Source organism: Flavobacterium defluvii (assembly GCF_900129555.1).
GTDB lineage: Bacteria > Bacteroidota > Bacteroidia > Flavobacteriales > Flavobacteriaceae > Flavobacterium > Flavobacterium defluvii.
Window position 1 is genome coordinate 576,715 of the sequence record NZ_FQWC01000003.1, and the last position, 57,671, is coordinate 634,385.

Genomic DNA, 57,671 nt, shown 5'->3' on the forward strand with positions numbered 1-57,671 from the left:
ATATCGAAGAGAATTTTTAGGAAACGTTTCGCATGAATTAAAAACACCATTATTTACCGTTCAGGGTTATGTTTCGACTTTGCTAGACGGGGCAATGGACGACAAACACATCAGGAAAAAATATTTAAAACGTGCCGAAAAAGGAGTAGAACGTCTTATATATATTGTAGAAGATCTTGATATGATTACCAAATTAGAATCTGGTGATTTGGATTTGAATATGACTGATTTTGATATTGTTGAACTGATTCAGAATGTTTTTGATTTACTGGAAATGAAAGCCGATAAAAAGAAAATCAAACTTGCCTTTGAAAGCAAAAATGTTCAGTCAGTTGTAGTTCGTGGAGATCAGGACAGAATTCAGCAGGTTTTAGAAAATCTTATTGTGAATTCAATTAAATACGGAAAAGAAGGCGGATTAACCGAAGTTGGTGTTGTAAACTTAACCAAGAAAAAAGTCTTAATTCGTATAAGTGATAATGGGGAAGGTGTTGAAAAACAAAACATTCCGAGACTTTTTGAACGTTTCTATCGTGTTGACAAAAGCGGAACCCGTTCTGAAGGAGGTTCTGGTTTAGGATTAGCGATTGTAAAGCATATTATTGAAGCTCATAAAGAGAAAGTTTATGTAGAAAGTGAGTTCGGAATTGGGTCAGAATTCTCTTTTACGCTCGAAAAAGCATTCAAAGCACAAAAAAACGATGTTAAAAAATCGTAACGTCGTTTTGGCTAAAAGCCCTAAAACAAAGGTGTTTAACAATAAATAAACATTTCGTTTTAGGTCATAACATTAAATTTTTATTATAGTAACATCTGGTTAATGATTTCTTAACATAGGTGCTCCATCTTTGCATCCTGAAATTAAGGGAATTACAGAACTAATGATAAAAAGAAAAATATTAGCCGTTTTAATGCTGATTACTTGTGCTGTAAATGCACAGGACATTAACAAACAAGAAGTAAAAAATGAAGTACTTCGAATTTTAGATTCTATCAACAAAGCAAAACTTCCAGACACTAAATCCGGAGGAGGAGTTGAAGAACATTGGTATGACAAAATCTCATTACGAGGTTATGCACAAATTAGATACAATGGACTTTTCTCTACAAACGACAAAGTTTCCTGCGAACAATGCGACAAATCCTGGGGGACAACTTCAACAGCTCCAGATGCAAAAGCAAACAACGGACTTTTTATTCGCCGTGCACGTTTAGTGTTTTCAGGGCAGGTTCATCCAAATGTTTTATTTTATTTTCAGCCGGATTTTGCAAGTTCGCCAAGTACAGGAATTCAAAACTTCGTGCAGATTCGTGACTTGTATTTTGATCTTTCTTTTGATAAAAAAAGAGAATACCGGGTTCGTATCGGGCAGAGTAAAATTCCGTATGGATTCGAGAATATGCAGTCAAGTTCGCAGCGTTTAACTCTTGACCGTTCTGATGCTATAAACAGTTCTATATTAAATGAACGTGATTTAGGAATGTTTTTCTATTGGGCTCCAGCCGAAATTAGAGAACGTTTCGCCATGTTAGTAAAAGACGGATATAAAGGTTCAGGAGATTTTGGAGTATTTGCTTTTGGAGTTTATAATGGGCAAATTGCCAATAAGTTAGATGGAAACAGAGATTTAAATGTTGTTGCCAGAGTAACGTATCCATTCGTAATTGGAAATCAGATTATCGAACCTGGAATTCAGGCTTATACAGGAAAATGGGCTTTTACCGGAGAAATTTCTAATGGCGTTACCGTAAATGATCCACAATATGTAAAAGATCAAAGAGTAGGAGCGACTTTTGTTTTATATCCAAAACCATTCGGAATCCAGACAGAATATAATATAGGCAGAGGGCCTCGTTATAATACCCTAACGAATCATGTTGATGAAACAGATTTAAACGGAGGTTACGTTTTATTAAACTACAAATGGGATCTTAAAAAACAACGTATTTATCCTTTTGCCAAATTTCAATATTATGACGGAGGAAAAAAATATGAAAAAGATGCGAGAAGTTACGTCGTAAGAGATTATGAATTAGGCGTTGAATGGCAGCCAATTAAAGCTTTTGAATTAACAGCCGAATATGTAATCGCCGACAGAACTTTTGAAGACAGCGCGCTTCCAATAAACAGACAGCAAGGAAATGTATTGCGATTGCAAGCGCAGTTTAACTTTTAAAGATGATCTTCAAAAACACTAAATAATAAGTCCCAGTCTATATCATTTTCAAACTGAGACAAACCTTTATACGACTTTACTTTTGATAAATCTTCAATTGTAAAGTCGTCTTGCATTGCATACGGTACAAGATTTTCTTCCTGAAGTTTTACTGCAAGGTATTCCTGTTCATATTGTCCCGGAGTTGGAATAAAAAAAGCTTTTTTGCCCAGTTTAGCCAAATCCATAACAGTCGTATAACCAGAACGGCAGAGTACAAATTCACTTTCGTTAAAAGTTTGTTCCAATTGTTTTGAGTTCATGAAATTGTAATAGGTCACGTTTCCGGCCTGCCATTTTTCCTGTGTTTTATCTACAATTCCCTGTACAAATACAACCTTACCATTAAATTTTGCCGCTTCTTTTTGCAGTTTTTCATCGAGAAAAGTTCGTTGTGGTTCAGGGCCCGATAAAATAATCATCAAATCATAGACTATTGGAGTTTCCTTTTTCTTCATTCTGCTCAAAGGACCAATATATCTCAGGTTAAGCTCATTAGTTTTAAGATGACCTAATTCACCCGTAAGATTTATTTTCTCATCAGAATCCGGAACCCAGCATTCTGTATATTTTTTAATAATATGCTGATGACATTTACTCGTAAACCAGGTTGTGTTTCCGGTCATAACATTCAATTGATGCGTCATAAAAACCGAAGGTACTTTTTTACTGAAAACGCCCAGTCGGTTATCAGAAATAATACCATCAATGCCATGTTTTTTAATCCAGCTGTTTACCATTTTTTTCTCATCCAAAATGGCAGTAATCATTTTAGGAAGATTTTTAATCAGCTTCCATTTAAAATTTTTACCATTCTTAGCATATTCAATATGATAAGAAGGCAGTTCCAGAGTTTGAATGTATGGAAATTCCTTTCTCAATAAAGCCAGAGCAACACCGTCAGAAGCAATAATTGGAATAAAATTATTTTCTTGAAGCGCCTTAATTATCGGAATGCATCTAGTAGCATGTCCAAGCCCCCAGTTTAACGGAGCAACTAATATAGTTTTGTTAGCAGAATAATCAATACTCATAATTTTTAACGCTTTTAAAAAACGAAGATAGAGAAATATGTTTTTTATGTTATTTCGCACATATTACTAAATTATTAACTCTTATTTAAGGTTCTAAGGTGCTGAGGTTCTGAGATGCTAAGGTTTTAAGTTTTTCTAACCAAATAAAAAGCCGAACGTAAGTTCGGCTTTAGTAAATCTTAGCATCTCAGAACCTTAGTCCCTTAGAACCTTAATCCTGAATATACGTTTTATTTCCGTTTTTGTTAATGTAATATTTACCTCCTTTTGGACCAGTATACACTTTTTTACCATTGTATTCTCCAGTAACCTTATCTGGTGTTTTTGGAGCTTTTTCATTCGTTTCTTTTAAAGTCTTTGTTGCAGATTTCTTTGCTTTAACAGCATCTTTTTTTGCATCGTCAGCTTTAGCAGTTGCTTTTTTAGCATCGGCTTTTGCGTCATCTGCTTTTGCTGAAGCTTTTTTTGCTTTTGCAGAAGCATCAGTAGCTTTTTCAGCTTCTTTTTTGGCTTTTGCAGCTTCATTATCGGCAGATTTTTTAGCAGCAGTTACTGATTCTTTTTTGGCTTTTGCTGATGCATCACTGGCTTTGTCTGCTTCTTTTTTTGCTTTAGCAGATTCTTTTTTTGCATCGGCTTTTGCTTTGTCAGCATCAGCTTTTGCTTTTTTAGCTTTCGCTTCAGTTTTAGCTTTCGCGTCTTTTGTCGTTTCCTGAGCGTAGAAATTAGCAGATAGAACTACTATAAAACAAAGTAATAATAATTTTTTCATAATGGTTTAGAGTTTAAATTTTCATTTAAAATTAAACAAAAAATTCTTATGTTTTTCGTAAGGTATTAAAAATAAGCACGAAGCTGAACATTTCCGGTATGCACTGTATTACCAGTCTCACTTTTACGACCCTGATAGTTTAAATTAACATCTAAAAATGAAGTAATGTTTTTTTGTAAAAGTAATTTCCAAACTAAATTAGAACCAGCCTGAAGACCTTCAAGCATTTGAAAACCAACAGACGAGAATTCGTTTCCGGTGAATTTATTTTCATAAAAAGAAAACTCTCCATTTATCGTAACTTTCTTTTCGCCCGCAAAAGAAAATGAAGTTCCGAGTCGGTTTTGAACTAAAGTTTCCAGATTTCCAATTTGGTTTTCTTTATTCTGAAATTCATAAAAGAAATCAAGACTCGTATTTTTTGAAAACAAATAACTGATTTTTGGCGCAAGCTGATATCCTTTTATGTCATAATTTTTCTCAACAAAATCTTCCGAAATTAAATCGGTTTTTATGGTTTTGGTAAAAAAATTAAACAGCCAGCTTTTTTGGTACAAATGCGTATACTGCAATTGGTGCGAACTATTCCTGACCGTTTGTGAACCTATAGAAAGCAAGTTTTTGCCATTATTAATAAGATAAGAATACGTAACAGAATGTTTTTGCTTGCCGCGATTGTAAAACAAACTATTTCTAAAACTTGAATTCAACCCCAAAATATTTTCATCTGAAGAATAAAACGGATTGAGTTCTAAACGATCGCCGTTATTTCGAACTTTGCGGTCCATAATAAACGAAGTCTGGTTATAGAAATACGAAAGCAGTTTTTTAATTCCTTTTTCATTTTGCCATTGCAAAGGATTTAGAATAACAGACTGCGAAAATTTATTTTGATTTGTCTTTATATAAATCTGATTGGGAAGAAAAATTCTAATATATTTTGCCTGATCGGGAAAAGCTGCAATTTCAAATTCTTCCAGTTCCTGAATCCCGTTTCCATTATAGTCATTCCAGGTATAAACACCTTGTCCCGTTGGCACTTCGACATACGTAAATTCTTGTTGCGCAATGGTTCCGGAACTGGTTTCGTACGCAGTTCCAATTTGCATAAACTGATTAAAAAAGCGGTCATTATACAAAATTCTTGAATTTAGCGAAGGTTCGTTTTCTTTATTAGAATCTGTAAAATCAAGATTACGGTAGCTGGCATAAACCGCCAAATCGGTTTTCTTGTTTTGAATCAATTTTGATTTCAAATAATACGTTTGTGAATTATTTACGTGCTGTAAAAGACCATTTTGCAAACTATCGTTTCTACGCTGTAAATAACCCAATTCAACAAAAACTTTTGTGCTGTCGCCGCGGCCGATAAAAGCACCATATTCTGAAAACCTTTGGCTTAAAGCCGAAAACTGATTTGTCGTTTTATCTTTTTCCTGATTATCTTCAATTTGTAAACTTGCGCCAACCCAGTTTTTCCCAAAATGATATTTCGTTCGGGTTTGGTTTCGAATGAATTTTGAAGCTGAAGTTGTTGCATCAGAATTTAAAAAACTGCCCTGATTTTGAATTGTCCATTTCTTCAATTTAAATAAAGCCATTGTTGTATGGCGTGCACCGGAATAACTTTCGCTAAAATCTAATTTCTCAAATTGATAGGTAAACAATCCAATATTTGAAGTTTCTTTTTTGGCAAATAAATCAAAATTCACGCCCGTAACTAATAAACTTTGATTTCCTAAAAGTGTCGAATTTAAATTCCAGTCGCGGTTAAACTCAATATTGTACAAACGCTCAACCGATCTAAAATCTTTTTGTACAAACTGATAATTGGCAAAGCCGTCAAGAGTCCAGTTTCGGGTAAAAAGTCGTTTTTTAATATTGGTTTTAAAAGCAATGCCTTCATTATCAGAATCGTCAATTCCTGAAAATAAATTTTTATCGTTGTTGCTCATGGCAATTTCAAAATCAACAAGCGTTTTTTCATCAGGATTGTATTTTCCTAAAAAAGTGGCGACCTGAATTTTCATAGGTGCAACCAGTTGTACAATAGGTTCGTAATTTCCCTGCGGAATTCCGCCAATTGGCGAAACATATTCGTAAATTCTTTCAACCGAATTACTGTTTTGAATAACATAATTTCCGAGATTATTACCAACAAGGCTAAATTTTACATTATATAAAACATCTGCAGAATTATTAGAATATTCAAAAACTTCAACCGAATTTACAACCGTTTTTTTATACAAAATTTTATTCTCAGAGTATTTGTCTTCATAGGCAGAAGGTGCAGTCATTTTACTTTGATCGTCGCCAGCTTCGGCCAGAATCTGAACTTGTGCTGTAGAAAGATTTTGCTGCAAAGGCTGGTTTTTTAAATCATTTTCAGAATATAAATAACCGCCAAAACTCCAGCTTTTACTTTCGGTTGCTGCTCCGGCGTACGTAACCAATCGGTTATAATTTCTTTCAGAATATTGATATTCGATATTGATTCGCATTTCTGAAGTAATGGTAAACAGCGAGGTAAAAGTAATTTCACCTGCATTATAATCGATAACATAATCGTTGTTTTCGCCACGTTTCAGCAAAATACCATTTACATAAACACGCTCAGAACCGGAAATAACCAAAACGTACAATTCGCCATTTTGACCTTTTAATTTATAAGGTCCCTGATTGCCTTCCTGACCCGTAAAAGTACTTTTGGCATATTGTCCTTTTACAAACGAAATCGAAGCAAAAACATTAGTTTTACTTTTTTCTGTATCAAAATCAAAACTGGCAGAAAGTCCCTGAACTTTTTTATTGAAACTTAAAAACTGCGTTTTCCGGTTTTCCAGAAAAACATCTCCGGCACGAATGTTCCAGTCATCTGTAAAAAGTTCCATGAAAATATTATCAAACTGATCTAGTTTTTGAGAGTAACCGCCATCCTGAAGCGGAATGTTACTATCCTGAAGCGAAGCCCTCAGACTAACTTTGTCGGAGATTTTACCTGTAATCTGCAAATCAAGGTTAGAATTTAAAACCGTATTTTGATTATTTCCAATTGTAACGCCTCGTGTAATACTTCCCGAAGTATTTAAACCATCAAATGGCGCTGTTTTTTTAGCATTACCGTTATCAATTTTGTACAATTTATCAGTACCTACATCATTTGTTACGACCTGACTGTCTTTGTAAAGGCCATATTCTTTGGTTAGAAAATCGGGATAATTAAGATAATTGACAATTAAAGTATCAGAAACCGAAGTGAATTTTTCATTTAAAAGAAGCGTCCCTTTTTGAAAATCAATTTTATAAAAACTAGAATCAATTGGCTGGTTTTTCGAATTCAAAAGTTCAAAAAAACTAGAGTTAATGCTAAAATTTTCAAGATGAATAGTGTCTTTTACCGCAATTACTTTTTTGGTTTTATACAGCGATTCTGTATCCTGCGCATGAAGCCCGGAAAACCAAAAAAGCACCGCAAAAAACAGTAATTTTTTCACCATAAACATTTTAACTCTAAAAAATCAAAAGTAGTATTTATAATCAAGAAATTCTGGGCGTTTTGTGTATTAGTAAAACATTGATTTTGAGTTTAGATTATCATTTTAAAAAGGAGAATTAAAGATATTTTGAAATATAATTCTCATCATAAGTCAATCTTTTTTTTAGCTTTGTTCAGGATATAACGAACTTAAATTATGGATACTGGCAAAGAACTTCTATTTTTTTTTAGTGCTTTGGGGTCTTTCAACGGAATTATTCTGGGAATTTATTTTTTCTTTTTTACAAAGAAAAAATACCTGACGAATTATTTTCTTGGGGCACTTTTATTTGCTTTAAGCATCCGAATTGGGAAATCTGTTTTTGTATATTTTCACCCCGAACTCCCAAAAATGTATTTGCAGTTAGGGTTAACTGCCTGTTTTTTTATTGGCCCGTGTTTGTATTATTTTTTAAGATCGGCAGTTGAAGAAATTCATGTAATGCCCAAATTATGGAAAATGATTCTTTTGTTTTGGGCAGCGCTCATTTCAGGCGTAGGAATGATATATCCGTATGAAACTTATCCTGAATTGTGGCGTAAGTATTTTATAATTGCGATTTATTTTCAATGGTTTGTTTACATTGTGTTTTCTGGTTTTACAATCCGTGGGGTTCTAAAGAAAATTTTTAATACAAAAGAAAAAACAAGTCCATCAGAAATGTGGTTTGGAACACTCTTTTTTGGAAATTTTTTATTGTTTCTTTTTTATTTTTTGGCCATTATGGGCGCTTCGGCAGCAACCTATATAAGCGGTGCAGTTGTTTTTTCCTTTATTTTATATCTTATAATTTCGATTCTTTTGTACCGAAAAAAAACCGACGATTTGTTTCTGTTGAATTCTCAGAAAAATTCAGGTAGAAAAATCGATTCAGCAGAAGCAATTATTATTTCTGAAAAACTGGAAAGTATAATGAATGAAAGAAGTTTGTATAAAAACCCAAATTTAAACCTGCAGGATTTATCAAAAGAAATTAATATTTCGAGTCATCAGTTATCGCAGTTTTTAAATAATAATCTGGGAAAGAATTTTACCAGTTTTGTAAACGAATTTAGAATAAAGGAAGCCTGCAAAATTATTACTTCAAATGATAAGCTGACTTTAGAATCTGTAGGTTATGATGTGGGTTTTAATTCAAAATCAACTTTTTTTGCAGCTTTTAAAAAACATACAGGAACAACGCCTTTAAATTATCAGCTTCAGGCTTTACAAACATGAGTTTAGGTAAAGAAATATTATTCTTTTTTGGTGCTTTGGGCGCTTTCAACGGGTTTATTCTGAGTTTGTACTTTTTGTTTTTTACTCAAAAAAAATACCTTACGAATCTTTTTCTTGGAGCTTCATTATTAGCTTTAAGCATAAGAATTGCAGTTACTGTTTGGGTGTATTTTGCTCATAATCTGCCAAAAACTTATCTCCAAATCGGTCTTTCTTCCTGTTTATTAATAGGTCCATTTTTATATTATTCATTAAAATCAGGAATTCAAAATACTAATTCGGTTAGCTGGAAACTGCATTTAGCAATTTGGAGTTTACTTATTTTGAGTATTGGTTTTGTTTTTCCGTATGAAAATTATCCCGTTTTATGGAATAACTATTTTGTGGCTTTTATTTTCCTTCAATGGTTTTTATACTTTTTCTTTTCAGGTTTCGAAAATCGAATTTTGTTTCAAAAAGTAATGCAAAATTTCAACAATTCGAGTCCGTCAGAAAAATGGTTTGCAATGGTGTTTTTAGGAAATACTTCAATATTTCTATTTTACTTTTTAGGACTTATCAGGTTTCCGTTTATATCCTGTATTACCGGAGCGCTGGCTTTTACTTTTATTTTGTATTTAATTATTTTGATTCTTTTATACCGAAAAAGAACGGATGATTTATTTGTTTTCAACATTCAAAAAGACAAAAAACTAAATGAGGAAGAAGCTGTAATTGTTGCTCAAAAACTTGAAAAAATAATGACAGAAAAGGCATTATACAAAAATCCGAATTTGAGTTTACGAGATTTATCCGAAGAAATAAATATACCGAGTTACCAATTATCGCAGTTTTTAAATAATAATCTTAAAAAGAATTTTACAACTTTTGTCAACGAATTCAGAATCAATAATGCCTGCGAAATTATTACTTCAAATGATAAACTAACATTAGAATCGGTTGGTTACGATGTTGGCTTTAATTCAAAATCTACATTCTTCGCCGCATTTAAAAAACATACCGGAACTACGCCTTTAAACTACCAAATCCAGGCGTTACAGTCTTAAAACAGAGTATTGATTTATAAATCCGTACTCCTGATTTCGCTTTCGGTTACCTCATTTCGTGATTTAGAATTGACTTTTGTCTCTACAAAATGTCAAATCTTAATCCCTAAATTTTATGAAGTTTCTTATTGTTGTTGTTATTTCTATTTATTACCTGATTTTTTCATCAATTGAAGTAAAAGCACAAGCTGTAAAAAATAATCGAGATAAATCCTATGTTGAAGAGGATAAACTATTAGAAAAAACAACATTATCAGCTTCTGCTCTGGATTCTATAGTCAAGGATCAAGATAATAATCAATTAAATGAAGTTGTGGTAAAAAGCAATCCATCATTATTAAAATATGGCGCAAACGGAACAATCGATGTTAATGTAAACGGAACTGTACTAGCCACGAGCAGTTCTGTAAACGAATTATTAGGACGCGTGCCAAATGTGGTTGTTGCCGAAGGACAAATAAGCGTTCTTGGAAAAGGCGAGGCGATCATTTACCTAAACGGAATTTTGATTAATTACGAACGTTTTGCGGCGATTCCCGTTTCGCAGATTGCTAAAATTGAAGTCATTTCAAATCCGTCGTCAAAATACGATGCCGAAGGAAAAGCGGTAATCAATATTATGACCAAAAAAAGTAACGAAAGTGGTATAATGGGTTCGGCAAGTCAGCATGTTACGGTTTCAAAATTTGCCGGAACGAGCACCAATACGCTTTTTGATTTTAATTATTCAAAAGGAAAATTCTCTTTTATAAGCAATTATGGTTTGCAATTGGGCAAAGGCCGTGAATTATTGTACACTACAAGAACACGACCAAATCCTGATATTTATATGAAATCGGTTTTAACGACTGACTGGTTGAGGGAATTTAATAATTATTCTAATTTTGGAATGGGGCTTCAGTATACTTTTTCTGAAAAAAACTATATCTCAATTGCTTACAGTGGTAATATTGAAGATTTGGGAGGAACTGTAAAAAGTAGAAATTCGATCACGAATAATTCCGGAAATAGTTTTTATGCGACCGATATTGCTAAAAATGATGTTTTGCTTAATCAGTTTATTAATTTGAATTACAATGCCATAACTGATTCTAAAGGTTCATCCTTGTTTATTGGAACGCAATATTCTAATTACAACGGAACTATTCATGATTTTATAAAAGAAAATAGCGTTGTAAATGAGGCCGATGGAAAACGATATCTTAAAAATAACGTTGGAAATACCATCAATATCATTGCAGCTCAGGCTGATTATTCTAAAAAAATAAAAGAAAATACAAAACTCGAACTCGGCGCAAAATATAGTTACGCAACCATAAAATCGGGAACAAATTTTTTAATTGCCGATGCTGATGATATGAATTTTGAACCTAGTGATGATCTTTCGAGTGATTTTAAATACAATGAAAAAATTGCAGCCGTTTATGTTAATTTTGGAAGCATGCTGGGGGACAAAATCAATTATTCGGTTGGTTTCAGGGCAGAAACAACGAATTATAACTTATATACGAATGCAAACGGAATTCAGAAATTTGAAAAAAACTACGGAAACTTTTTTCCAAATATACTCTTGAATTTTGATTTTTCTGAAGACTTGAAAGGGCATTTTTCCTATGTTTCGAGAATAACAAGACCAAGGTATCAGGCTTTAAATCCGTTTGTTGTGTATCAGGATCCGTTTACAACTATCGAAGGAAATCCGAATTTGCTTCCTGAAAAAGTACATGCTTTTGAAATAGGAACGATGTACAAAAAGTTTGATTTTAAAATTGGTTACACTTTTAAGATTGACCCGATTTCGGGAGCAGCTTTGCAGGGAGATACACCAAATAGTTATATTTTAAGATCTTTAAATATTGATAAAGGGCATACTTTTTTCACTTCACTTTCGAGATCTTTTAATGTAAAGTGGTGGAATTCTACGAATACCGTCAGCATGAATTTAACCAAATCAATTGATAATTTTTATTCATTTGAAATGAGTCCGGTTAAACCGCAGTTTTATTTGTATTCGAACAATACTTTTACTATTCCTAAACTTTTTAAACTTCAGCTTTTAGCCTGGTATTTAGGAGACAGAAGCTACGGATTAGGAAGTGATAACAGCCGTTCGACTGTAACTTTGGGAATCGAAAGGAACTTTTTTAAAGAGGCGCTAAAACTCAATTTTACGGCAAATGACATCTTCCATAAGTTTATGGTTTCGGGTAATTATGAAGTAGGACAAACTCAAATTTATTATCACAGAACTTACACCACAAATTATTTTAAACTCATTGCAACATATAGTTTCGGGAATTCTAAAAAGACTACTTATAAAAAAACTGAAATTGAGCAGTCTGAAAATAATAGAGCCAGGTAAAAAGAAAACAAAAAGGCTTCACAATTAAGTGAAGCCTTTTCAAAAATATTCTGATTTTAATAATTACCTTTTATAAAGTTTTAATTTAATTCTTTAGTAACAATCTGCATCGTTTCGCGGCTTACTTGTTTCAGCAAAACTTCTTTATTGTCTTCAACCGTTTGTGCAGCTTGTTCAGTAAAGTGGCGAATTGTATAAAGTGTTACATTTTCACTGTAATCTACTTTAAACTTTTTCGAAAGAATCGCATTTAAATCATTAAAGTTTCCAAATTTATCTTCAACACAAACAGAAAAACTAATCGCAGAGTTCTGAATTAAGTTTACTTTGATTTTGAATTCGTGGAATAAACCAAAAATCTCGCTGATGTTTTCTTCCATAATAAAAGAGAAATCAATTGACGAAAGCGAAATTAAAAGCTGTTCTCTTTTTACAATAAAACATGGATATTGCGGCTCTAAATCAACACCTTTAGAAACACAAGTTCCTTTTAATAAAGGATTCACAAATGATTTTACATACAACGGAATTTCTTTTTTCTGTAACGGCTGTAAAGTTTTTGGGTGAATAACTGTTGCTCCGTAAAACGCTAATTCGATAGCTTCACGATAAGAAATTTGGTTTAATAAACTCGCATTTTCAAAATAACGCGGATCGGCATTCATAACTCCCGGAACGTCTTTCCAGATTGTTACACTTTCAGCATTTAAGCAATAAGCAAAAATTCCCGCAGTATAATCAGAACCTTCACGACCTAAAGTTGTTGTAAAGTTATTTTCATCAGCACCTAAAAATCCTTGTGTAATGTTTAATTGTTTTCTAGGAACATTTTTGCTGATATTTTGCTGCGTAGTTTCCCAGTCAACTTCTGCATCTCTGTAGTTTGCATTGGTTTTGATGAAATTACGAACATCCAGCCATTGCGTCTGAATTCCTCTGAAATTCATATAATGACTTAAAATATTAGTCGAAATCAACTCTCCAAAACTCACAACCTGATCGTAAACAAAGTTATAGTTTGGTGATTTGTTATGAGCTAAAAAATATTCAAGTTCTGCAAACTGAGCATTTACAGCCGCAAAAACTTCATGATTTTCATCTTCAAATAAGTCTAATAATATTTGATTGTGATATTTTTTTATTTCCTGTACAGATGAATTTAACTCTGCCGATTTATCAAAATAGTTTTTGATAACAACTTCAAGAGCATTTGTGGTTTTCCCCATTGCCGAAACGACCAAAATCACATCTTCATATCCCACTTTTTGTAAAACGTCGTATACGTTTTTAATTCCTTCGGCATCCTTTACCGATGCACCACCAAATTTAAATACTCTCATTATTAATTTATTAGATTTAGTCCCGATAGCTATCGGGATAGATTTCAGACTGTTGGGGCGAAATCTTAATTTTTTTGTTTTTTATAATTTTTCTAAGTACGAACTAATTCCTGCTTCATCCATTTGCACAACCTGCCAGTCATCAAGAATTCTTGCTCCGGAATTCTTATAGAAATTAACTGCCGGCGTATTCCATGCGAGAACATTCCATTCTACTCTTCGAACGTTATCTTTTTTTCCTTGTTTCATAATTTCAGAATAAAGTGCCGTGCCTAAACCAGTGCCGCGCATTTTTTCTTTTACAATTAAATCTTCAAGGTGTATGGTTTTTCCTTTCCAGGTTGAATAGCGGTAATAGTACAATGCAATTCCTACTATTTCTTTTCCTTTTTCATTTTCGGTTGAATCAATTTCGGCTACAAAAACCTGAAAAAGAGGTTTTTCTCCAAATCCGTCACGTACTAAATCTTCTTCTGTAATAACGACAGCATCAGGTTCTTTTTCGAATATTGCCAGCTCCTGTATTAATCCTAAAACTGACCTCATGTCTTCAGGATTTCCTTTTCTAATATTCATTTATTCTTATTATTAATTAACTATTAGCTAAAAAAGCATTTTATTGTTCAGTACTTTTTGCCATTAATTAGCAAATATACAATTGTAGCAAACTAACGAAATAATTTTTAAATCATTCTCACAAAATAAACGATATTTGTGACTTAAAATTAAAACTACAACGATATAGTAATGGAAGAACGCAATAAAACACTGGGAGAGTTTATTATTGAGAATCAAAAAGCATTTCAATATTCGTCGGGAGAGCTTTCCCGGATTATCAACTCAATTAGGCTGGCAGCAAAGGTTGTCAACCACAAAGTAAACCAAGCTGGATTGGTGGATATTATTGGCGCAGCAGGCGAACAGAATATTCAGGGAGAAGACCAGCAAAAATTAGATGTCTATGCAAACGAAGTATTTATCCAGACGTTAATAAACCGTGAGATTGTCTGTGGTATCGCTTCAGAAGAAAACGACGATTTTATTACAGTTAAGGGGAGCGACAACTGTCATAATAATAAGTACGTGATCTTAATGGATCCTCTTGATGGATCTTCAAACATTGATGTAAATGTTTCAGTTGGAAGTATTTTTTCTGTTTTTAGAAGAGTTACTCCAATCGGAACCCCGGTAACAAGCGAGGATTTTTTACAACCGGGAATCAATCAGGTTGCAGCAGGCTATGTAATTTATGGAACTTCGACAATGTTGGTTTATACCACAGGTTATGGTGTAAATGGGTTTACGCTGAATCCGGCAATTGGAACATTTTACCTGTCACATCCGAATATGAAATTTCCAGAAAATGGAAATATTTATTCGGTAAACGAAGGAAACTATGTTCATTTTCCGCAGGGAGTAAAAAATTACATTAAGTATTGCCAGCGCGAAGAAGAAGACAGACCTTACACGTCAAGATATATAGGAAGTTTAGTGGCCGATTTTCATCGTAATATGATTAAGGGTGGAATTTATATTTACCCAACAAGTTCAAAAGCACCAAAAGGAAAATTACGTTTATTATACGAATGTAATCCAATGGCGTTTCTTGCCGAACAAGCCGGAGGAAAAGCAACAGACGGTTTCGGAAGAATTATGGAAATCCAGCCGACTGAACTGCACCAAAGGGTTCCTTTTTTCTGTGGAAGTAAAAGTATGGTAGAAAAAGCAGAGGAATTTATGGCTGAAGCGAATTAAAGTTTTTTCGTTTCAAGTTGCGTTTGACTATAAACAAAAAACCCGACAGATTTTAAAAATCTGTCGGGTTTTTTTGAGCCATTTACAAAATTGTAAACTGAGACTGTAAATTGAAAACTTCCAAAAAAGACGCAACCATTTTTGTATTTAGTCATCTTAAATAAGAATAACCACAAATATTTATTATTCCAAAAATCAGATTATTATGAAAACAAGATTTTTATCTACCCTGTTTACTATGCTTTCCTTTTTAATAATTTCCTGTAGTAGTGATCAAAATGACGGAGGCGGCGCTATAGGAGGCGGCGGAGATCCGATTAAACTTTCTAATAAAAAAGTAACTTTTAGTTCAGAAGCAAATTCAGTTACAATTACTTCACAATCAAAATGGTGGAAGATAAGCGATATAAGAATAAATGATGAAAGGTTTGGTTTTAACAGTGAAATAGCTGCTCAACAGAGTTTTGTTTTACAATATAATGAATTCAAGATCGAAAGAAAAGAAGGAACTACTATAATAATTAATATCAATAAGAATACTACAAATCAAGACAGAAATCTTATTGTTACCCTGCAGGAAGGTAATTACTATGATAATATAAATATTATACAGTCAAAATAACTTCAATCCATAAATTATTTATCAAAACTGGACTAAAGTCCAGCTCTACAATATAATTTGTTCCTTCGGAACTATAAAAATAGCCTTAGCTCGATCTATATTGTAGGGCCGGACTTCAGTCCGGTTTATAGGTTTATAGGTTTATAGTTGATGTATAAAAGCAAACCCGACAGATTTTAAAAAATCTGTCGGGTTTATAATTTGATATAAATTTTAAGACTTCAGCACAACTGTAAACTGTGGCTGAAAACTGAAAATTATTACTTGTTCATATTTTCCATTTCGAAAAGGAAAGTATCCAAATCAACTTTTTTGTCAATTAGAGATAATGCTTTTGAAACAATATAATTTACGTTTCCGGGAGTAAATCCTAAAGCTAATCCCATACGGGTAAGCATAACTTCCTGCTGATCTCCTAAATGGTGGTCAACGTGTACCATTCTTGCCAAATCATACAAACGCTCTAAACGCTGAGTATATAAGTAAGGCGGGTTTATTGGATGTTTCCAAGGATCTTTAAGGATTTCTGTATATTCTTCTTCTGAAATTTCTAATCTTGAAGCTAATTTGTCCAAAAATTCTTTTTCTTCTGGACTTACTTTACCGTCAGCAAACGCTACACGCACAATTGCAGAGAAATGACCTCTGTTTCTTTGTTTGAATTCGTTATCAAATAATTCTGAAAATGGCATAATTAAAATGGGTTTTTATTGAACAAAGATAAATCTTATTTTAATTTAACAATTTTAAATTTCTCATAAATTTAACTTATTTTTACTTGTTGTTTTAAGAAATCGCATCGTAAAATCTTCAAAATAAATCGTAAGTTTACAACCCCTAATCATTTAATAGTATTACCTGTATGTCGCAATTTTGGATTTATTTTCAAATAGGATTAAAGCATGTTTTAGATATCAACGCTTACGATCACGTTCTTTTTTTAATCGCATTAACTGTTCCGTATTCTTTTAAAGACTGGAAACGTATTTTGCTTCTGGTTTCGGTTTTTACAATCGGCCATACATTAGCTTTAATACTTTCAGTTTTCGGAATAATTGCAATAAAAGTAAATATCGTCGAATTTTTAATTCCGATTACGATTTTGATAACGGCGCTGTATCATCTTTTTACTGCAGGAAAAGCGACCAAAAATGACGGAGTAAACGTAGTGTTTTTTGTCACTTTGTTCTTTGGAATTATCCATGGACTTGGATTCTCAAATTATTTTAAAACAATTTTAGGAGGATCGGCAAGTTCAAAATTATTGCCTTTGGGAGAATTTGCTTTAGGAATCGAAGCGGCACAACTGGTAGTGGTTTTTGTAGTTTTGGTAATCTCATATATTGTACAAACAGTATTTCGTTTCTCAAAACGCGATTGGGCACTGGTTATGTCAGCATTTATCATTGGAGTTGTAATTCCGATGATTATAGAAAGTCCAATTTGGAACAGATAAAATAAATGGAAGTAAAGAAATTAAATAAATACGATAAAGCTTATTTGCGAATCGCCAAAGAATGGAGTCTTTTATCGTACTGCAAACGTAAACAGGTCGGCGCCATTATCGTAAAAGACAGAATGATCATTTCTGACGGTTATAATGGAACACCATCCGGATTTGAAAATTGCTGTGAAGATGAAAACGGGTTAACGCGCTGGGACGTTTTGCATGCCGAAGCAAATGCAATCCTGAAAGTAGCCAGATCAACGCAGTCTTGCGAAGGCGCAACTCTTTACATCACACTTTCGCCTTGTAAAGAATGCAGCAAATTGATACATCAGTCGGGAATAAGAAGAGTGGTGTATCAGGACGGATACCGAGATGATTCCGGAATTCAGTTTTTAATAAAAGCGGGTGTCGAAGTACAACATATCCCTGTTTTAGAAGAGTAATGAAATTTAATCCAAAATATCTGCCAATTGTTATCGGGGCAACTCTAGCTCTCGGAATTGTGATGGGAAGTTTGTCAAGCGCTTCCGCAGATGATCAGCTTTTGGCTAAAAACTACTCCAAAACCAAGCTGAATAAACTGATTGATTTTATCAATACCGAATATGTTGACAGTGTCAATACCGATTCGATCGTAAATCTTACTGTCGATAATATCCTCTCAAAATTAGATCCGCATTCTGTATATATTCCGCCGAGCGAACAAGCCGAAGTTGCCGAAAGCATGAAAGGTGATTTCGTTGGAATCGGGATTAATTTTTATATGTATAAAGATTCTGTTGCGATTATAAAACCAGTCGAAAACGGACCCTCTGCGAAAGCAGGATTAAAATCCGGCGATAGAATTTTATACGCAGGAAAAACGAAATTATATGGAAGAAGATTACCTTCGGATAGTTTGTTTTCTAAATTAAAAGGAATCAAAGGTTCTGAAATTGAATTGACGGTTTTTAGAAGGTCAGAAGGAAAGAAGCTGAAATTTAAAATCAAACGTGATGTTATTCCTATAAAAAGTGTTGATGCTTCATTATTAATTGGAAACAATACGGGTTACATCAAAATAAACCGTTTTGCCGAAACGACTTTTAACGAATTCAAAACCGGATTAATGCGTTTAAAGCAAAAAGGAATTCAGTCCCTTGTAATTGATCTTCGAGATAATGGCGGAGGCTATATGGAAGAAGCTATTGCTATTGCTGATGAATTCCTGAAAGATAAACAGCTGATTGTTTTTACCAAAAATAAAAACGGAACAACCGAAAAAACATACGCTACGAAAGCAGGAAGTTTTGAAACTGGAAAAGTATACGTTTTAATTAATGAAAATAGCGCTTCTGCAAGTGAAATCCTGGCCGGAGCAATTCAGGACAGTGACCGTGGAACTATTGTTGGCCGTCGTTCTTTCGGGAAAGGTTTAGTGCAGCGCGAGATGGATTTTAACGACGGATCTGCAGTTCGTTTGACTGTTGCGAGATATTACACACCAACCGGAAGATCGATTCAAAAACCTTATAAAAAAGGAAACGAAGAATATTTTAAAGAATCAGAATCAAGAATCAATTCGGGTGAATTGTATGCAAAAGACAGCATAAAAGTAGCTGATTCCCTAAAATTTAAAACCCCAAAAGGTAAAATTGTTTACGGCGGCGGAGGAATTGTTCCGGATATTTTTGTTCCGATGGAAGCTGAGCATGGAAATGAGAATGTAGCCTATTTACTTCAAACCGGAATCGTTGGTCATTTTGTTTTTGAAGAATTAGACAAAGACCGAAATGCTTTTACAGGACTTAAATTCAATGAGTTTTTAGAAAAAATGAAAAACTCCGATGTTTATTTTAAAAAGTTTAAAAACTATATTTTAATGACAGGTTTAGATCTAAAATTAGATAAGACCAAAGCATTGGTAAATAGATATATTACTGCAGAATTTGCACGTCAGTTATATGGCGAAATGTATTATTATGATGTTATTTTAAAAGATGACGCCATGATAAAAACAGTTTTAAACCAGAAGAAATAATCTTTAAAACTCTAATTTGATGGAAAAAGATTTAGTTGTAAATGCCGAAATCGAACTTTTAACTGCGGTTAAAAATGCTGATGTTGACCTTTTGGAACAAATGCTTCATGATGATTTGCTTTTTAACATGCCAGACGGACAAACCATTACAAAGGAGTTTGATCTAAACGTTTATCGTTCCGGGATAATGAAAATTTATTCTCTTGAAGCTTCTGATCAAAATATTAATATAATTGATGATTCGGCTGTGGTTGCTGTTACCGTTTCATTAAAAGGGACTTACGACAATAATCCTGTCAGTGGCGTTTTTAAATACATCAGAGTCTGGAAGAAGTTTAATGATAATTTAAAAGTTATTGCCGGAAGCTGCATTCAGCTGGCATAAATTTTGTTTCAAAATTTAATAGTAACATAAAACAAAACTTAGCGAACTCTGCGTAATTCTTAGCGTACTTTGCGGTTAAATATTCAAAATATGAAAAATCTAAAAAAAATAAGTTTAGTTGTAGTTTTAATGACTTTTGTAATCTCTTGTACAACCATGAAAGATAATAATATTAAAACAATTTCCGGAAAAGTAGATTCTATTGAATCGGGAAAAGATGGTTACACAGCAAAAGTTAACACAGATACAAAAGAAGTATATTTTGCAACAATCAGCATTGTAAACGTTGGCGGACCTCAAAATTACAAACAATTAAAAATAGGGGATGTGGTGTCGTTAAAAGGAGAAATCTGGAAATCTGATGATGAGAACCATATTAAAGTAACGCAGATTGTTTCGGTGAAATAAAAATTTAATAATATTAGATGAAAAAACTTCTGATAGTTTTAGTCTTTTTTAGTTTTGGATGCTCTTCAAATAAAGAAGATATTAGGAGTGTTGAGTTAATTTGTTATAATTGGGATTTAAAATATCCTACAGAATCTTTTAAGGGAGAATTTTATATCCAACCAAAAATTTATTCTATTCTTAGTTTAAATGGAGAGAACCAAAGTTACATATGTGGATTTTCTCCAAATAAGAATGAGATTTATTTTAATTCGAAAATAGATGCTAGGCTAGTGACAGATTTAGTAAATTCTTTGTCGTCAATTGAAGAAAATAATACTCTTGTAGGTTTCTATAAACAGGATGGATGTATGGAAAGTTCTCCAATGTTTAGGTTGAAAGTTGTTTATGCTGATAAAAAAGAAAAGTTTTATCAATATAGTTTTCAAGAAAAGAATAAAATAGATTTGGCTATAAAGAAATTATATGTCGCTTTAAAAGTAAACCAGATTGAAGAAAATTATCAAAAGATGAAAGATACTCTCTCTTTTGCGAAAAAAAAGAAAGAATTGATACATTTTTCAATGCATGCAGATACTACGGCTTTGCCTCTGCCGGTATTACCTAGTTATAATAAAGTGCAATTTAAATAATAGATTTTATCTAATACTATCGTGTGCGTGAGTTTGTACGCCGTTATTCCATAAAGTGAGAATATCTGTGGCAACAGCGGCACCGCTTCCTGCAGCAATAGCAAGCTGACTTCTCCAACCGGCTAAAGTTCCAATCACATAAATACCTTCAGCAACTTTATGATCTTCATTTTTAAGCTGAATACGCTGTTTTTCCGGAAGTGCTTTTTTGTGTGGTTCAATATACTGCGTTAAGCCTTCAATATTAAAAGTATTGGCAGAACCAATTCCGACAACAATAATTTTTGTTTGGTAGGAGTTTTTATTTGTAGTAACAGTAAATTCAGGATAAGCTCCCTCTACTTTAATTACTTTTTCATTTTCAATTTGTTCAATATGCGGATAAGTTGCTGCTAAATCCTGAGTACTTTCTGTAAGCAATTCAGAACCCAGTTTTCCTGGTGTAATGCCATAAGCATTGTAGAAAATCGCTTCTTGTAAAGAAGAGTTTTTCTGATGTGTAAAAATTCCGATTTTTTTGTCGGTAACAAAAGCTTTGTTTTTAGCAGAACCCAGAACTAAGGCACAAGACATGCCCGATACGCCGCCGCCGATAATTAAAACGTCAAACATATATTATCTGCCGTTTGTTTTTTCTTCAATTCTTTTTGAAATTCTAAAAATCAAAAGAATCAATACCGCGCAAAACGAAGCTGCGATTCCAATAAAAGCTACCATACTATCTCCCTGAAAAGGATTTTTAAAGTCTAACAGCGTAATATTAAAAACAATTAAAGCTAATGCTAAAAGCACTAAGATTGAAGTGAAGATTTTCATATTGGTTGTTGTTTATAAAAATATCAAAGTAAAACTTTAATAAAATGTCTTAAAGTTGTATTTTATAATTTTAATGGGGGTAAAAGTATAAAAATAAATCTTAGACAAACAAACCTTTAACATTAGCGGCGAATAATTTAACAGCTATTGCTAGAAGTATTACTCCAAATGTCTTGCGGACCACGCCAAGTCCGTTTTCTCCTAGTAAATTTTCGATCTTTTTGGATGATTTCAAAACAACATATACCAATATAATATTAAGTAAAATTGCGATTATAATATTTATAGTATGAAATTGTGATCTAAGTGAAAGTAAAGTTGTCATAGTTCCCGCTCCTGCAATCAACGGAAATGCCAAAGGTACAATAGAAGCTGATCCTGGTTCTTCATCACGGTAAATACGAATTCCTAAAATCATTTCTAAAGCCAGGAAAAATAATACAAACGATCCTGCCACGGCAAATGAATGAACATCAATCCCGATTAAGTTTAGTAAACCTTCTCCAACAAAAAGAAATACAATCATAATTGCGCCGGCAACGATCGAAGCTTTTTCAGAATCGATATGTCCCACTTTTGCTCTTAAGTTTACGATAATCGGAATTGAACCTACAATGTCAATTACGGCAAAAAGTACCATACTTACTGTAATGATTTCTTTGAAGTCGATTTCTAACATATCTTTTTGATTTTAAGGGTTTAAAAACTGCTGCAAAAGTAGATAATAAAGTTAGGTGTTTTTTTGGTACAATGTATTTTTGTTATAAAAACATGGTTTAATGATTAAAAAAGTGATATTTGTAACAATTAATGTTTTTATTACAAGGTATCGCAAAGTTTCTACATAAAGATTCACAAAGTAAAAATTGTGAAAAGATTAAAAATGAAATATTCTTTGCGAATCTTTGCGGTCCCGATAGCTATCGGGATTGTGAATCTTTGTGGTAAATTTTTTATCTGCTTTGTTTGACTATCTTTGCACTTTATAAATAAGAGTATTTTAATATCATGTTTCAGTTAGGGAAAACTATTGTTTCAGAAGACATTCTGGAAAAAGAATTTGTGTGCAACTTGTCTGCCTGTAAAGGGGCTTGTTGTGTTGATGGAGATGCGGGTGCGCCTTTGAATGAGGCTGAAACTAAAATCTTAGAAGAAATTTATCCAAAAGTAAAACCTTTTTTAAGAAAAGAAGGAATTGAGGCAATCGAAGCACAAGGTGCCTGGGTAAAAGGAACGGATGGTGATCTTGAAACGCCGCTTATCGATAATAAAGATTGCGCCTATGTTATTTTTGATGGAAAAACAGCACTTTGCGGAATCGAGCAGGCTTATAATCAAGGAATCGTAGATTGGAAGAAACCAGTATCTTGTCATTTATATCCAATTCGTGTAAAAGACTTCACAGAATTTGCAGCCGTAAATTATGATCGATGGGATATTTGCGACGACGCCTGTTCTCTAGGAAAAGAATTAGAAGTTCCCGTTTACAAATTCGTAAAAGAAGCCTTGATTCGACGCTTTGGAGAAGACTGGTATCTGGAGCTTGAAAAAGTAGCCCAGGAACTTAAAAATTCGTAAGAACTTAAAGTGTAAAAAATACCTTTTTCGAAAGCTCTATTTTGCTTCAAAAAAATAAAGTTTTGACTCAAAAAAAACTTTTTAAAACTATTTAAAATTTCTTGCTTTTTATATTTAAAAGTCTATATTTTACGGGGCTTTAGAGTATAATTGAAATGTTTAATGTGTTTATTTTCAGTGAATTAATTATTGTCTGAAAAATTTTTCAATTTTTGGCCTTTGTTAAAAACTACAGCAAATTGTGAATAAGTTTGACTTTCATTTTTAGCTATAATTGACAATCTTTGTAGTCTACTGAATTAGTAAAGTTTCGGTATAAAAATTTAACAAAATTTGTCATGTCACAAGTAGAGCCAATCTTACAAGAAAATAAAAATCGTTTCGTTATTTTTCCTATCAAACACCATGATATTTGGGAATGGTATAAAAAAATGGAAGCTAGTTTCTGGACTGCTGAAGAAATCGATTTGCATCAGGACTTAACAGATTGGAATAATAAACTTAATGACGACGAAAAATATTTCATTAAACACATTTTAGCATTCTTTGCAGCTTCTGACGGAATCGTAAATGAAAACCTTGCTGAGAATTTTGTAAACGAAGTTCAGTACCCAGAAGCAAAGTTTTTCTATGGTTTCCAAATTATGATGGAGAATATTCACAGTGAGACTTATTCTTTATTAATTGATACTTATGTAAAAGATGATGCAGAAAAAGCAGAGTTGTTTAATGCTTTAGAAGTATTTCCTGCAATTGGTAAAAAAGCAGAATGGGCTTTAAAATGGATCGAGTCTGATTCATTTGCCGAAAGACTTATTGCTTTTGCTGCTGTTGAAGGAATCTTTTTTTCAGGTGCTTTCTGTTCAATTTATTGGTTAAAAAAACGTGGTTTAATGCCAGGTTTAACTTTCTCGAATGAGTTGATTTCTCGTGACGAAGGCGTACATTGTGATTTTGCGGTTCACCTGCATAATCACCATTTGGTAAACAAAGTACCAAAAGACAGAATCAAAGAAATTATTGTTGATGCATTAGATATCGAAAGACAGTTTGTGACTGAGTCTCTTCCGGTAAGTTTAATTGGTATGAACGCAGCTTTAATGACACAGTATTTAGAGTTCGTTGCCGACAGACTTTTGGTTGAATTAGGATGCGAGCGTGTATACGGATCAGCAAATCCATTCGATTTCATGGACATGATTTCTCTTCAGGGAAAAACTAATTTCTTTGAAAAACGTGTTGCCGAGTATCAAAAATCAGGTGTTATGAACACAGACAGCGATGCTCAAAAAATTTCATTTGACGCAGATTTTTAGAACAACAGCATTTTTTTAATTCGGGATAATTTTATCTAAAGCCCGAATTAATTTTTACAGAACATTTTAGGTTAAATCTCTATTACCCAAATCGGAGATTTAATAGCAATTTTAACGGCTTTTCGGTTTGATATTCAAATTGGGAAAGGACAACTATTGAGAATTCTGTAATTCTCGAAAAATAATTTAAAAACACGCAATGTTTAAGTGCTGGAATTCGTTTTCTAGTTACTTTCATTTATTCAATAACTTTAAAAAATAAGCTTATGTATGTAGTAAAAAGAGATGGACACAGAGAGCCTGTAATGTTTGACAAGATTACAGAAAGAATCAAAAAATTGTGTTACGGCCTGAATGAGCTTGTAGATCCGGTTAAGGTAGCGATGAGAGTTATCGAAGGATTGTATGATGGGGTTTCGACTTCAGAATTGGATAATCTTGCGGCAGAAACTGCTGCATCTATGACTATTGCACATCCTGATTATGCACAATTAGCGGCTCGTGTGGCGATTTCTAATTTACATTCTAATACAAAAAAATCTTTTTCAGAAACGATGAAAGATATGTATCACTACGTAAATCCAAGAAATGGTCAGGAAGCACCATTAATTGCAGATGATGTTTACAAAGTGATTCAGGAAAATGCTGCTTTTTTAGATTCTCATATTATTTATACAAGAGATTTTAATTACGATTACTTTGGGTTTAAAACTTTAGAACGTTCTTATCTTCTTAAAATAAACGGAAAAATCGTAGAGCGTCCGCAGCATATGTTAATGCGTGTTTCTGTTGGTATTCACTTAGACGATTTAAAATCGGTAATAGAAACTTACGATTTAATGTCTAAAAAGTTTTTTACGCACGCAACGCCAACATTGTTTAATGCAGGAACTCCAAAACCTCAAATGTCATCTTGTTTCCTTTTGGCAATGCAGGAAGATAGTATTGATGGTATTTATGATACATTAAAACAAACAGCTAAGATTTCTCAGTCAGCTGGAGGAATCGGACTTTCTATTCATAACGTACGTGCAACGGGATCTTATATTCGTGGTACAAACGGGACTTCAAACGGAATTGTTCCTATGTTACGTGTTTTCAATGACACCGCTCGTTACGTAGATCAGGGTGGAGGAAAACGTAAAGGAAGTTTTGCGATTTACATCGAAACCTGGCATGCTGATATTTTCGAATTCCTGGATTTAAAGAAAAATACAGGAAAAGAAGAAATGCGTGCTAGAGATTTATTCTTCGCGATGTGGACTTCAGATTTATTCATGAAACGTGTTCAGGAAGATTCAACTTGGACTTTAATGTGTCCTAACGAATGTCCTGGATTATATGATGTTTATGGAGAAGAATTCGAAGCATTGTATACGGATTATGAATTTAGAGGAAAAGGAAGAAAAACAATCCGCGCTCGTGAGTTATGGGAAAAAATCCTTGAATCTCAAATCGAAACCGGAACGCCATATATGTTGTATAAAGATGCAGCAAACCGTAAATCGAACCACAAGAATTTAGGAACAATCCGTTCTTCTAACTTGTGTACAGAGATTATGGAGTTTACATCTAAAGATGAAATTGCAGTTTGTAACTTAGCTTCTATCTCATTGCCAATGTTTATCGAAAACGGAAAATTTGATCACGAAGCACTTTACAATGTTACAAAACGTGTAACACGTAACCTTAATAAGGTAATCGACAGAAATTATTACCCAGTTCAAGAAGCCGAAAACTCAAACATGCGTCACCGTCCGGTTGGTTTAGGTGTGCAAGGTTTGGCAGATGCTTTTATTATGCTGCGTATGCCTTTTACAAGTGATGAAGCAAAACAATTAAATCAGGAGATTTTCGAAACATTATACTTCGCTGCTGTAACTGCTTCTATGGAAATGGCAAAAGAAGAAGGACCGTATTCAACTTTTGCTGGTTCGCCAATGTCACAAGGAGAATTTCAATACAATATGTGGGGATTAAAAGACGAAGAATTATCAGGACGCTGGGACTGGGCTTCTTTAAGAAAAGAAGTTATGGAACACGGAGTTCGTAACTCATTGTTAGTAGCGCCAATGCCAACGGCTTCTACTTCTCAAATCCTTGGAAACAACGAAGCTTTCGAACCGTATACATCAAACATTTACACACGTCGTGTATTGTCTGGAGAGTTCATCGTAGTAAACAAACATTTGTTAGAAGACTTAGTGAAATTAGGTTTATGGAATGAATCATTGAAACAGGAAATTATGCGTCATAACGGATCTGTTCAAAATATTGATATTATTCCGCAAGATTTAAAAGATCTTTACAAAACCGTTTGGGAAATGTCGATGAAAGATATTATCGATATGTCTCGTCAAAGAGGATATTTCATTGACCAATCTCAATCGTTGAACTTGTTCATGCAAGATGCTAACTATTCTAAACTAACGTCAATGCATTTCTACGCTTGGCAGTCTGGTTTAAAAACTGGTATGTACTACCTAAGAACAAAAGCGGCTGTAGATGCGATTAAATTCACATTAAACAACGATAAAAAACAAGAGGCGGTACCATCATTAGTTCAGGAAACTGAATCTATAAGTGTTGAGGATTACAAAGCAATGCTTTTAAAAGCACAAGCGGCAGATCCTGAAGATTGTGAAATGTGTGGAAGTTAATTTTAGAATTTAGATTTAAGATTTAAGATTTTAGAATTTTAATTATATGAAAAGCAGTTATTGTAATGATAGCTGCTTTTTTAATATAAATATTTATGGCAAAAGTAATAATGGAGAGTTGGAGAGAAGGTATTAAAATGGTATCTCTAACTAAATTACAACATGAAAAGCTTGGTTTGTCTTTGCTTGAATCTAAAACAAATGCTGATATGCTTTTAGAAGATCAGATAATAATTTTAGAAATTGAAGATGAAAGTGTGGCTCTAGAATTTCTTGAAGAAGCGGATAGATTTGGTGTAAATTGTAGACTTTTAAGTTAATTAATTTGATTAAATTTGTAACATTGATAATACTAGTAATACTGATAATATGCAAATCAAAAACCTATCTAAGTATAGTAATGCTGAAAAAATTGTTTTAGCAGAGCAGTTGTGGGACAGTGTTTCTAAAGATGATTTAGAAATTTCTGATGACGTAAAAAGGGAATTAGATATTCGTATACAAAATTTAGAAGAAGGAAAAACAGAATTATATTCTTGGGATGAGGTTAAAGCTCATTTAAAATCTTTGCGATAAGTGTATAAACTTCATTTTGTAAAAGAAGCTTTATTTGATATTGAGGATATTGTTCTTTGGTATGAAGAACAAAGAATTGGGCTTTCTTACGATTTTGAACTTTGTTTGGAAGCGGGAATTGATTCTATTTCAAGAAATCCTGATTTATTTCAAAAAAAGTATAAAAACATAAGAATGCATTTCATTTCAAGATTTCCTTATGGAATCCACTATCGAGTAGAAAAAGATCAAATAATCGTAATTGGTATTTTTCATACTTCTCGATCTCCTAAAAATTGGTCGAAAAGATTAAAGTTGTAAAAAAAACTTAGGACCTTAGTATCTCAGAATCTCAGAACCTTTCAAAAAAAACAATTATAAATATCTCATTTTAAGCCGATTTTTTTATATTATCATACAAAACCTGCTAAATTTGTTAAGAAATCCTTTTTTGTTTCATAAAATGCAATCTTTTTTTTGGTGCACTAAAAATAATTTATACATTCGCAGAGAATTTAAAACAAAACACAAACAAAATGGCAAGTAACCGTTTTTATTTTAGCAACAATTTTTATTTCTTCTTTAGTAGAAGTCAGGATTGTGCTATGGTTATTTGAGAAAAATTTTAAGACAAATAAAACTAATATACAATCCTGATGCAAATCAGGATTTTTTTTTGACTATATGACAACGAAAATTGCAATACAAGGTATAAAAGGTTCATTTCATCATCAGGTTGTGAAGGAGTATTTCTCTGAAAATGTGGATATTGATGAATGTTTGTCTTTTGAAGAATTGATCGATAGCCTTATTGCCGGAAAATCTGATCAGGCCGTTATGGCGATCGAAAATTCAATTGCAGGGCCAATTATTCCGAATTATGCTTTGATTGACAAGAATAATTTACACATTATTGGAGAGCATTATTTAAACATTCAGCAGAATTTAATGGCCCTAAGGGGTCAGAAAATTGAGGATATAAAAGAAGTTCATTCGCACCCAATGGCACTTTTGCAGTGTATGGATTTCCTGAAACAATATCCAAATATTAAATTGATTGAGGATAAAGATACAGCCGAAACAGCAAGAAGAATTCAGGAAAAACAATTAACCGGAATTGCTGCAATTGCAAGTGTAACAGCTTCTGAAATGTACGATCTTGATATTATCGCGTCATCGATTCAAACGATCAAAAACAATATGACGCGTTTCGTAATCATTAAAAAGCAAAATTCATTTTTGCCGGAAAGCGAAATCAACAGAGCGTCAATCAAATTTGAATTGGATCATAAAAGAGGAAGCTTAGCGGCGGTTTTGAATGTAATGAGCGATTGCAAACTGAATTTGACCAAAATCCAGTCGCTTCCAAAAATTGAAACACCTTGGAAATATTCATTCTTCGTAGATGTAACATTCGAGAAATACGAGGATTTTGCAAAAGCCAAAACGTTATTAAACATTATGGCAGAATATTTCAAAGTGTTGGGAGAATATAAAAATACTAGACCTTAAGTCTTAAAGTTGAAAAGTCAAAAGTCTTAAAGTCAAAAATAGAAAGTTAAAAAAGAGCCTAAGCCTAAAGCTTACGGCCTAAAGTAAATAAAAACAATGATTACAACAGCAAAACGATTAGACACAGTTGAAGAATACTACTTCTCATCAAAATTAAGAGAAGTTCGTCAGTTGATGTCTGAAGGAAAACCGATCATCAACATGGGAATTGGAAGTCCAGATTTGAGTCCGTCAAAAGCAGTAATTGAAGCAGTCGCTGCAGCAATTCAAGACGAAAACGGACATGGCTATCAAAGCTATCAGGGATTACCGGAAATGAGACAGGCGATGGCGGATTTTTATCGTGATCAGTTTGGTGTTGAAGTGAATCCGAATAATGAAATTTTACCTCTTATGGGTTCAAAAGAAGGAATTATGCACATTTCGTTAGCATTTTTAAATGAAGGCGATCACGTTTTGATTCCGAATCCGGGTTATCCAACTTATACTTCGGTAACCAATTTGGTTCAGGCAGTTCCGGTTTATTATGATCTAAAAGAAGAAAATGGATGGGAACCGGATTTTGAAGCTTTAGAAAAATTAGATCTTTCGAAAGTAAAAATTATGTGGTTGGGTTATCCGCATATGCCAACAGGAGCGAGAGGAAGTTTAGCGTTATTTGAAAAATTGGTTGCTTTTGCTAAAAAACACAATATATTATTGATCAACGACAATCCGTATAGTTTTGTTTTGAATGATAATCCGATGAGTTTATTGCAAGTTGAAGGTGCGAAAGATGTGGCTTTAGAATTGAATTCACTTAGCAAAACCTTCAACATGGCGGGCTGGAGAGTCGGAATGGTTTTAGGAAATCCTGAAATTATCGATGCAGTTCTAAAAGTAAAAAGCAACATGGACAGCGGAATGTATTACGGAATTCAAAAAGGTGCCATTGCAGCTTTGAAATGTGATAAATCCTGGTTCGAAGACCAAAACAAAATTTACAGACGCCGAAGAGAATTAACAGAGAAACTAGCAGAAAAGCTAAACTGTAAAGTATATAAAGAAGGAGTTGGGCTTTTTGTTTGGGCAAAACTTCCAGAAGGAATTGAATCAGCAGAAAAGTTCATTGACGAAATATTATATGAGAAACATATTTTCATTACACCGGGAACAATCTTCGGAAGTAATGGTGAAGGATATATCAGATTCTCATTATGTGTGAAAGAAGAAAAAGTACAAGAAGCGATAGATCGATTTTAGATTTCAGACTTGCGAACCTTGCGTAAATCCTTTGCGAACTTTGCGGTTAAATAAGGTTGGAATTTGGAATTTTAAAGTTAGAAATAAAAAGAGTATGAAAGTATACGTAATAGGAATAGGGTTAATAGGCGGTTCGATGGTGTTAGACATCAAAGGACGTTATCCTGATGCGACTATTTTAGGAATCGATAGTAAAGAACAGCATTTGCAGCAGGCAATTGATTTGGGAGTTATCGACGAAGCAGGAAGTTTTGAAGATTTACAAAAAGCCGATTTTGTAATTGTTTCGGTTCCGGTAGATGTAGCATTGACGCTTCTGCCAAAAGTTCTGGATTTAGTTGGAGATAAAACAATTGTTTTTGAAGTAGGATCTACTAAAAAACCAATTTGCGAAGCAGTAGCCAATCACCCGAAAAGAAGAAATTTTATTGCCACGCATCCAATTGCAGGAACAGAATTTTCGGGGCCATCGGCAGCAATAAGAGGTTTGTTCCAAGGAAAGACAAACATTATATGTGAAGTCGAAAAGACTGCTTTTAAATTACAGGAAAAAGCATTAAATCTTTTTACTTCAATCGGAATGAGGATTCGATATATGGACCCGACTTCTCACGATAAACACATTGCTTACGTTTCGCATTTATCGCACATTAGTTCGTTTATGCTCGGAAAAACAGTGATGAATAAAGAAAAAGACGAACAGGATATTTTTGATATGGCGGGAAGTGGATTTGAAAGTACTGTTCGTTTGGCAAAAAGTTCACCAGCGATGTGGACACCAATTTTTAAGCAGAATAAAGAACATGTTTTGGAAACTTTAGAAGCTTATATCTCAAACCTGAGTCGGTTTAGAGATTTGTTGAAAGAAGAAGATTATAATGCCATTTTTGAAGAAATGGAAAGCACAAATAAAATTAAAGAGATATTAAACGGATTAACAATTAAAAAGTAAACTATAAAACAATGGAAAATAAAAAAGAAATGAGAAAGTGGTTAGAAGATTTCAATTTAAATCACCCACTTGTGATAGCTGGACCATGTAGTGCAGAAACTGAAGATCAGGTATTGAAAATTGCTCATGAATTAAAAGATTCAAAAGTTAGTGTTTTCAGAGCAGGAATCTGGAAACCAAGAACGCGTCCGGGAGGATTTGAAGGTGTTGGTGAAATCGGATTAAAATGGTTACAAAAAGCAAAAGCTGAAACTGGTTTGTTAATGGGAACTGAAGTTGCTACTGCAGCTCACTGTAAACTGGCTTTAGAACACGATATCGACGTATTATGGGTTGGTGCACGTACAACAGCAAACCCTTTCGCAGTTCAGGAAATTGCTGATACATTAAAAGGAACTGATAAAATTGTTTTGGTAAAAAACCCAGTAAACCCGGATTTAGCTTTATGGTTAGGTGGTGTTGAGCGTTTACACATGGCTGGAATTGAGAAATTAGGTGTTATTCACAGAGGTTTTTCTACTTACGAAAAAACAAAATACAGAAACATTCCAGAATGGCAGATTGCTATCGAATTACAAAACAAATTCCCTGATTTACCATTAATCATCGATCCATCTCACATTACAGGAAACCGTAATATGATTTTTGAAGTAACTCAAGAGGCTTTAGATTTGAACTACGATGGTATGATTATCGAAACGCACTACGATCCAGACAACGCTTGGTCAGATGCTGCGCAGCAAGTAACTCCAGATTCTTTGAAACAAATCATCAAAGATTTGACAATCAGAAAAACGGATGATACTACAGATGAATACAGTCAGAAAATGAAAAAACTAAGAGCTAACATCGACGTTCTTGATGCTAACTTATTAGAACTTTTAGGAAAACGTATGAAAGTAGCTGATGAAATTGGTCAGGTGAAAAAAGATGCAAACGTTGCGATTCTTCAAAACAACCGTTGGAACGAAATCTTAGGAAAAATGATTCTTGAAGGTGAGAAAAAAGGTCTTACTGAAGAGTTCGTTTTAAGAATGTTCAAAGCTATTCACCAGGAAAGTATTGGTCACCAAGAGAAAATTTTCAACGCATAATTTTCTTTTCAAACATATAAGTGATATAAGATAATTTAAGTTTTATGAAATAGTATTTCAAAATTTTCTTATAGCATTATTTGAAAATAGATTGTTTTTTAAAAATCCCTATTACTTTGAAAGAAGCGATGGGGATTTTTGTTTTTAAAACATAGCCCAAGGTTTCAACCTTGGGAACGCAATCTCTATCCCAATCTTTATCTCTCAAGGTTGAAACCTTGGGCTATGTTTAAAATTATTCATTTATCTTTGCAGGGATTTAGGCTAAAAACTAAAATCAGAAATCTAAAATCAACAATTTGAATTGAATGACAGGAACCGTTTATAAATCTACAGGAAGCTGGTATACCGTAAAATCTGAAAAAGGCGATTTTGTGGAATGCCGTATGAAAGGGAAATTTAGAATAAAAGGGATAAAAAGTACCAACCCAATTGCTGTAGGCGATATAGTCGATTATGAATTAGACGAAACTTCAGATGCCGTTACGGGAACAATTCATAATATTCATGAACGAAAAAACTATATCGTTCGTAAATCGGTTAACTTGTCTAAACAGATTCATATTATTGCTTCCAATATTGACCAGGTTTTCTTGTTGATCACAATTGATAATCCGCCAACAACAACCAGTTTTATAGATCGTTTTCTGGTTACTGCCGAAGCATACGGAATTGAAGCGGTTTTGATTTTTAATAAAATCGACACTTTAAACGATCAAACATTAGACGATCAACTTTATCTCCAGCATATTTATACCGAAATTGGATATAAATGTCTCCGAATTTCCTCAACAGAAAACAAAGGAATTGACAAGCTGAAAGAAATGATGATTGGCAAAGTAAGCATGTTTTCCGGACATTCCGGAGTTGGAAAATCAACTTTGGTTAATGCATTAGAACCAAGCCTTCATTTGAAAACTTCCGTAATTTCAGAACAAAGCAAGCAAGGTCAGCATACAACCACTTTTGCTGAAATGTATGATTTGTCTTTTAATGCCCGAATTATAGATACACCAGGAATTAAAGGTTTTGGAATTGTAGATATGGAACCTTCAGAAATCAGTGGCTATTTTCCAGAATTTTTTAGATTAAAAGATCAATGTAAGTTTAACAATTGCTTACACAAAGAAGAACCACATTGTGCCATAAAAGCAGCTTTAGAAAAAGACGAAATTGCCTGGTCCCGTTACAATAGTTATCTTAAAATACTCGAAGGCGATGAAGAACATTACCGTACGGATATATATGGCGAAGATCGTGCAGCGAGTGATGAAACGCGCAAATAATTGTGAATTTTGAATGGTAAATTGTGAATTATGGCAGATAATATAATTAAAACAAAGTCGTTTAATTTTGCATTGCGTATAATTAAGCTTTTTCAATTTTTAAAAGAAGAAAAGAAAGAATTTGTTCTGAGCAAACAATTACTTCGAAGCGGAACAGCTATTGGTGCATTAGTAAGAGAATCAGAACAGGCAGAAAGCAAAAAAGACTTTATACATAAACTTGCAATTGCACAAAAAGAAGCAAATGAAACAGATTATTGGTTGGAACTGCTTTTTCAATCAAATTATTTAAATGAGAGTCAATATCAATCTATAAAGACTGACATTGTAGAAATAAATAAAATCTTAGCTTCAATAATTATTACTTCTAAACAAAAGCTAAGTACAATATAATTCACAATTTACCATTCACAATTCACAATTTCTATGAAAGTTGTACTTCAAAGAGTTTCTGAGGCATCTGTAACAGTTGACAATAAAAAAACAGCAGATATTCAAAAAGGTTTATTGGTTTTAGTCGGAATTGAAGATGCCGATACTCAGGAAGACATTGATTGGCTTGCTGGAAAAATTATAAAAATGAGAATTTTTGGAGACGAAAATGATGTTATGAACTGCTCGGTTCAGGATATTGATGGCGAAATTATTGTAGTTAGCCAATTTACGCTTCATGCTTCTACAAAAAAAGGAAATCGTCCTTCTTATATAAAAGCTGCCAAACCAGAATTTGCGATTCCAATGTACGAAAACTTTGTAAAAACTTTAGAAAAAGAGTTTGGTAAAAAAGTACAAACTGGAATTTTTGGCGCCGATATGAAAGTAAATCTCTTAAATGACGGTCCAGTTACGATAGTTATGGATAGTAAAAATAAAGAGTAAAAAATTAAACTCAACAAATGTTAAGAATTTCTAAAAATGATATATATTTGGCGAAATTACTAACCAATGAAATGCACCTTTTACGGGATATTTTTTTTCTTATTTTCCCTTATTTCTTCTGCTCAGAAAATAGATTATTCTGCACTTACTATTCCTGATAGTCTTAAAGAAAATGCCAATGCTGTAGTTCGATTATATCAAACAGACATCGTTATCTCGTCTCAACGAAACATGACAATTAAAACCAATAGAGTTGTAACCGTTCTAAACGAAAAAGGAGCAAGAGCGGTTAATGCTGTGGAAAATTATAGTAAAAAAACTTCTGTAAACAATATCGAAGCAACCATTTATGATGCATTTGGAAAAGAAATTAAGAAAATTAAAAGAAAAGATTTTAAAGATGTAAGTGCAGCAGATGGAGCTACTCTAGCTTCAGAAGGCAGATACATTTATTTAGAATATACGCCAATATCTTATCCATATACAATAGTCTACAATAGTGAAATTGAAACTTCAAATACTGCATTTATTCCAAGATGGATGCCTTTAAATGGGTATTATGTCAGCGTAGAAAAATCTATTTTAAATGTCACTTACCCAGAAAATTTAGGATTTAAAAAGAAAGAACTTCAGTTTTCAAATTTTAAAATAAAAAAAACAATCGATACGAATACACAGCTTTCGTATATAGCAACAAATATATTAGCTCAGAAATACGAAGATTTAAGTCCGTCTTATGTAGATCTTTTTCCAAAGGTTTTAATGGGAATGGAACTTTTTCATTTAGAAGGAGTTGATGGTACTGCTAAAGATTGGGTTGATTTTGGGAAATGGTATTCTGAAAAAATATTATCCGGAACAACTGATTTACCAGAAGAAACGAAAACCAAAATAAAATCTATTGTCGGGAATGAAAAAGATCCAATAAAGAAAGCTAAAATAGTTTATGATTTTGTACAAAAAAAATCGAGATATGTTAGTATTCAGATCGGTATTGGAGGATGGAAACCAATGCTTGCAACTGATGTAGATCGTTTAGGTTATGGGGATTGTAAGGCGTTGACTAATTATACAAAGGCACTTTTAAGCGCAGTTGATGTACCATCTTATAATACTATTTTATATGGTGATGAATATAAAATGGATATAGCATCTGATTTTGTTTCGATGCAGGGAAATCATATGATCTTATCTATTCCTAATGGTGATAACTATACATGGTTAGAATGTACAAGTCAAGATGATCCTTTTGGCTATCAGGGAACTTTTACGGATGATCGTGATGTTCTGGTTATTAAACCAGAAGGGGGAGAAATTGTTCGAACTAAAATTTACGATGATAAAGAAAATACTCAGGATAGTAAAGGAACTTATACCGTTGATGAGATTGGAAATTTTACAGGAGTATTAAAAATAGCATCACAAGGCAGTCAATATGCTTCTAAAACTCTGGTAGAAACTATGCAGCCAAATGAAAAAGAAAAACATTACAAAGAGTATTGGGATAATATAAATAATTTAAAATTAGGTAAAATAACTTTTACTAATGATAAAGAAAACATTCGTTTTGTTGAAGATGTTCAGGTTAGCGCGTCAAATTACGGTACGCTTTCAGGAAACAAAATGATTTTTGCTGTCGATGCATTTAATCAAAATTCTGAAAATGTCAAACGAATTAGAAACCGTAAAAATCCATTTCAAATTCAACGAGGATATTTAGATACAGATGAAATTGAGATAAATCTTCCTGCAGGTTTTTCAATCGAATTTCTGCCATCAAATTTTGAGGTAAAAGGAAAATTTGGAGAATATAAAACCGAAATCATTAAAAAAGACAATAACAAATTAATTTATAAGCGTTCGATGTTTTTAAACAAAGGAAAATACTCAAATAAAGAATACGATGAATACCGTTTGTTTATGGAACAAGTGTCAAGAAATGACAATGCCAAAATCATATTAAACAAAAACTAACCAAAATCAAAAATAAACTAATGAAAATTAAAATTTTTAGTCTGGCAGTTCTATTATTGTTTATCTCAAAAACAGCTGCACAGGAATTTAAACTAGGAAAAGTTACTATTGAGGAACTAAAAGAAAAAAGACATTCTATAGATACAGCAGCAGTTGCTGCAATTCTATATAAAAAAGGAAGTGCTAGATTAGACTATAATCAAAACGATGGCTTTGTTTTAACAACTGAAGTCGAAACTCGTATTAAAATATACAAAAAAGAGGGCTATACTTATGCTAATCAAACAATTGGTTATTCTGTTTTAGGAAACTCAAAAGAAAGCATTCAAATAACAGATGCCAATACTTTTAATTTAGTAAATGGAAAAATTGAAAAAACGAAGCTTAAAAGCGATGGAATATTTGACGAGTCAGTAAATAAATTTTTAGGCAGAAAAAAAATTACAATGCCTGGCATTGTTGAAGGGTCTGTGATTGAATTTAGATATGTAGTTAAATCTCCTTACGTATCATGGATGCGTGACTGGAATTTTCAATATGCGATTCCTGTAAACCATTCAGAATTTACAACTTACATACCTGAATATTACGTTTATAATGTAATGCAGAAAGGATATGTTTTTCCAAAAGTTACAAAAGACAGAAAGAGTGCTTCAATCATTTTAACGAGTAAAGAAAGACCTGATGCCCGTGGAAATGGTGGGGCAACTTCTTTTTCTCAGGATAAAATAGATTATTTTGAAGACAAAACTAATTATGTAATTGATAATGTGCCAGCAATAAAAGAGGAATCTTTTGTAAACAACATTGATAATTACAGAGCGGCGTTGTCTTACGAATTGTCAGTTGTTAAGTGGCCAAACACACCAATTAAGTCATATTCATCGGATTGGAACTCTGTTGTTAAAACAATTTATGATTATGATGATTTTGGTCAAGAGTTAAATAAAACTGGTTATTTTGAGGAAGATATAAAAGCTGTTTTAGCAGGAACAAATACATCTGATGAGAAAATATTGGCACTTTTGAACTATGTTAAATCAAGAGTAAAGTGGGACGAATATGAAAGATATACTTGTGATAAAGGTGTAAAAAAAGCATATCAGGAAAAAGTTGGTAATTGTGCAGAGATAAACCTTATGCTTACTGCCATGTTAAGATATGCAGGTTTTACAGCAAACCCGGTTTTAGTGAGTACACGTTCAAACGGAATTCCTTTATTTCCTAACAGAACGGCATTTAATTATGTAATTGCGGCGGTAGAAACTCCAAACGGAAATATTTTACTTGATGCAACAGATAAATTCTCGACACCAAATACTTTACCATTAAGAGTATTAAACTGGAATGGTCGTTTAATTAGAAAAGACGGGACTTCTGAAGAAGTAAATTTAATGCCTACAAAAATTTCTGGTGATAATGTATTTATGAATTATGCTATAGATGCAGAAGGTAAAGTTACAGGAAAAACCAGAAGACAGTATACTGATTACAATGCTATGATTACAAGAGACAATATCAGTAATTTAAAAGAAGAAGAATACCTTGAAAAATTAGAAAACAAACATAACAAAATTGAAATTAGCGATTACTCTAAAACCAACGAGAAAGATATTCTGCAGCCTATTATAGAAACATACTCTTTTGCCGGAACAAATTTATGTGAACTTATTGGCGGGAAAATTTATGTAAATCCGATGTTGTTTTTTACAGAAGACAAAAACCCGTTTACACAAGAAGTTAGAGAATATCCAGTAGATTTTAGTTATCCTTTTGCTGATAAATACAATATTACAATTCAAATTCCCGAAGGTTTTACAGTTGAAACTTTACCGGCTCCAACGGTTGTTACTATGGAAGATAATCTGGGAACTTTTAAATTTAATATCGCAGCAAATGGGAATTCTTTGCAATTGTCAGTTTTACATCAAATCAACGAAGCAATTGTATCAGCAGAAAAATACGAAATGCTAAAAGATTATTATAAGGCAATGGTGGCTAAAGAAACCGAGAAAATAGTTTTAAAAAGAATATAAGTATGAAAATTTCAAGTTCAGTAATTGTTTTGTTTTTCCTTTTTATTATCAAGGTACAATCTCAAACTTACGAATTAGGGAAAGTAACTATTGCTGAACTTGAAGAAAAAATGCATCCTCTTGATTCTGGTGCTGTCGCAGCAATTTTATTTTGCAAAGGAGTTTCTAAAATAGATGACAGCGATTCAGAAAATACGGTCCAGATGCGAATAAAAATCTACAGAAAAGAAGGTTATGACTGGGCAAATGCCCAGTTTGCGTTTCTAGCAGGAAAATTAAACACAATCAGCTTAACAGATGTCTTCACATACAATTTAATAGACGGAAAGATTGTAAAATCTAAACTCAAACCTGAAAGCGAGTTTATAGAAAAAAACAATATAATATTATTGGATAAAGAAAATTACTTTCCCAGATGTAAAAGAAGGTTCAATTATCGAATATAAGGTTAAAAGTTATGGCGGTGGTATTCGGGATTGGAGTTTCCAAAAAAGCATTCCGGTTAATTATTCAGAATTTAAAACTATAATTCCTGATGCTTTTACTTTTAAGAAAAATGTTACTGGTTTTTTTGTTCCAAAAGTAAGTACAAAGATAGCATCGAATACATATCATTATTTAGCACATGAAACAACCTATTCTCTTGAGAACCTTCCTGCAATGAGAGACGAGAGTTATGTTAATAATATAAAAAATTATTGTGCTTCTATTTCTCACGAACTTGAAACCATATCTATTCCGGGAACATTTTTTAAATCCTTTTCTACAAATTGGCCGGCTGTAGCCAAAACAATTTATGAGTATGAAGATTTTGGTCCTGAATTAAATAAAACAGGATATTTTGAAGAAGATATAAAACTTCTTTTAGAAGGAAAAATAAAGCCTGAAGATAAAATGACAGCAATTCTTAGTCATGTAAAAAACAATGTAAAATGGAATAATTACGTAGGATATGGATGTGACAAAGGTGTAAGAAAAGCTTATAAAGAAAAAATAGGAAATTGTGCTGACATTAATTTAATGCTTACTGCCATGCTCCGTTACTCAGGTTTAGAAGCAAATCCAGTTTTAATAAGCACTAGATCTAACGGTATTAATTTTTTTCCGAGTACCGAAGGTTTTAATTATGTAATAGCAGGTGTTCAAACTCCAACAGGAATAGCTTTATTAGATGCTACCGATGAATTTTCAACAATAAATGTGTTGCCATTAAGAGATTTAAACTGGATAGGAAGATTAATTCGAAATGACGGAACTTCTGAAACCGTAGATTTAATGCCTAAAAAAAACTCAAACGATCTAATTTCTATGGGTTTTGATGTTAAAGCAGATGGGAGCATAGAAGGAAAAGCTAGAAGGCAATATTAAGATTATAATGCATTTAACTTTAGACAAAAAATATCTAAAGAAAATGAAGAAACTTATATTGAAAAATTTGAGAATGAAAGTGGAAAAATCGAAATAAGTAATTATAAAAGAACTAATCAGAATGAAGTTTCAGAGCCTGTATCAGAATCATTTTCTTTTAAAGGAACAAATCTTTCTGAAATAATAGGAGATAAAATATATATAAATCCAATGCTATTTTTCTTAAACGAAAAAAATCCTTTTAAACAAGAAAAAAGAGAATATCCGGTTGATTTTGGATTTCCTTTTGCAAAGCGCTATGCTATTACTATCACACTACCAGATAATTTCGAAGTAGAAAACCTGCCTAAGTCCTTAGGTCTGATTATGGAAGATAATTTGGGAGTTTTTAAATTTGATGTTGCCGTTGTGGATAAAAAAATACAATTATCAATGATACATCAAATCAACGAAGCAATATTTCCGGTAGATAAATACGAAATGCTTAAGGAATACTATAAAACGATGATTGCAAAGCAGACTGAAAAAATAGTTTTAAAACGAATATGAAAATAAAATCTTCAAGTTTATTAATACTTCTGTTATTACTTTTATTTGTTTCCAAAACCAATTCTCAAAATTATCAATTAGGAAAAGTTACAGTTGCTGAACTTAACGAAAAAGTACATCCAACAGACAGCAGTGCTGCTGCGGCTATTTTGTTTAAAAAAGGACGAACGTATTTTAGTTATAATAAAGATGTTGGGTTCTCCGCCAATCATGTCTGCGAAGTCAAAATCAAAATTTATAAAAAAGAAGGTTTGAAATGGGCCGATCAAAAAGTTCGTTTTTACATTGGATATGACAACTTAAATGAAGATCGATTAGAGTTTTCGGATGCGGTAACTTACAATCTTGAAAATGGTGTTATTGTAAAAACAAAACTTGAAAACCAAGGCTCATTTAAGAAAAAGATAAATAAATACTGGAAGGAAAAAGCCATTACACTGCCAAATGTAAAAGTTGGTTCTGTAATTGAATATAAATATATTTTAAAGTCGGAGAATATTGTAAAGTTTCCTGACTTTGATATTCAATATGAAATCCCGGTAAATTATTTTTATTATAAAACAGAAATTCCGGAGTTTTATATTTATAAACCCATTTTAGTTGGAGGAATCCCGCTTGAAACGGAAAGTAAATTTGTTACGGGAAGTCAAACTTATGATAACCAATATAATCAGACAAATTCATTTTCATACCGACAAATCGATGCCTTTTATTCAGGAAAAAATGTTTCTGCCTTGACAGAAGAACCTTTTGTAAATAATATTGAAAATTACAGAGGACAAATTAAACATGAATTAGAAAGAGTCCGCATGCCGGAACAGCCGGTTAAAGATTACGCTCTGACTTGGGAAGGAGTTGCTAAGACCATTTTTAATGATAATAGTTTTGGAAAAGAACTTACTCAAAATAATTTTTTGATTGATGATGTAAAGCGTTTGCTTGGAAATGTCGAATCACAAAACGAACGATTAAATCTAGTTTTTACTTACGTTCAAAACAGAATGAACTGGAATGAAATCAATGATTATTATACAGACAAAGGTGTTCAAAAAGCATATGCAGATCAAACAGGTAATGTCGCTGAAATAAACTTTATTCTAATAAATATGCTAAAACTGGCTGGAATAGATGCAAATCCGGTTTTAGTAAGTACAATAGAAAATGGACTTCCGGTTTATCCAACCAGAACAGGATTTAATTATGTTATTGCTGCTGCCGAAATTGATGGAAAGCAAATTTTACTTGATGCAACACACAAATATACATCGCCAAATATTCTGCCCCTAAATGTTTTAAACTGGAAAGGGAGATTAATTAAAAAAGACGGAACTTCAATAGAAATAGATTTAGAGCCTTCATCTCCATCCAGAGAAAATTTTAATATGCTTGTAAAAATAGATAATGAAGGAAAAATGAATGGTCAGGTTAGAATTTTGCGTACAGATTATGACGCGTATAGATTTAGAGTTGAAAACAGTGGTAAAACTCAGGGTAGTTATTTAGAGAAATTTGAAGAACAATTGGGTAATTTAAATATTTCAAACTATAAAATAGAAAATCAAAAGTCGAACATCAAAGATCCAATTATTGAAACTTTTGCATTTATATCAAATAGCCAGTCGGAAATTATTGGCGGAAAAATATTTTTAAATCCGTTATTGTTTTTTACTAGAACAAAAAATCCTTTTAATCAGGAAGTAAGAACAATGCCTGTTTATTTTGGTTATAAATCTCAGGAAAAATATAATATTAATTTAGAAATTCCTGAAGGTTATACGATCGAATCAATGCCTTCGAAAATTAAAGTTGCATCAGAAAATAATGATTTGGTATATACGCTGAATTTCCTTTCAGAAGGAAACAAAATTCAAATAAACTGCACAAATGAAATTAACAATAGTATTTTTGCTGCTGAGCAATATAAAGGTTTGAAAGATGTTTTTCAAAAAATTATTGCCAGTCAAAATGAAAAAATTGTCCTTAAAAAAATATAATCATGGATTTGAAAAATGCACAACTAGATGTTGATACCTGGATAAAAGAACATGGAGTTCGTTACTTTAACGAATTAACCAATATGGCACAGCTTACAGAAGAAGTTGGGGAAGTAGCCAGAATTATTGCGCGTCGTTACGGAGAACAATCTGAAAAAGAAAGTGATAAGAACAAAGATTTAGGAGAAGAATTGGCAGACGTTGTTTTCGTAGTTCTATGTTTAGCCAATCAAACAGGAATCGATTTACAAGCCGCTTTCGACAAAAAAATGGACTTAAAATCGGTTAGAGATAAAGATCGTCACAAAAACAATGATAAATTGAAATAATTGTGAAATATTACTTATAAGTTTTGAATTATGAGTTTTGAATTTTGAATTATGAATGGGGAGTGGTAAATTGCGGGGCTGAATTATGTTTCTAATCATTCATAATTCAATTCACAACTTACAATTAAAAAAATGAATTTAAAATTAAGAACGAATCCGCAATTCACAATTGATGATTCGCAACTCAATATCACAGGTTCTAAAAGCGAAACAAACCGTTTATTATTACTAAAAGCATTATTTCCAAATATTACTTTAGCCAATACTTCAAATTCAGACGACAGCGAAGTAATGCAGAAAGCATTAATTGGTAATGACGAAATTGTTGATATTCACCACGCCGGAACTGCAATGCGTTTCCTGACTGCATATTTTGCTGTAAACGAAGGCAGAGAAGTTGTTATGACAGGTTCAAGCAGAATGCAGGAACGTCCTATAAAAATTTTAGTTGATGCTTTAAGACAATTGGGAGTTGAGATCTCTTATGAAAAAGAAGAAGGTTATCCACCAATTAGAATTAAAGGAAAAAAAGTTACAGCTTCAAAAGTAACTCTGGCGGCAAATGTGAGCAGTCAGTACATTTCGGCACTTTTATTAATAGCTTCAAAATTAGAAAATGGTTTAGAACTTACTTTAGAAGGAGAAATTACTTCTATTCCATATATCAAAATGACTTTGGCTTTGCTAAAAGATTTAGACATACAAACAAGTTTTCAAGGAAACGTAATTAAAGTTTATCCAAAACAATTTGTAGAGTCAAAAGAAATGGTGGTAGAATCAGATTGGAGTTCGGCTTCTTATTTCTTTAGTTTAGTTGCATTATCTGATACTGCAAAAATTACATTAAGCAGTTATAAAGAAAATAGTTTACAAGGAGATTCAGAATTAGTTTCACTGTATGAAAAAATGGGTGTAAAAACGACTTTCCAAAACAATAAAATGACTTTGGAAAAAGTAGCTGGATTTAATTATCAGGATGTAAATTTTGAATTGAATAATACACCAGATATCGCTCAGACTATTGTTGTTACTTGTTTAGGTTTAGGAATTGGATGTCACTTAACCGGACTTCATACTTTAAAAATTAAAGAAACAGATAGACTTGAAGCTTTAAGAATTGAATTGACAAAATTAGGAGCGAATATTTCTGTAACTAATGATAGTTTAACTTTAGAACGTTCAGAAACTATTAATCATGATGTTCATATCGCAACATACAACGATCATCGTATGGCAATGGCATTTGCACCTTTAGCAATAAAAGTTCCAATTATTATCGATGATGCCGAAGTAGTTTCAAAATCATACCCAGATTTCTGGAACGATTTAAAAGCGTTGAATTTTCAAATTTCAGAATTGTGAAATTTTTGAAACCATATAAGTGATATAAGTTCATTTAAATAAAAGCTTAACGTATAGTTTATAAAACATAGCCTCTGGTTTTAACCAGAGGTTTTTTTTATGTGTATCTAAAAGCAAACCCTACATATTTTCAAAACCTGTCGGGTTTAATATATAGAATCTGCATTTAAAAATTGCTGTTAATATGAACTTATATCACTTATATGGTTCAAAAAAAAACATTTTTAATGGTTCTCAAAACCTCACAAAATCAAGGACTTTTGAAAATAAAAGCCAAAACACTTGACAACGCCTATCTCACAATCGTATATTTGCAGGCGATTTAAAATTTTAGATAAAAAAGTCTAAGATTTATTTTTTAAAATCTAACTTCAAATATGAAATTATCACACTTCAATTTCAACTTACCGAAAGAACTTTTGGCTGAATTTCCAGCAGAAAACAGAGACGAATCTCGTTTAATGGTAATTGACCGTAAAAAAAACACAATTGAACATAAAATGTTTAAAGACGTGATCAACTATTTTGATGACGGAGACGTTTTAATTTTAAATAATACAAAAGTTTTCCCTGCACGTTTGTACGGAAACAAAGAAAAAACCGGAGCTAGAATTGAAGTTTTCTTGTTAAGAGAATTAAATTCAGAGCAGCGTTTATGGGATGTTTTAGTAGATCCTGCTAGAAAAATCCGTATTGGTAACAAACTTTATTTTGGCGATGACGATTCGTTAGTTGCTGAGGTAATTGACAATACAACATCTCGTGGAAGAACTTTACGTTTTTTATATGATGGTTCTTACGAAGAATTCAGAAACAAATTGACAGAACTTGGAGAAACTCCAATTCCTAAATACATCAACAGAGATGTAACTCCGGAAGATGCTGAAAGATACCAAACAATCTACGCAAAAGAAGAAGGAGCTGTAGCAGCGCCAACTGCTGGTTTACACTTTTCAAAACACCTTTTGAAAAAATTAGAAATCAAAGGAGTGAATTTTGCTGAGGTAACTTTACACGTAGGTTTAGGAACTTTCAATCCAGTTGAGGTTGAGGATTTATCTAAACACAAAATGGATTCTGAGGAGTTAATAATTACTCAAGCAGCTTGTGATATCGTAAACGAAGGAAAAGCAAAGAAAAAACGTATTTGTGCAGTAGGGACAACTTCTATGCGTGCAATTGAAAGTTCTGTTTCTTCTGCAAATACTTTAAATCCATACGAAGGATGGACAAATAAATTTATTTTCCCTCCTCACGATTTCAGTATTGCGAACTGTATGATTACAAACTTCCACACACCAAAATCAACATTATTAATGATGATTTCTGCTTTCTGTGGTCACGATTTAATGAAAAAAGCATACGAAGAAGCGATCAAAGAAGGATACAAATTCTATTCTTACGGAGACGCGATGTTAATTCTTTAATTGGAATTAATTTTTCAATATAAGAACCCGACAGTTTTTTAGAAGCTGTCGGGTTTTTTATTTGTTTCAAGTTTCAGGTTTCAAGTTTGACGTTCGGTGCGAAATTTAAACGCAAAGTTCGCAAGGATTTTTTGCTCAGTTCTTGTTTACCAAGGTCAAAAAAGTGCAAAGCTTTGCGAACTTAGAGTTCGTAGAGGTTAACCGAGATAAAAAAACTTGCGTGCTTTGCGGTTAAAACAACAAAGTATATCGACTTGAAACTTTAAACTTGAAACAAACCAAACAAATTTTGTTATTTTAGCAGGCAAAACAAAAAACACAATGACTTTTCAAAATACACGCGAATTTGCACGAGAGCTAGATTCGAAAGACGCATTAAAACATTATCAAGAACAATTTATTTTTCCGAAAGTAAATGATAAACGAGTAATTTATTTTACAGGAAATTCTTTAGGATTACAGCCAAAACGAACCAAAGCATATATCGACGAAGTAATGAATGACTGGGCAGAACTTGCTGTTGAAGGTCATTTTTATGCTGAAAAACCATGGTGGGATTATCAGGAAAGATTTGCAGAACCATTGAGTAAAATTGTTGGAGCGCTTCCGTCAGAAGTTACGGTGATGAATACTTTGACCGTAAATCTTCATTTGCTGATGGTTTCTTTTTATCAGCCAAAAGGCAAACGTTATAAAATTATCTGCGAAGAAAAAGCTTTTCCATCAGATCAATATATGTTTCAGAGCCAAGTAAACTTTCACGGATATAAAGCTGAAGATGCAATTGTAGAAATTAAACGCAGAGAAGGAGAACACAATATTCGTCTGGAAGATGTTTTGGCAAAAATTGAAGAAGTTGGCGATGAATTGGCTTTGGTTTTAATTGGTGGAGTAAATTATTATACGGGACAAGTTTTTGATATTAAAACCATAACTGCTGCCGGACAAAAAGCAGGAGCAAAAGTAGGTTGGGATTTGGCACACGCTGCTGGAAATATCAAATTAGAACTTCATGATTGGAATGTAGATTTTGCCGCTTGGTGCAGTTATAAATATATGAATTCAGGTCCAGGAAATGCTTCTGGATGTTTTGTTCACGAAAAACATCACAATTCAGATTTACCAAGATTTGCAGGATGGTGGGGACACAACAAAGAGCGCCGTTTTAAAATGGAACCTACTTTTGATCCCGTTCACGGAGCCGACGGATGGCAGATTAGTAATCTTCCGGTTCTTTCTTTAGCGCCTTATTTGGCTTCAGTAGAAATGTTTGCTGAGGTTGGAATGGACGCATTAATTGCAAAACGTGATCACATTACTTCATATTTGGAATTTATTCTGCACGAAATTGATAAAGAAGTAGAAAGTACTTTTGAAATTATTACACCAACAAATCCAGAAGAAAGAGCTTCACAATTATCAGTATTTTTACATGGAGAAGGAAGGGCTTTATTTGATTATTTAATGAAAAATGGAGTAATTACAGATTGGCGTGAACCAAATGTAATTCGCCTTGCGCCAGTTCCTTTATATTGTTCTTATGAAGATATGTATGATTTTGGTCAAATCCTGAAAAAAGGAATTTTAGGGAAGTAAAAAAATAATCTCGTAAGGCGCAAAGATTTATATTTGCCACAGATTAAAAGGATTAAAAAGATTTTTTGAGTTGTCTCCAGCTTTAGCTGGAGGTATTTAGGATAAAAAGTTTATAAGGCTTTAGCCAAACTATACGAGTTTGACTAAAGCCTTTTCTTTTGTTATTACCTAACATCCAGTTAAAGCTGGCGGGAATTTAGCTTTAAATTTTGCATCTCTGCGCCTTTGCGAGATTAAAACATCAAGCCAAAGCTCAAAATAATCTGCGAGAAAAGCACAATATCTTCTAATCTTATAAACTTTTTAAAAAATTCTGTAACAACCCTTATAACAGATATTCCGTATTTTGTAGTGTATAATTTTAAAAACTACAATCATGAAAGGCTTATATATATTATTAGCGGTTACAATTTTAACTTCTTGTCAACAACAAAACAAAGAAGATATAAATAAAGCCAGACAAGCCAGCATTGATTCAATGAAAGTTGAGATTAACAAACAGCGTGTTATCGATTCAATGAAGACAGAAATGGCAAAAATAAAAGAAGAGCAAAAAATTGAATCTCAAAAAGCTGAATCACAAAAAGTTGTTGTAGTACACCAAAATGACGGTACGGCAGCGTCAGTAGCTACTAAAAAGAAAGGTTGGAGCGCAACTGCCAAAGGTGCTGTAATTGGTGCCGGAGTTGGAGCTGCAACAGGAGCAATTGTCAGTAAGAAAAAAGGTGAAGGTGCCATCATTGGTGGTTTAGCAGGAGCTGCACTAGGAACAGGAACCGGAGCAGTTATTGATAGTAAAAACAAGAAAAAAGAATAGATTTTTGACTCTATACAAATAAAGAACGCCGATTTAGAATTTCTAAATCGGCGTTGTGTTTTATGCTATTTTGATTCTGGAATTTGAATCGCATTCAATTCTGATTTATAAAAATCAAATTGGTTTTTAATTTTTTCTACTTCCTTTTTAAAATAAAAAGTCGATGAAAATAAATTCTGGTAGTATTCGATTCCTTCCAAAATGTTTGTTTTGAAAGAATTCCATTTTTTTAATTGAATTGCTGTTACTTCTCCTGAAATTGTTTCGATTTCATTTCTAAAATAATCTACATACATTTTTAACTCTTTCACAAATAAATTTGGACGATCTGTTTTTAAAATAGATTTATCCTGATAAATGTGCTGAATCATTTCTTTTAAAGAAACTTCCTTATCAAAATAAGCCAGATTTGGTCCCGGACAAATTACAACACCTTGTGCCTGGCCTTTTATTTTAATATCATTTTCAAGATAAGAAGCATTGGCTAAACCAACACATAAACAGGATTTCTCCGTTATTTTGATTTTACTTTTCTTAAATTCTTCTGGAGATAAACTATCTTTTTTACTTTCTAATTCTTCTAGCTTTATATCCTGATATTTTTTAGATGCCGTACAAATTCCATGAGGATCATATTCTTTGCTCAATGCTAAGAATTTTTTAGGGCATGAACTTCCGGCTTTGTTTTCCTGAATTCTCTTTTGTTTTAAAAATTCATTAGTTGTTCCTTTTAAAGTATTAAAAGGAACTCCCAAAGGTGAAATATTACTTAGGTAAAAATCATCTTCTTTGGCATTCATCAATAAATTTCGGGTTTCCTGATCTACAGAAGTAGCTTCGGGAACTAATAAAAATGGCGATCCCCAGCCAACAGAATCAACTTTGTATTGATCTAATAAAAACTCATGTTCCTCGGCAGTTCCTACACCGCCTTGAACCGTAATTTTTAATTCTAAAGGATTTTCAGGAAAAGGTTGATTTTTTGCCTCTAAAGCTTTAATCATTAAATCATGGGCAGATTGTATCAATTGCTCTTTTTTCTGCTTGAATTCTTCTAAAATTGTACCCAATAAGAGTCCGTCAGTTGCAAAAGCATGTCCGCCGCAGTTCAGTCCCGATTCAATTCGGTATTCCGAAACCCAAAGCCCTTTTTTAGCAAGGAAATTTCCCTGAATCATTGCCGATCTAAAATCACTTACTTTTAGAATAATTTTCTTTTTAAGTACATTCTTTTCATTTGGAAAAAAATCTTTAAAATTTTCGAAGTAACCAAATAATCTCGGATTCATTCCGGCTGAAAGTACAACAGAGGATTCCAGATTACTATTGGCAAAACCTCTTAAAGCGGCATGTGCATCATTAAATTCAATCGGAAGCTGTTCGTTTTTTATAAAATTATCTTTGTCCAGTTTAGTCATAATATTTACGTCAACTTCCCCCGGAAAAAGATGTGTTTCGATATAATTCTGAATATTTTCTTTAAAAGCAATTCCATCATCTAATAAATTTTGAAATCCTTTTTTAATATCAGAAGTATTCGGAAGCATCGACATAAAATTTTCAAGAGCCGTTTTGCTTTCTGTTAATTCAGCTTTAAAACTTTCGAATTTTTCTTTTACAATTTTGTCTACTAAATTTAAATAAGAAGTAATTCTTTCTGCACGGTAATCCTGAAATTTCTGAGTAATTTCTTCGTATGGAAAATTGAATTTTGTGCTGTAAAAATTACGCATCTTTTCAATCAAATCATCATCGGCGAGAGCGATTACAGATGAGATTCCATATTGTGCCACGCGAATGGGGCTGTCAATCGTATATGCAAGACCCATTACCGGAATATGAAAGGTATGCAAAGGTATTTTTGCCATTTGTTTTCAGATTAAAATAAAGGCAAATATTGAAAAAGTGATTCTTCTAAAAGCTGATAATTGTCAGGTTTGTGGATTTTTGAGTAAACTTTTCCGCCACGAATTCACGAATTTTATTTAAAATAATTCGTGAATTCGTGGCGGAAAAAATATTATATCAAAATCTTCTTCAAAGACTCTGCAATACTTCGCCATAAAAAGTTATAGAATGATTTTTCCTGAATTCTTTCAACTTCAACATCTGCAGTTTTGGCTTTGTCTTTGGAATCATTTTTTACTAATAAATTAGCAATTGCCGATTTGAGTTTGGCTTCTTTTTCAGGATGTTTCTTTTTGTATAATTTCACTTTTAGGTCGTCATAATCTAAAGATGCATTTCCTTTTGAAACATTATCATTTCCATAAAAATTAAAACGATATTTATGAAAAGCTCCCGTAAATGTGGCATTCATATAAGGTTTGCTGAATTGCTCCATCGCCCGTACATCAAAATTCGAAATTACGCCCTGTATATGAAATCCGTCGCTTTTATCCAGAACATTAAAACTCCAGTCAACATCGAGTGGAGATGTCTTCATAAAAATGGTTTTTACTTTGATTTTCACATCATTTGTTTGTTTTAATCCAAAACCACTTCGAAGATTAGTTGCCTGTAGATTGAATTTGTCAAAGGTTAAAACTCCCGGACCTTTAGAAAAATCAATTTCTTCTTCGTAAACCAATTTTGATTTGAGAACCTGCAGCGTATCAATTTGAAGTGGAAATTTAATATTTCGCAGTAAATGATTGTAAAGGTATTTTTTGCTCAAATCGTCTTTGGGCATTTTTCCGCGGTAAATATTTGCATCAAAATGATTGATTACAACCGAATTCGCTTTAAAGAAAAAACGGGCATTTTTAAAACCCCAATTCATTTTTGCAATTTGAGCCGAATCAAATTTTAAAGTATAAATATCCTTTTCTTTATCTAAACGGTTAATAAAATCGCGTCGGTTAAATTGCGGAAGATTGGAGAAATTATTGATTTTTAGAAAGTTCTTTTCGGTACTTATTTTGCCAATGTTGATATGATAAAAAGCACTCTGGCGATAAAATAAACTATCGCATACTAAAGTATATTTTTGAAATTGAAGCGGAATTTTTTCTTTTAACGTAGCATCTGTAATTAAAATTCCTTCCAGTTTTAAAAGAACTTTTTTTATACTTAAGATTGGTTTTTGAGAATCTAAAGAAACAACATCTACTGTTCCGTCGTTTAGGTAAATATTCGAAACAGCAATAATTTTGCGAAAAGGTTCGACAATTTCATTTCGAATGCTTTTGCTGTTATTCAAAAGTTTTTCGCCTTTTTTATATAAAATTACTCTGGGTTTATTGATAATAATGCTTTCAGCCTGAATAACATCGCGAAAAGCCAGATCCCAAATATTAAAATGTTTTATCGTAATGGATTCTATTTTAGAAAAAAGTCCATTTTTGCTGTCTTTTGGCTGGTTTTTTGGATTTACTAATAAAGTCTCGGCATAAATATTTCTTGAAAAAAGTGAAACTTCAATTTTTTCATAATTGATATCATAAACCGTTTTATTCTTTTCATGAATAATAATCGGAAGCTGTTTTTTAATCCAGTAATTAAGTCCAATGTTGGCAAAAATTACGAGTAGAAAAAGACAAATTACCCCAACTGCTATTTTTTTATAGATTGACATTTATAGTATTGTTTAAATACATAAATTTAGGCTTTTAAAAAGAATCATTTTTACATTATTCTTTTTTTTGGTTACATCATTTTTCAAACTTTATGGTTATACTTTTTGTAAAATATGAAAAGATTTAAAAAATTTCTGCTGGTTTTATTGGTTTTAATTGTTGTGCTTGGAATAGGTTTGTGTGCCTATATTTTTCATTTGAAGCCTAAATATGAAGGTGAACTCAAACTGAAAAATCTCAAGAATGAAACCACAGTTTATTTTGATGAATACGGAGTTCCTCATATTTATGCCAATTCTGAAAAAGATGCTATGACGACGCTTGGATATGTTCATGCGCAGGAAAGATTATGGCAGATGGAATTGCTCCGCAGAATTGCTCCGGGAAAATTGTCTGAAATCTTTGGTTCTGTGGCGCTTAAAAATGATAAGTTTTTTATAGGGATTGGTATCGAAGAAGCTTCGGCAAAAGCCATTGCCAAATTAGATAAAAACAGCCCGAGTTACCAATTGACTCAGGCTTATCTGGACGGAATTAATCAATATTTAGAAGAAGGAGTTACACCTATTGAATTTACACTGGTTGGCGTAAAAAAAGAAAAATTTACGATAAAAGATGTGTATAATATTTTTGGATACATGTCTTTTAGTTTTGCAATGGCTCAAAAAACAGATCCTTTATTGACAGAAATTAAAAATAAATTCGGTGCTGCATATTTGAAAGATTTAGGCATTGAAGGAGAATTTAACAAAACACAAATTAAAAGTTCAAAAGAAAATATTGAAGAGTATACGGCGATTTCAAAATCGATTACTGCTTTATTAGACAAATCGCCAATTCCGCCATTTATAGGAAGTAATAGCTGGGTTGCCGGGCCACACAAAACGAAAAGCGGAAAAGTAATTTTTGCCAATGATCCTCATATTGGCTTTTCGCAGCCAGCGACTTGGTACGAAGCACATATTGTAACACCAGAGCATGAATTGTATGGCTGTTATCTGGCCGGAACTCCTTTTCCGTTATTGGCGCACAATCGTGATTATGCGTATGGATTAACAATGTTTGAAAATGATGATATTGATTTTTATCAGGAAAAAAATAAAGCTGGTGACTTAAATCAATACCAAACACCGGAAGGTTTTGCAAAATATGAAATCAGAAAAAAAACAATTAAAGTAAAAGATACCTCAGATGTAGTTCTAACGGTTAAATCAAGCCGACATGGACCTATCATGAACGATTTGCTGGAAAGATTAGATAAAAAACATCCAATTGCAATGTTGTGGACATATACGCATCAGCCCATTCTAATTCTGGATGCAGTTTACGGACTTTCTCATGCAAAAAATAAAGATGAGTTTAAAAAATCGGTTCAGCTTGTTGCCGCACCGGGTTTAAATGTTATGTATGGTGATGCAAAAGGAAATGCAGCCTGGTGGGCGACAGGGAAATTGTATAAACATAATAAAGGTGTAAACACGCATTTAATTCTGGATGGTTCGAGCGGAAAAGATGATATTGTTGAATATTTAGATTTTTCGAAAAATCCTTCGGCTGAAAATCCGGAATGGGGTTATGTATATTCTGCAAATAATCAGCCGGAAGCGATTGACGGTTTTTTATATCCGGGATATTATCTGCCTGAAGACCGTGCCAAAAGAATTTCAGGTTTAATGAATGCAAAATCTGATTGGGATAAGGATGCGATCAGCAAAATGATTTATGATAACACATCTGAAGTTGCGGTTGTAACGGTTCAAAATCTGATTTCGAATGTTGATTTAAATTCAATTTCAAAAGAAGAAAAAGAAGCAATTAATGTTTTAAAATCCTGGAAAGGAACCAATAATCTGGAAGATATTGCCCCAACGGTTTACAATAAATGGGTTTATGTGTATTTGAAAAATACTTTTGAAGACGAAATGGGTGAGGATAATTTTAATTTGTTTTTAGGAATTTCTGTTGGTAAACAAGTTATTGCAAATCAGGTTAAAAACGAAAATTCGGTTTGGTGGGATAATATCAAAACCAAAAATGTAAAAGAAACGAGAAAAGATATTATTTCAAAATCGTTTCACGAAGCGATTTCTGATCTTCAAAAACAATTAGGAAATACAATTTCTGACTGGAAATGGGGAGAAGTTCACACTGTTGAACATGAACATCCTTTAGGAAAAGTCGCCGCACTTCGCAGACTCTTTAACGTTGGACCTTTTGCTTCGCCGGGTTCTAATGAAGTAATCAATAATTTATTTTTTGGTTTAACTAATGAAGGAAAGTATTACGTAAAAGGCGGCCCTTCAACCAGACGAATTGTCGATTTCTCAGATATTGAAAACAGCTGGAGTATTCTGCCAACAGGACAATCGGGAAATCCGTTTAGTAAACATTATAGTGATCAGGCCGAAATGTACAATGCAGGAAAATTTAGAAAAATGAAACTGAATAAAGATGAGATTATAAAAACTTCGACTAAATTAATTTTTAAGCCAAAGAATTAGATTTGTTGAGATTAAAAATTGAAAAGGTTCAAAGGTTTCATTTTTTGGAACCTTTGAACCTTTTTCACTTTGCTTCTTTACTTACTTCGATATATATTTCCCAAGGACAATATCATTAGCAAAAATCTTCAGGTTATTGCTAAGTACTTTGCTTGTTGTCATAATATTTTGCGTTTGGTAAGCTGTATCTTTTTCGTATGCTTTTAGCAAAGTTTCCAGTTCAACTTCGTCATAAACAACAAAAAGATTATAAATCGCATCTCTAAAATTTTTGTAGTTGATGCTCTCTGTAATTTCCATTGCTTTTTGCTCGTTCCAGCCTTCTTTTTCAGAAGCTTCGTTTATTTTAGATACACAATAATCAATTACATAATTTTTGTAATGAGCCGCTTCGACGATTTTATCAATTATGATTTTATTTTGCTGCGAAGGCATTTTTGGAGCCTGAAAATTGGTTTGCGAAATACAAATTGCCGGAATAAAAAGACATAGCAATAAAGCGAGAAAAGCATGCTTTTTTAGATTTTTCATAGGTTATTTTATTTGTTTTGGGTACAGCTAAAATAATTCTTTTTATGATAAATCATCGATTTTGAATGTTACAAGTTATAACAAAAAACTCCGATAAACCAGCTTTAAATCTGTTCTATCGGAGTCAATTTTAAGTTTTGTTCTAAAATTATTTTGCCTTATTTTTTGAAAGTTCTTCTAACACTTTTTTACCGCCTTCGTTAGTAGGATCAAGTTCAACAGATTTTGAATAATTGGCAAAAGCCAGTTTTTTGTCGCCATCGGCCAAATAAGCTTCGCCTAAACTATCGTAAACATTTCCGGATTTTGGGAAAGCTTCAACATTAATTTTAAAAACCTCAATTGCTTCTTTCTTTTTTCCGGTTTGTAATAATTGATATCCAACGCGGTTCATATCGCCTTCCTTAATGCCATATGTTGGATCGTTTTTCAGTTTTTTATAAGTATCTAAACCGGCAGCTGTTCCTTTCTCTGAAAAAGCATCTAAAAGTTCAAGTGCCAAAGATTTTTTAGGCTGATCAAATGACTGATTGTATAAAATATTGCGAATTGAATTGTTCATTTCACCTAAAACAGTTCCTCCAGTATTATTTAATAAAACTACCAGAATTTTATCAGCCGGAATACGCGAAATAATCGTATTGAATCCATTAATACCGCCGCCATGCTCAATAATTTTCACTTTTCCTTTACCTTCAATATTTACATCTTCAAGAGACCATCCGTAACCGTAAGATTCGTCTCCCCATGCTTTTATATACGGCTTAAATAAAGATTCCATCGATTTTTCTGAAAGCAATTTATTTGTGTAAAGTGCCTGATCCCAAAGATATAAATCTTCAACAGTTGAGTAAAGAGAACCCGCTGCATACGGAATACTCATATCAATATATGATGCATTGCTGTAACGCTTTCCTTCTTTTTCATATCCTGCAGCACGATTTTTTGTAATTATTTCACTATGATCGTAACCGGAATTAACCATTTTTAGAGGTGTAAAAATAGTTTCCTGCAAATATTGCTCATAAGTTTTACCTGTAATTTTTTCGATAATATAACCCAATAAAAAATAACCCGAATTGCTGTAATTGAATTTTTCGCCAGGTTTAAAATCAAGAGGCAGTTTATCAAATGTTTTTATAAAATCTGCTGGAGAATAAGGGTTTTTGGCCTTATCTTTTAAGAAGTTTGGTGCATTTGTGTAATTCGGAATTCCAGATGTATGTGTCAGGAGATGATGAATTGTAATTCTGTCGCCATTTTCTTTTGGATAATCTGGCAAATAGGTTGTAATAGGAACGTCCAGTTTCAGTTTTCCTTCTTCAGCGAGTTTTACAATTAATAGCGCTGTAAATTGTTTGGTAATCGAGCCTAATCTAAATTTTGTATCCGGCTGGTTAGGAATATTCCATTCCATATTGGCCTGACCAAAACCTTTTTTTAAAATTACTTTTCCGTTTTCGGCCACTAAGGCAGATCCGTTAAATTGTCCGTATTCATTGTATTTTGCTAAAAGATCTTCGATTTGTTTCGCTTTGTCCTGCGCAAAAATATTTAAGCTAAAAAGCTGTAATATCACGCAGAGTACCATTAGTTTGATTGATTTTTTCATATTGATTGTATGGTTTAAGATTAATGAAATGATTCTTTTTTTGATTGATGATTGAAACTTTTAAAAACTAGATTTTCAGTATGTTGAATCGAAATTACGATTTTTTATCTGAATAAAATCCATGTTCCTAAAATGTTAGACGATTGAGTTTTGATTTGGTTTCACGATTCATCAATTTTTTTCATTTCATGTTAAAAAAATGTTTGAAGTGAACTAAATTTCCTTTTCAAAGGGTTTATGTTCATAGCTTACAATTCTTTTTAATTTCCAATCTTTTCCTTTGCGTTCCCAGATATGAATAAATTTTCCGGTTCCTTCCGGAATATCGTTATTGTAAAATGTATGTTCGCCAACCTGCACGGCACCAAAATCTCCCAATTTATCAACCGTACAGGAATTTAACCTTCGGATTAATTTTTCGGGTCTTGAATATTTTTCGACTATAACTTTGATTTTATCCCCATTTGGGATATTTAATCCATAACGGTCGTCATAAAATTCAATATCATCGCTGATTATTTTTTTAAAAAGTGCTGCGTCACATTGGTTAAAAGCTACATCAAAAAGAAGATTATCCATTTCGATAATTTCGTTTTTTAAAAGATCCATTTTTATTTTATCACTGTTTGTTTTTGAAGATGCCTGTCGGCTTAAAAACAACATGAAAAGTACTAACGTATTGATCATCGGTATCATAATAATTGCTGTTTACTATTCAATTATTTTGTTTCGATATCGATAAGTTTTTGACCTTTTTCTCCAAGGTAATGCAGGAGTAAATCGACATAGGTTTTATAGCCGTCATCAACATTGGTAAAAATAATAAGGCCTTGTTTTGTTTTTGGCAATATAAAAAACAGTGTTTGAACACCTTGATCAGCACCGCCGTGAGATAAAGCATATTCTCCATTTCCTAAATCGTAAATTTCAAAACCTAGACCAAAATATTTATTCTTTTTAGTCCCGACCTGATGCGCATTCATCTCGTCAAAAACCTTTTTACTTAAGCCATCGCTGTTTAAAACACTGCAAAGAAATTTTCCGTAATCTTCAATTGTGGTCAACAGATCGTCGGCAGCATTTGCGGTTTTATTTTTTACAGTTTCGTAGGCATTTCCTTTGTTGTCGTAATTAGCGGCATATCTCGAAAGATCGATTTTATCATTCCAGATTAATTGAGAATCGTTCATTTTTGCAGGTTCAAAGACCAATTCTGAAGCAAGTTGATCTAACGTTTTGTGGAATTTTTTCTCCAGTGCTTTTCGCAAATATTCAAATCCTTCGCCGGAATATTGATATTGAGTTCCGGGT

Annotated in this window: 53 protein-coding genes (2 of these 53 only partly in view); 38 read left to right on the top strand and 15 right to left on the bottom strand. The window is 32.8% G+C overall.

Translation table 11 applies throughout. From position 1 onward, the window contains the following. Both BUC29_RS10060 and BUC29_RS10065 read left to right on the top strand, forming a co-directional pair. Positions 1 to 718, top strand: the 3' portion of a protein-coding gene (locus tag BUC29_RS10060; protein ID WP_073415832.1) for a sensor histidine kinase. Its footprint begins 368 nt before the window's first position; the window shows 718 of its 1,086 coding nt (coding positions 369–1,086); its start codon lies off the left edge, out of view; the stop codon is at positions 716 to 718. A 163-nt stretch (positions 719 to 881) separates the two neighbouring features. Next, complete coding sequence (locus BUC29_RS10065) at positions 882 to 2,177, top strand: porin (protein WP_073415834.1); 1,296 nt, start codon at positions 882 to 884, stop codon at positions 2,175 to 2,177. Here the strand turns inward: BUC29_RS10065 and BUC29_RS10070 are convergent. From BUC29_RS10070 to BUC29_RS10080, 3 genes are all read right to left on the bottom strand, one after another. Next, positions 2,174 to 3,250: a glycosyltransferase gene (locus tag BUC29_RS10070; RefSeq protein WP_073415836.1), complete on the bottom strand. Its 1,077-nt coding sequence runs from the start codon at positions 3,248 to 3,250 to the stop codon at positions 2,174 to 2,176. The two genes, BUC29_RS10065 and BUC29_RS10070, sit on opposite strands and share 4 nt — an antisense overlap. Positions 3,251 to 3,461: 211 nt before the next feature. After that, positions 3,462 to 4,022: a hypothetical protein gene (locus tag BUC29_RS10075; protein WP_073415839.1), complete on the bottom strand. Its 561-nt coding sequence runs from the start codon at positions 4,020 to 4,022 to the stop codon at positions 3,462 to 3,464. A 65-nt stretch (positions 4,023 to 4,087) separates the two neighbouring features. Next, positions 4,088 to 7,519, bottom strand: coding sequence for a hypothetical protein (locus BUC29_RS10080; RefSeq protein WP_073415841.1), 3,432 nt, complete (start codon positions 7,517 to 7,519; stop codon positions 4,088 to 4,090). Between the two features lie 195 nt (positions 7,520 to 7,714). Here BUC29_RS10080 and BUC29_RS10085 point away from each other — a divergent pair, with 195 nt between their 5' ends. From BUC29_RS10085 to BUC29_RS10095, 3 genes are all read left to right on the top strand, one after another. Next, a complete protein-coding gene (locus tag BUC29_RS10085) occupies positions 7,715 to 8,776 on the top strand; it encodes a helix-turn-helix domain-containing protein (protein ID WP_073415843.1) in 1,062 nt (353 codons plus the stop codon). After that, complete coding sequence (locus tag BUC29_RS10090; protein ID WP_073415845.1) at positions 8,773 to 9,822, top strand: helix-turn-helix domain-containing protein; 1,050 nt, start codon at positions 8,773 to 8,775, stop codon at positions 9,820 to 9,822. The genes BUC29_RS10085 and BUC29_RS10090 overlap by 4 nt, the downstream gene beginning before the upstream one ends. A 115-nt stretch (positions 9,823 to 9,937) precedes the next feature. After that, positions 9,938 to 12,184, top strand: a complete 2,247-nt coding sequence (locus tag BUC29_RS10095) for an outer membrane beta-barrel family protein (protein WP_073415847.1) — start codon at positions 9,938 to 9,940, stop codon at positions 12,182 to 12,184. 80 nt (positions 12,185 to 12,264) lie between these two features. Here BUC29_RS10095 and BUC29_RS10100 read toward each other — a convergent pair whose 3' ends face one another. Continuing rightward, positions 12,265 to 13,524 carry an aspartate kinase gene (locus tag BUC29_RS10100; protein ID WP_073415849.1) on the bottom strand — a complete coding sequence of 420 codons (1,260 nt, stop codon included), beginning with the start codon at positions 13,522 to 13,524 and terminating at the stop codon, positions 12,265 to 12,267. A gap of 81 nt (positions 13,525 to 13,605) precedes the next feature. Continuing rightward, on the bottom strand, positions 13,606 to 14,100 hold the full coding sequence (locus tag BUC29_RS10105) for a GNAT family N-acetyltransferase (protein WP_073415851.1): 495 nt from the start codon (positions 14,098 to 14,100) through the stop codon (positions 13,606 to 13,608). A gap of 171 nt (positions 14,101 to 14,271) precedes the next feature. Between BUC29_RS10105 and fbp the strand changes: the two genes are divergently transcribed. Beyond that, a complete protein-coding gene (gene fbp, locus BUC29_RS10110) occupies positions 14,272 to 15,279 on the top strand; it encodes a class 1 fructose-bisphosphatase (RefSeq protein ID WP_073415854.1) in 1,008 nt (335 codons plus the stop codon). 205 nt (positions 15,280 to 15,484) lie between these two features. Then, a complete protein-coding gene (locus BUC29_RS10115) occupies positions 15,485 to 15,901 on the top strand; it encodes a hypothetical protein (RefSeq protein WP_139260464.1) in 417 nt (138 codons plus the stop codon). A gap of 260 nt (positions 15,902 to 16,161) precedes the next feature. Here BUC29_RS10115 and BUC29_RS10120 read toward each other — a convergent pair whose 3' ends face one another. Continuing rightward, complete coding sequence (locus BUC29_RS10120) at positions 16,162 to 16,593, bottom strand: tellurite resistance TerB family protein (RefSeq protein WP_073415860.1); 432 nt, start codon at positions 16,591 to 16,593, stop codon at positions 16,162 to 16,164. 170 nt (positions 16,594 to 16,763) lie between these two features. On the opposite strand from BUC29_RS10120, the gene BUC29_RS10125 reads away from it, so the two are divergent. From BUC29_RS10125 to BUC29_RS10150, 6 genes are all read left to right on the top strand, one after another. Then, positions 16,764 to 17,357: a HupE/UreJ family protein gene (locus BUC29_RS10125; RefSeq protein ID WP_053472502.1), complete on the top strand. Its 594-nt coding sequence runs from the start codon at positions 16,764 to 16,766 to the stop codon at positions 17,355 to 17,357. Between the two features lie 5 nt (positions 17,358 to 17,362). Further along, complete coding sequence (locus BUC29_RS10130; RefSeq protein ID WP_073415862.1) at positions 17,363 to 17,794, top strand: deoxycytidylate deaminase; 432 nt, start codon at positions 17,363 to 17,365, stop codon at positions 17,792 to 17,794. Continuing rightward, complete coding sequence (locus BUC29_RS10135) at positions 17,794 to 19,371, top strand: S41 family peptidase (protein ID WP_073415865.1); 1,578 nt, start codon at positions 17,794 to 17,796, stop codon at positions 19,369 to 19,371. The genes BUC29_RS10130 and BUC29_RS10135 overlap by 1 nt, the downstream gene beginning before the upstream one ends. Before the next feature lie 19 nt (positions 19,372 to 19,390). Beyond that, positions 19,391 to 19,756, top strand: a complete 366-nt coding sequence (locus tag BUC29_RS10140) for a nuclear transport factor 2 family protein (protein ID WP_073415868.1) — start codon at positions 19,391 to 19,393, stop codon at positions 19,754 to 19,756. A 90-nt stretch (positions 19,757 to 19,846) separates the two neighbouring features. Further along, positions 19,847 to 20,164: a hypothetical protein gene (locus BUC29_RS10145; RefSeq protein ID WP_073415871.1), complete on the top strand. Its 318-nt coding sequence runs from the start codon at positions 19,847 to 19,849 to the stop codon at positions 20,162 to 20,164. A gap of 17 nt (positions 20,165 to 20,181) precedes the next feature. Further along, positions 20,182 to 20,796, top strand: coding sequence for a hypothetical protein (locus BUC29_RS10150; RefSeq protein WP_073415873.1), 615 nt, complete (start codon positions 20,182 to 20,184; stop codon positions 20,794 to 20,796). A gap of 6 nt (positions 20,797 to 20,802) precedes the next feature. Here the strand turns inward: BUC29_RS10150 and BUC29_RS10155 are convergent, their stop codons facing one another. The 3 genes from BUC29_RS10155 to BUC29_RS10165 form a co-directional block, all read right to left on the bottom strand. Continuing rightward, positions 20,803 to 21,408 (bottom strand): FAD-dependent oxidoreductase, encoded by a 606-nt coding sequence (locus BUC29_RS10155; RefSeq protein WP_073415875.1) that lies wholly within the window; start codon positions 21,406 to 21,408, stop codon positions 20,803 to 20,805. Between the two features lie 3 nt (positions 21,409 to 21,411). Continuing rightward, positions 21,412 to 21,612 (bottom strand): hypothetical protein, encoded by a 201-nt coding sequence (locus BUC29_RS10160; protein ID WP_026728410.1) that lies wholly within the window; start codon positions 21,610 to 21,612, stop codon positions 21,412 to 21,414. A gap of 100 nt (positions 21,613 to 21,712) precedes the next feature. Beyond that, entirely contained in the window at positions 21,713 to 22,291 is a 579-nt protein-coding gene (locus BUC29_RS10165) for a MarC family protein (protein WP_073415877.1), read from the bottom strand. Positions 22,292 to 22,620: 329 nt separating this feature from the next. On the opposite strand from BUC29_RS10165, the gene BUC29_RS10170 reads away from it, so the two are divergent. The 24 genes from BUC29_RS10170 to BUC29_RS10275 all read left to right on the top strand — a co-directional run bounded on the left by BUC29_RS10170 (position 22,621) and on the right by BUC29_RS10275 (position 48,138). Beyond that, positions 22,621 to 23,190, top strand: coding sequence for a DUF3109 family protein (locus BUC29_RS10170; RefSeq protein ID WP_073415879.1), 570 nt, complete (start codon positions 22,621 to 22,623; stop codon positions 23,188 to 23,190). Between the two features lie 338 nt (positions 23,191 to 23,528). Continuing rightward, positions 23,529 to 24,506, top strand: a complete 978-nt coding sequence (locus BUC29_RS10175; RefSeq protein WP_073415881.1) for a ribonucleotide-diphosphate reductase subunit beta — start codon at positions 23,529 to 23,531, stop codon at positions 24,504 to 24,506. Positions 24,507 to 24,772: 266 nt separating this feature from the next. After that, complete coding sequence (locus tag BUC29_RS10180) at positions 24,773 to 27,166, top strand: ribonucleoside-diphosphate reductase subunit alpha (RefSeq protein ID WP_073415883.1); 2,394 nt, start codon at positions 24,773 to 24,775, stop codon at positions 27,164 to 27,166. 95 nt (positions 27,167 to 27,261) lie between these two features. Further along, positions 27,262 to 27,486: a hypothetical protein gene (locus tag BUC29_RS10185; protein WP_073415885.1), complete on the top strand. Its 225-nt coding sequence runs from the start codon at positions 27,262 to 27,264 to the stop codon at positions 27,484 to 27,486. 49 nt (positions 27,487 to 27,535) lie between these two features. Further along, positions 27,536 to 27,742 (top strand): addiction module protein, encoded by a 207-nt coding sequence (locus BUC29_RS10190; protein ID WP_073415887.1) that lies wholly within the window; start codon positions 27,536 to 27,538, stop codon positions 27,740 to 27,742. Next, a complete protein-coding gene (locus BUC29_RS10195; protein WP_073415889.1) occupies positions 27,743 to 28,042 on the top strand; it encodes a type II toxin-antitoxin system RelE/ParE family toxin in 300 nt (99 codons plus the stop codon). Positions 28,043 to 28,405: 363 nt separating this feature from the next. After that, complete coding sequence (locus tag BUC29_RS10200) at positions 28,406 to 29,233, top strand: prephenate dehydratase (protein WP_073415891.1); 828 nt, start codon at positions 28,406 to 28,408, stop codon at positions 29,231 to 29,233. A gap of 96 nt (positions 29,234 to 29,329) precedes the next feature. Continuing rightward, complete coding sequence (locus BUC29_RS10205; protein ID WP_066033460.1) at positions 29,330 to 30,475, top strand: pyridoxal phosphate-dependent aminotransferase; 1,146 nt, start codon at positions 29,330 to 29,332, stop codon at positions 30,473 to 30,475. A gap of 94 nt (positions 30,476 to 30,569) precedes the next feature. Beyond that, complete coding sequence (locus BUC29_RS10210; RefSeq protein WP_073415893.1) at positions 30,570 to 31,427, top strand: prephenate dehydrogenase; 858 nt, start codon at positions 30,570 to 30,572, stop codon at positions 31,425 to 31,427. Between the two features lie 11 nt (positions 31,428 to 31,438). After that, complete coding sequence (locus BUC29_RS10215; protein ID WP_073415895.1) at positions 31,439 to 32,521, top strand: bifunctional 3-deoxy-7-phosphoheptulonate synthase/chorismate mutase type II; 1,083 nt, start codon at positions 31,439 to 31,441, stop codon at positions 32,519 to 32,521. Between the two features lie 308 nt (positions 32,522 to 32,829). Continuing rightward, on the top strand, positions 32,830 to 33,807 hold the full coding sequence (gene rsgA / locus BUC29_RS10220) for a ribosome small subunit-dependent GTPase A (RefSeq protein ID WP_073415897.1): 978 nt from the start codon (positions 32,830 to 32,832) through the stop codon (positions 33,805 to 33,807). A gap of 30 nt (positions 33,808 to 33,837) precedes the next feature. Further along, on the top strand, positions 33,838 to 34,200 hold the full coding sequence (locus BUC29_RS10225) for a four helix bundle protein (protein WP_073415899.1): 363 nt from the start codon (positions 33,838 to 33,840) through the stop codon (positions 34,198 to 34,200). A 33-nt stretch (positions 34,201 to 34,233) separates the two neighbouring features. Further along, on the top strand, positions 34,234 to 34,686 hold the full coding sequence (gene dtd / locus BUC29_RS10230) for a D-aminoacyl-tRNA deacylase (RefSeq protein ID WP_073415901.1): 453 nt from the start codon (positions 34,234 to 34,236) through the stop codon (positions 34,684 to 34,686). A gap of 66 nt (positions 34,687 to 34,752) precedes the next feature. Next, positions 34,753 to 36,660, top strand: coding sequence for a DUF3857 domain-containing protein (locus tag BUC29_RS10235; protein ID WP_073415904.1), 1,908 nt, complete (start codon positions 34,753 to 34,755; stop codon positions 36,658 to 36,660). 20 nt (positions 36,661 to 36,680) lie between these two features. Then, entirely contained in the window at positions 36,681 to 38,696 is a 2,016-nt protein-coding gene (locus tag BUC29_RS10240; protein ID WP_073415906.1) for a transglutaminase family protein, read from the top strand. A 2-nt stretch (positions 38,697 to 38,698) separates the two neighbouring features. After that, positions 38,699 to 39,142 carry a hypothetical protein gene (locus BUC29_RS21790; RefSeq protein ID WP_317043483.1) on the top strand — a complete coding sequence of 148 codons (444 nt, stop codon included), beginning with the start codon at positions 38,699 to 38,701 and terminating at the stop codon, positions 39,140 to 39,142. Positions 39,143 to 39,356: 214 nt separating this feature from the next. Further along, positions 39,357 to 40,064, top strand: coding sequence for a transglutaminase-like domain-containing protein (locus tag BUC29_RS21795; RefSeq protein WP_317043484.1), 708 nt, complete (start codon positions 39,357 to 39,359; stop codon positions 40,062 to 40,064). 210 nt (positions 40,065 to 40,274) lie between these two features. Then, a complete protein-coding gene (locus BUC29_RS21800) occupies positions 40,275 to 40,613 on the top strand; it encodes a hypothetical protein (RefSeq protein WP_317043485.1) in 339 nt (112 codons plus the stop codon). Further along, a complete protein-coding gene (locus tag BUC29_RS10250; protein ID WP_084538619.1) occupies positions 40,610 to 42,607 on the top strand; it encodes a DUF3857 domain-containing protein in 1,998 nt (665 codons plus the stop codon). The genes BUC29_RS21800 and BUC29_RS10250 overlap by 4 nt, the downstream gene beginning before the upstream one ends. A 2-nt stretch (positions 42,608 to 42,609) precedes the next feature. Next, entirely contained in the window at positions 42,610 to 42,936 is a 327-nt protein-coding gene (locus BUC29_RS10255) for a nucleotide pyrophosphohydrolase (protein WP_012022600.1), read from the top strand. A gap of 132 nt (positions 42,937 to 43,068) precedes the next feature. Then, a complete protein-coding gene (gene aroA, locus BUC29_RS10260; protein ID WP_073415908.1) occupies positions 43,069 to 44,298 on the top strand; it encodes a 3-phosphoshikimate 1-carboxyvinyltransferase in 1,230 nt (409 codons plus the stop codon). A gap of 377 nt (positions 44,299 to 44,675) precedes the next feature. Continuing rightward, entirely contained in the window at positions 44,676 to 45,725 is a 1,050-nt protein-coding gene (queA, locus tag BUC29_RS10265) for a tRNA preQ1(34) S-adenosylmethionine ribosyltransferase-isomerase QueA (RefSeq protein ID WP_073415911.1), read from the top strand. 321 nt (positions 45,726 to 46,046) lie between these two features. Next, positions 46,047 to 47,321 carry a kynureninase gene (gene kynU / locus BUC29_RS10270; RefSeq protein WP_073415914.1) on the top strand — a complete coding sequence of 425 codons (1,275 nt, stop codon included), beginning with the start codon at positions 46,047 to 46,049 and terminating at the stop codon, positions 47,319 to 47,321. A 376-nt stretch (positions 47,322 to 47,697) separates the two neighbouring features. Continuing rightward, positions 47,698 to 48,138, top strand: a complete 441-nt coding sequence (locus BUC29_RS10275) for a YMGG-like glycine zipper-containing protein (protein ID WP_073415916.1) — start codon at positions 47,698 to 47,700, stop codon at positions 48,136 to 48,138. Positions 48,139 to 48,203: 65 nt separating this feature from the next. Here the strand turns inward: BUC29_RS10275 and BUC29_RS10280 are convergent, their stop codons facing one another. Together BUC29_RS10280 and BUC29_RS10285 are read right to left on the bottom strand one after the other, a co-directional pair. Further along, entirely contained in the window at positions 48,204 to 50,006 is a 1,803-nt protein-coding gene (locus tag BUC29_RS10280; RefSeq protein ID WP_073415918.1) for a hypothetical protein, read from the bottom strand. Positions 50,007 to 50,158: 152 nt separating this feature from the next. Continuing rightward, positions 50,159 to 51,715, bottom strand: a complete 1,557-nt coding sequence (locus tag BUC29_RS10285; protein WP_073415920.1) for a hypothetical protein — start codon at positions 51,713 to 51,715, stop codon at positions 50,159 to 50,161. A gap of 114 nt (positions 51,716 to 51,829) precedes the next feature. Here BUC29_RS10285 and BUC29_RS10290 point away from each other — a divergent pair, with 114 nt between their 5' ends. Further along, positions 51,830 to 54,217, top strand: coding sequence for a penicillin acylase family protein (locus BUC29_RS10290; RefSeq protein ID WP_073415922.1), 2,388 nt, complete (start codon positions 51,830 to 51,832; stop codon positions 54,215 to 54,217). Positions 54,218 to 54,298: 81 nt separating this feature from the next. Here the strand turns inward: BUC29_RS10290 and BUC29_RS10295 are convergent, their stop codons facing one another. The 4 genes from BUC29_RS10295 to BUC29_RS10310 form a co-directional block, all read right to left on the bottom strand. After that, positions 54,299 to 54,748, bottom strand: coding sequence for a hypothetical protein (locus tag BUC29_RS10295; RefSeq protein ID WP_073415924.1), 450 nt, complete (start codon positions 54,746 to 54,748; stop codon positions 54,299 to 54,301). 148 nt (positions 54,749 to 54,896) lie between these two features. Continuing rightward, on the bottom strand, positions 54,897 to 56,360 hold the full coding sequence (locus BUC29_RS10300; protein ID WP_073415926.1) for a serine hydrolase domain-containing protein: 1,464 nt from the start codon (positions 56,358 to 56,360) through the stop codon (positions 54,897 to 54,899). Positions 56,361 to 56,573: 213 nt separating this feature from the next. Beyond that, entirely contained in the window at positions 56,574 to 57,056 is a 483-nt protein-coding gene (locus BUC29_RS10305) for a nuclear transport factor 2 family protein (RefSeq protein WP_073415928.1), read from the bottom strand. Positions 57,057 to 57,079: 23 nt separating this feature from the next. After that, on the bottom strand, positions 57,080 to 57,671 hold the final stretch of the coding sequence (locus BUC29_RS10310; protein ID WP_073415930.1) for a serine hydrolase domain-containing protein. The gene runs 917 nt beyond the window's last position; 592 of the gene's 1,509 nt are visible here — the last part of the coding sequence; its start codon lies beyond the right edge, outside the window — the gene reads right to left on this strand; it ends in the stop codon at positions 57,080 to 57,082.

Bases quoted from the DNA above. Each gene is read 5' to 3' on its own strand.
- BUC29_RS10065 (WP_073415834.1), top strand. From the start codon at position 882: ATGATAAAAAGAAAAATATTAGCCGTTTTAATGCTGATTACTTGTGCT.
- BUC29_RS10070 (WP_073415836.1), bottom strand. From the start codon at position 3,250: ATGAGTATTGATTATTCTGCTAACAAAACTATATTAGTTGCTCCGTTA.
- BUC29_RS10075 (WP_073415839.1), bottom strand. From the start codon at position 4,022: ATGAAAAAATTATTATTACTTTGTTTTATAGTAGTTCTATCTGCTAAT.
- BUC29_RS10080 (WP_073415841.1), bottom strand. From the start codon at position 7,519: ATGGTGAAAAAATTACTGTTTTTTGCGGTGCTTTTTTGGTTTTCCGGG.
- BUC29_RS10085 (WP_073415843.1), top strand. From the start codon at position 7,715: ATGGATACTGGCAAAGAACTTCTATTTTTTTTTAGTGCTTTGGGGTCT.
- BUC29_RS10090 (WP_073415845.1), top strand. From the start codon at position 8,773: ATGAGTTTAGGTAAAGAAATATTATTCTTTTTTGGTGCTTTGGGCGCT.
- BUC29_RS10095 (WP_073415847.1), top strand. From the start codon at position 9,938: ATGAAGTTTCTTATTGTTGTTGTTATTTCTATTTATTACCTGATTTTT.
- BUC29_RS10100 (WP_073415849.1), bottom strand. From the start codon at position 13,524: ATGAGAGTATTTAAATTTGGTGGTGCATCGGTAAAGGATGCCGAAGGA.
- BUC29_RS10105 (WP_073415851.1), bottom strand. From the start codon at position 14,100: ATGAATATTAGAAAAGGAAATCCTGAAGACATGAGGTCAGTTTTAGGA.
- fbp (WP_073415854.1), top strand. From the start codon at position 14,272: ATGGAAGAACGCAATAAAACACTGGGAGAGTTTATTATTGAGAATCAA.
- BUC29_RS10115 (WP_139260464.1), top strand. From the start codon at position 15,485: ATGAAAACAAGATTTTTATCTACCCTGTTTACTATGCTTTCCTTTTTA.
- BUC29_RS10120 (WP_073415860.1), bottom strand. From the start codon at position 16,593: ATGCCATTTTCAGAATTATTTGATAACGAATTCAAACAAAGAAACAGA.
- BUC29_RS10125 (WP_053472502.1), top strand. From the start codon at position 16,764: ATGTCGCAATTTTGGATTTATTTTCAAATAGGATTAAAGCATGTTTTA.
- BUC29_RS10130 (WP_073415862.1), top strand. From the start codon at position 17,363: ATGGAAGTAAAGAAATTAAATAAATACGATAAAGCTTATTTGCGAATC.
- BUC29_RS10135 (WP_073415865.1), top strand. From the start codon at position 17,794: ATGAAATTTAATCCAAAATATCTGCCAATTGTTATCGGGGCAACTCTA.
- BUC29_RS10140 (WP_073415868.1), top strand. From the start codon at position 19,391: ATGGAAAAAGATTTAGTTGTAAATGCCGAAATCGAACTTTTAACTGCG.
- BUC29_RS10145 (WP_073415871.1), top strand. From the start codon at position 19,847: ATGAAAAATCTAAAAAAAATAAGTTTAGTTGTAGTTTTAATGACTTTT.
- BUC29_RS10150 (WP_073415873.1), top strand. From the start codon at position 20,182: ATGAAAAAACTTCTGATAGTTTTAGTCTTTTTTAGTTTTGGATGCTCT.
- BUC29_RS10155 (WP_073415875.1), bottom strand. From the start codon at position 21,408: ATGTTTGACGTTTTAATTATCGGCGGCGGCGTATCGGGCATGTCTTGT.
- BUC29_RS10160 (WP_026728410.1), bottom strand. From the start codon at position 21,612: ATGAAAATCTTCACTTCAATCTTAGTGCTTTTAGCATTAGCTTTAATT.
- BUC29_RS10165 (WP_073415877.1), bottom strand. From the start codon at position 22,291: ATGTTAGAAATCGACTTCAAAGAAATCATTACAGTAAGTATGGTACTT.
- BUC29_RS10170 (WP_073415879.1), top strand. From the start codon at position 22,621: ATGTTTCAGTTAGGGAAAACTATTGTTTCAGAAGACATTCTGGAAAAA.
- BUC29_RS10175 (WP_073415881.1), top strand. From the start codon at position 23,529: ATGTCACAAGTAGAGCCAATCTTACAAGAAAATAAAAATCGTTTCGTT.
- BUC29_RS10180 (WP_073415883.1), top strand. From the start codon at position 24,773: ATGTATGTAGTAAAAAGAGATGGACACAGAGAGCCTGTAATGTTTGAC.
- BUC29_RS10185 (WP_073415885.1), top strand. From the start codon at position 27,262: ATGGCAAAAGTAATAATGGAGAGTTGGAGAGAAGGTATTAAAATGGTA.
- BUC29_RS10190 (WP_073415887.1), top strand. From the start codon at position 27,536: ATGCAAATCAAAAACCTATCTAAGTATAGTAATGCTGAAAAAATTGTT.
- BUC29_RS10200 (WP_073415891.1), top strand. From the start codon at position 28,406: ATGACAACGAAAATTGCAATACAAGGTATAAAAGGTTCATTTCATCAT.
- BUC29_RS10205 (WP_066033460.1), top strand. From the start codon at position 29,330: ATGATTACAACAGCAAAACGATTAGACACAGTTGAAGAATACTACTTC.
- BUC29_RS10210 (WP_073415893.1), top strand. From the start codon at position 30,570: ATGAAAGTATACGTAATAGGAATAGGGTTAATAGGCGGTTCGATGGTG.
- BUC29_RS10215 (WP_073415895.1), top strand. From the start codon at position 31,439: ATGGAAAATAAAAAAGAAATGAGAAAGTGGTTAGAAGATTTCAATTTA.
- rsgA (WP_073415897.1), top strand. From the start codon at position 32,830: ATGACAGGAACCGTTTATAAATCTACAGGAAGCTGGTATACCGTAAAA.
- BUC29_RS10225 (WP_073415899.1), top strand. From the start codon at position 33,838: ATGGCAGATAATATAATTAAAACAAAGTCGTTTAATTTTGCATTGCGT.
- dtd (WP_073415901.1), top strand. From the start codon at position 34,234: ATGAAAGTTGTACTTCAAAGAGTTTCTGAGGCATCTGTAACAGTTGAC.
- BUC29_RS10235 (WP_073415904.1), top strand. From the start codon at position 34,753: ATGAAATGCACCTTTTACGGGATATTTTTTTTCTTATTTTCCCTTATT.
- BUC29_RS10240 (WP_073415906.1), top strand. From the start codon at position 36,681: ATGAAAATTAAAATTTTTAGTCTGGCAGTTCTATTATTGTTTATCTCA.
- BUC29_RS21790 (WP_317043483.1), top strand. From the start codon at position 38,699: ATGAAAATTTCAAGTTCAGTAATTGTTTTGTTTTTCCTTTTTATTATC.
- BUC29_RS21795 (WP_317043484.1), top strand. From the start codon at position 39,357: ATGAGAGACGAGAGTTATGTTAATAATATAAAAAATTATTGTGCTTCT.
- BUC29_RS21800 (WP_317043485.1), top strand. From the start codon at position 40,275: ATGCTATTTTTCTTAAACGAAAAAAATCCTTTTAAACAAGAAAAAAGA.
- BUC29_RS10250 (WP_084538619.1), top strand. From the start codon at position 40,610: ATGAAAATAAAATCTTCAAGTTTATTAATACTTCTGTTATTACTTTTA.
- BUC29_RS10255 (WP_012022600.1), top strand. From the start codon at position 42,610: ATGGATTTGAAAAATGCACAACTAGATGTTGATACCTGGATAAAAGAA.
- aroA (WP_073415908.1), top strand. From the start codon at position 43,069: ATGAATTTAAAATTAAGAACGAATCCGCAATTCACAATTGATGATTCG.
- queA (WP_073415911.1), top strand. From the start codon at position 44,676: ATGAAATTATCACACTTCAATTTCAACTTACCGAAAGAACTTTTGGCT.
- kynU (WP_073415914.1), top strand. From the start codon at position 46,047: ATGACTTTTCAAAATACACGCGAATTTGCACGAGAGCTAGATTCGAAA.
- BUC29_RS10275 (WP_073415916.1), top strand. From the start codon at position 47,698: ATGAAAGGCTTATATATATTATTAGCGGTTACAATTTTAACTTCTTGT.
- BUC29_RS10280 (WP_073415918.1), bottom strand. From the start codon at position 50,006: ATGGCAAAAATACCTTTGCATACCTTTCATATTCCGGTAATGGGTCTT.
- BUC29_RS10285 (WP_073415920.1), bottom strand. From the start codon at position 51,715: ATGTCAATCTATAAAAAAATAGCAGTTGGGGTAATTTGTCTTTTTCTA.
- BUC29_RS10290 (WP_073415922.1), top strand. From the start codon at position 51,830: ATGAAAAGATTTAAAAAATTTCTGCTGGTTTTATTGGTTTTAATTGTT.
- BUC29_RS10295 (WP_073415924.1), bottom strand. From the start codon at position 54,748: ATGAAAAATCTAAAAAAGCATGCTTTTCTCGCTTTATTGCTATGTCTT.
- BUC29_RS10300 (WP_073415926.1), bottom strand. From the start codon at position 56,360: ATGAAAAAATCAATCAAACTAATGGTACTCTGCGTGATATTACAGCTT.
- BUC29_RS10305 (WP_073415928.1), bottom strand. From the start codon at position 57,056: ATGATACCGATGATCAATACGTTAGTACTTTTCATGTTGTTTTTAAGC.